50 protein-coding genes, 1 tRNA gene and 1 pseudogene (2 of these 52 only partly in view) are annotated in these 57,671 nt (G+C 41.5%); 27 read left to right on the top strand and 25 right to left on the bottom strand.

Translation table 11 applies throughout. The annotated features are described in order from the left end of the window. Together D1367_RS20645 and D1367_RS20640 are read left to right on the top strand one after the other, a co-directional pair. Positions 1 to 25, top strand: the end of a protein-coding gene (locus D1367_RS20645; RefSeq protein ID WP_118168029.1) for a YebC/PmpR family DNA-binding transcriptional regulator. The gene continues 734 nt to the left of window position 1, outside the view; 25 of the gene's 759 nt are visible here — the last part of the coding sequence; the start codon falls outside the window, past its left edge; it ends in the stop codon at positions 23 to 25. A 529-nt stretch (positions 26 to 554) separates the two neighbouring features. Continuing rightward, a complete protein-coding gene (locus D1367_RS20640; protein WP_118168028.1) occupies positions 555 to 1,811 on the top strand; it encodes an FAD-dependent hydroxylase in 1,257 nt (418 codons plus the stop codon). A 10-nt stretch (positions 1,812 to 1,821) separates the two neighbouring features. Here D1367_RS20640 and D1367_RS20635 read toward each other — a convergent pair whose 3' ends face one another. After that, complete coding sequence (locus D1367_RS20635) at positions 1,822 to 2,442, bottom strand: Uma2 family endonuclease (RefSeq protein ID WP_118168027.1); 621 nt, start codon at positions 2,440 to 2,442, stop codon at positions 1,822 to 1,824. Positions 2,443 to 2,635: 193 nt separating this feature from the next. Between D1367_RS20635 and D1367_RS20630 the strand changes: the two genes are divergently transcribed. From D1367_RS20630 to D1367_RS20620, 4 genes are all read left to right on the top strand, one after another. Further along, the gene (locus tag D1367_RS20630; RefSeq protein ID WP_181984904.1) at positions 2,636 to 2,824 is read left to right on the top strand and encodes a hypothetical protein; all 189 of its coding nucleotides are present in this window, start codon (positions 2,636 to 2,638) and stop codon (positions 2,822 to 2,824) included. A gap of 197 nt (positions 2,825 to 3,021) precedes the next feature. Further along, the gene (locus D1367_RS20625; RefSeq protein ID WP_118168026.1) at positions 3,022 to 5,217 is read left to right on the top strand and encodes a lytic transglycosylase domain-containing protein; all 2,196 of its coding nucleotides are present in this window, start codon (positions 3,022 to 3,024) and stop codon (positions 5,215 to 5,217) included. Positions 5,218 to 5,576: 359 nt separating this feature from the next. After that, positions 5,577 to 5,717 (top strand): hypothetical protein, encoded by a 141-nt coding sequence (locus tag D1367_RS31055; RefSeq protein WP_181984903.1) that lies wholly within the window; start codon positions 5,577 to 5,579, stop codon positions 5,715 to 5,717. 652 nt (positions 5,718 to 6,369) lie between these two features. After that, positions 6,370 to 6,654 carry a DUF427 domain-containing protein gene (locus D1367_RS20620; protein ID WP_118168025.1) on the top strand — a complete coding sequence of 95 codons (285 nt, stop codon included), beginning with the start codon at positions 6,370 to 6,372 and terminating at the stop codon, positions 6,652 to 6,654. Between the two features lie 252 nt (positions 6,655 to 6,906). Here the strand turns inward: D1367_RS20620 and D1367_RS20615 are convergent, their stop codons facing one another. Continuing rightward, positions 6,907 to 7,950, bottom strand: a complete 1,044-nt coding sequence (locus D1367_RS20615) for a right-handed parallel beta-helix repeat-containing protein (RefSeq protein ID WP_118168024.1) — start codon at positions 7,948 to 7,950, stop codon at positions 6,907 to 6,909. 768 nt (positions 7,951 to 8,718) lie between these two features. Then, entirely contained in the window at positions 8,719 to 11,745 is a 3,027-nt protein-coding gene (locus D1367_RS20610) for a hybrid sensor histidine kinase/response regulator (protein WP_118168023.1), read from the bottom strand. Here D1367_RS20610 and D1367_RS31050 point away from each other — a divergent pair. Beyond that, entirely contained in the window at positions 11,744 to 11,941 is a 198-nt protein-coding gene (locus D1367_RS31050) for a hypothetical protein (RefSeq protein ID WP_118168022.1), read from the top strand. The two genes, D1367_RS20610 and D1367_RS31050, sit on opposite strands and share 2 nt — an antisense overlap. On the opposite strand, the gene D1367_RS20600 is transcribed toward D1367_RS31050, so the two are convergent. The 6 genes from D1367_RS20600 to D1367_RS20570 form a co-directional block, all read right to left on the bottom strand. Continuing rightward, positions 11,934 to 14,759 (bottom strand): methyl-accepting chemotaxis protein, encoded by a 2,826-nt coding sequence (locus D1367_RS20600; protein ID WP_118168021.1) that lies wholly within the window; start codon positions 14,757 to 14,759, stop codon positions 11,934 to 11,936. The two genes, D1367_RS31050 and D1367_RS20600, sit on opposite strands and share 8 nt — an antisense overlap. 60 nt (positions 14,760 to 14,819) lie before the next feature. Further along, positions 14,820 to 15,317 carry a chemotaxis protein CheW gene (locus D1367_RS20595; protein ID WP_118168020.1) on the bottom strand — a complete coding sequence of 166 codons (498 nt, stop codon included), beginning with the start codon at positions 15,315 to 15,317 and terminating at the stop codon, positions 14,820 to 14,822. Positions 15,318 to 15,321: 4 nt separating this feature from the next. After that, on the bottom strand, positions 15,322 to 15,699 hold the full coding sequence (locus tag D1367_RS20590; protein ID WP_069071198.1) for a response regulator transcription factor: 378 nt from the start codon (positions 15,697 to 15,699) through the stop codon (positions 15,322 to 15,324). Between the two features lie 192 nt (positions 15,700 to 15,891). Continuing rightward, positions 15,892 to 16,959 carry a response regulator gene (locus D1367_RS20585; RefSeq protein WP_118168019.1) on the bottom strand — a complete coding sequence of 356 codons (1,068 nt, stop codon included), beginning with the start codon at positions 16,957 to 16,959 and terminating at the stop codon, positions 15,892 to 15,894. Between the two features lie 933 nt (positions 16,960 to 17,892). After that, positions 17,893 to 19,362, bottom strand: coding sequence for a PQQ-dependent sugar dehydrogenase (locus D1367_RS20580; RefSeq protein WP_118168018.1), 1,470 nt, complete (start codon positions 19,360 to 19,362; stop codon positions 17,893 to 17,895). 406 nt (positions 19,363 to 19,768) lie between these two features. Next, a complete protein-coding gene (locus D1367_RS20570; RefSeq protein WP_118168016.1) occupies positions 19,769 to 21,184 on the bottom strand; it encodes an RNA-guided endonuclease InsQ/TnpB family protein in 1,416 nt (471 codons plus the stop codon). A 79-nt stretch (positions 21,185 to 21,263) separates the two neighbouring features. On the opposite strand from D1367_RS20570, the gene tnpA reads away from it, so the two are divergent. Next, positions 21,264 to 21,668, top strand: coding sequence for an IS200/IS605 family transposase (gene tnpA / locus D1367_RS20565; protein WP_118168015.1), 405 nt, complete (start codon positions 21,264 to 21,266; stop codon positions 21,666 to 21,668). Between the two features lie 599 nt (positions 21,669 to 22,267). Here the strand turns inward: tnpA and D1367_RS20560 are convergent. Both D1367_RS20560 and alr read right to left on the bottom strand, forming a co-directional pair. Beyond that, a tRNA-Leu gene (locus tag D1367_RS20560) sits at positions 22,268 to 22,349 on the bottom strand. A 283-nt stretch (positions 22,350 to 22,632) separates the two neighbouring features. Beyond that, positions 22,633 to 23,820: an alanine racemase gene (gene alr, locus D1367_RS20555; protein ID WP_118168014.1), complete on the bottom strand. Its 1,188-nt coding sequence runs from the start codon at positions 23,818 to 23,820 to the stop codon at positions 22,633 to 22,635. Positions 23,821 to 24,123: 303 nt separating this feature from the next. On the opposite strand from alr, the gene D1367_RS20550 reads away from it, so the two are divergent. From D1367_RS20550 to D1367_RS20495, 12 genes are all read left to right on the top strand, one after another. Next, complete coding sequence (locus tag D1367_RS20550) at positions 24,124 to 24,621, top strand: HNH endonuclease (RefSeq protein WP_118168013.1); 498 nt, start codon at positions 24,124 to 24,126, stop codon at positions 24,619 to 24,621. Between the two features lie 755 nt (positions 24,622 to 25,376). Continuing rightward, positions 25,377 to 26,660 carry a DHH family phosphoesterase gene (locus D1367_RS20545; RefSeq protein ID WP_118168012.1) on the top strand — a complete coding sequence of 428 codons (1,284 nt, stop codon included), beginning with the start codon at positions 25,377 to 25,379 and terminating at the stop codon, positions 26,658 to 26,660. Positions 26,661 to 26,939: 279 nt separating this feature from the next. Further along, on the top strand, positions 26,940 to 27,410 hold the full coding sequence (locus D1367_RS20540; protein WP_118168011.1) for a DUF29 domain-containing protein: 471 nt from the start codon (positions 26,940 to 26,942) through the stop codon (positions 27,408 to 27,410). A 134-nt stretch (positions 27,411 to 27,544) separates the two neighbouring features. Further along, positions 27,545 to 28,306: a hypothetical protein gene (locus D1367_RS31845; protein WP_220450967.1), complete on the top strand. Its 762-nt coding sequence runs from the start codon at positions 27,545 to 27,547 to the stop codon at positions 28,304 to 28,306. After that, positions 28,281 to 28,688 carry a type II toxin-antitoxin system VapC family toxin gene (locus D1367_RS20530; protein WP_220450966.1) on the top strand — a complete coding sequence of 136 codons (408 nt, stop codon included), beginning with the start codon at positions 28,281 to 28,283 and terminating at the stop codon, positions 28,686 to 28,688. Before D1367_RS31845 ends, D1367_RS20530 begins: the two co-directional genes overlap by 26 nt. 143 nt (positions 28,689 to 28,831) lie before the next feature. Beyond that, entirely contained in the window at positions 28,832 to 29,326 is a 495-nt protein-coding gene (sixA, locus tag D1367_RS20525; RefSeq protein WP_118168010.1) for a phosphohistidine phosphatase SixA, read from the top strand. Positions 29,327 to 29,433: 107 nt separating this feature from the next. Beyond that, positions 29,434 to 30,570 carry a citrate synthase gene (locus D1367_RS20520; protein WP_118168009.1) on the top strand — a complete coding sequence of 379 codons (1,137 nt, stop codon included), beginning with the start codon at positions 29,434 to 29,436 and terminating at the stop codon, positions 30,568 to 30,570. Between the two features lie 282 nt (positions 30,571 to 30,852). Next, a complete protein-coding gene (gene nuoH, locus D1367_RS20515) occupies positions 30,853 to 31,971 on the top strand; it encodes an NADH-quinone oxidoreductase subunit NuoH (protein ID WP_118168008.1) in 1,119 nt (372 codons plus the stop codon). An 89-nt stretch (positions 31,972 to 32,060) separates the two neighbouring features. Then, positions 32,061 to 32,645 (top strand): NAD(P)H-quinone oxidoreductase subunit I, encoded by a 585-nt coding sequence (gene ndhI, locus D1367_RS20510; protein ID WP_100898808.1) that lies wholly within the window; start codon positions 32,061 to 32,063, stop codon positions 32,643 to 32,645. Positions 32,646 to 32,777: 132 nt separating this feature from the next. Then, on the top strand, positions 32,778 to 33,392 hold the full coding sequence (locus D1367_RS20505; protein WP_118168007.1) for an NADH-quinone oxidoreductase subunit J: 615 nt from the start codon (positions 32,778 to 32,780) through the stop codon (positions 33,390 to 33,392). Between the two features lie 60 nt (positions 33,393 to 33,452). Continuing rightward, the gene (nuoK, locus tag D1367_RS20500; RefSeq protein WP_006199065.1) at positions 33,453 to 33,758 is read left to right on the top strand and encodes an NADH-quinone oxidoreductase subunit NuoK; all 306 of its coding nucleotides are present in this window, start codon (positions 33,453 to 33,455) and stop codon (positions 33,756 to 33,758) included. Between the two features lie 6 nt (positions 33,759 to 33,764). Then, positions 33,765 to 34,685, top strand: coding sequence for an NAD(+) kinase (locus tag D1367_RS20495; protein ID WP_118168006.1), 921 nt, complete (start codon positions 33,765 to 33,767; stop codon positions 34,683 to 34,685). Between the two features lie 364 nt (positions 34,686 to 35,049). Here D1367_RS20495 and D1367_RS31045 read toward each other — a convergent pair whose 3' ends face one another. From D1367_RS31045 to rsmI, 6 genes and pseudogenes are all read right to left on the bottom strand, one after another. Beyond that, positions 35,050 to 35,277, bottom strand: coding sequence for a hypothetical protein (locus tag D1367_RS31045; RefSeq protein WP_181984902.1), 228 nt, complete (start codon positions 35,275 to 35,277; stop codon positions 35,050 to 35,052). A gap of 91 nt (positions 35,278 to 35,368) precedes the next feature. Then, positions 35,369 to 39,008 (bottom strand): annotated as a pseudogene (locus D1367_RS20490) (response regulator). A gap of 682 nt (positions 39,009 to 39,690) precedes the next feature. Continuing rightward, positions 39,691 to 41,253 (bottom strand): hypothetical protein, encoded by a 1,563-nt coding sequence (locus D1367_RS20485; protein ID WP_228674793.1) that lies wholly within the window; start codon positions 41,251 to 41,253, stop codon positions 39,691 to 39,693. A 342-nt stretch (positions 41,254 to 41,595) separates the two neighbouring features. Beyond that, a complete protein-coding gene (locus tag D1367_RS20475; RefSeq protein WP_118168005.1) occupies positions 41,596 to 42,528 on the bottom strand; it encodes a hypothetical protein in 933 nt (310 codons plus the stop codon). Between the two features lie 58 nt (positions 42,529 to 42,586). Beyond that, positions 42,587 to 42,865 (bottom strand): GlsB/YeaQ/YmgE family stress response membrane protein, encoded by a 279-nt coding sequence (locus D1367_RS20470; protein WP_118168004.1) that lies wholly within the window; start codon positions 42,863 to 42,865, stop codon positions 42,587 to 42,589. A 187-nt stretch (positions 42,866 to 43,052) separates the two neighbouring features. Continuing rightward, positions 43,053 to 43,913 (bottom strand): 16S rRNA (cytidine(1402)-2'-O)-methyltransferase, encoded by an 861-nt coding sequence (rsmI, locus tag D1367_RS20465; RefSeq protein ID WP_118168003.1) that lies wholly within the window; start codon positions 43,911 to 43,913, stop codon positions 43,053 to 43,055. A 225-nt stretch (positions 43,914 to 44,138) separates the two neighbouring features. Here rsmI and D1367_RS20460 point away from each other — a divergent pair, with 225 nt between their 5' ends. From D1367_RS20460 to D1367_RS20450, 3 genes are all read left to right on the top strand, one after another. After that, a complete protein-coding gene (locus D1367_RS20460) occupies positions 44,139 to 45,035 on the top strand; it encodes a sugar kinase (protein ID WP_118168002.1) in 897 nt (298 codons plus the stop codon). 27 nt (positions 45,036 to 45,062) lie between these two features. After that, positions 45,063 to 45,923: a 3'(2'),5'-bisphosphate nucleotidase CysQ family protein gene (locus D1367_RS20455; protein ID WP_118168001.1), complete on the top strand. Its 861-nt coding sequence runs from the start codon at positions 45,063 to 45,065 to the stop codon at positions 45,921 to 45,923. Positions 45,924 to 46,550: 627 nt separating this feature from the next. Continuing rightward, entirely contained in the window at positions 46,551 to 47,270 is a 720-nt protein-coding gene (locus tag D1367_RS20450; RefSeq protein WP_118168000.1) for a hypothetical protein, read from the top strand. A gap of 260 nt (positions 47,271 to 47,530) precedes the next feature. Here D1367_RS20450 and D1367_RS20445 read toward each other — a convergent pair whose 3' ends face one another. The 3 genes from D1367_RS20445 to psbA all read right to left on the bottom strand — a co-directional run bounded on the left by D1367_RS20445 (position 47,531) and on the right by psbA (position 50,310). Beyond that, positions 47,531 to 48,418 carry a hypothetical protein gene (locus tag D1367_RS20445; protein ID WP_118167999.1) on the bottom strand — a complete coding sequence of 296 codons (888 nt, stop codon included), beginning with the start codon at positions 48,416 to 48,418 and terminating at the stop codon, positions 47,531 to 47,533. Between the two features lie 52 nt (positions 48,419 to 48,470). Then, on the bottom strand, positions 48,471 to 48,980 hold the full coding sequence (locus D1367_RS20440; protein WP_118167998.1) for a hypothetical protein: 510 nt from the start codon (positions 48,978 to 48,980) through the stop codon (positions 48,471 to 48,473). A gap of 247 nt (positions 48,981 to 49,227) precedes the next feature. Further along, positions 49,228 to 50,310 (bottom strand): photosystem II q(b) protein, encoded by a 1,083-nt coding sequence (gene psbA / locus D1367_RS20435; protein ID WP_118167997.1) that lies wholly within the window; start codon positions 50,308 to 50,310, stop codon positions 49,228 to 49,230. Positions 50,311 to 50,560: 250 nt separating this feature from the next. Between psbA and D1367_RS20430 the strand changes: the two genes are divergently transcribed. After that, complete coding sequence (locus tag D1367_RS20430; RefSeq protein ID WP_118167996.1) at positions 50,561 to 50,926, top strand: VOC family protein; 366 nt, start codon at positions 50,561 to 50,563, stop codon at positions 50,924 to 50,926. A gap of 216 nt (positions 50,927 to 51,142) precedes the next feature. Here D1367_RS20430 and D1367_RS20425 read toward each other — a convergent pair whose 3' ends face one another. Further along, positions 51,143 to 52,483: a hypothetical protein gene (locus D1367_RS20425; RefSeq protein WP_118167995.1), complete on the bottom strand. Its 1,341-nt coding sequence runs from the start codon at positions 52,481 to 52,483 to the stop codon at positions 51,143 to 51,145. Positions 52,484 to 52,614: 131 nt separating this feature from the next. Continuing rightward, a complete protein-coding gene (gene murG / locus D1367_RS20420) occupies positions 52,615 to 53,688 on the bottom strand; it encodes an undecaprenyldiphospho-muramoylpentapeptide beta-N-acetylglucosaminyltransferase (protein WP_118167994.1) in 1,074 nt (357 codons plus the stop codon). An 84-nt stretch (positions 53,689 to 53,772) separates the two neighbouring features. Here murG and D1367_RS20415 point away from each other — a divergent pair, with 84 nt between their 5' ends. Together D1367_RS20415 and D1367_RS20410 are read left to right on the top strand one after the other, a co-directional pair. Beyond that, entirely contained in the window at positions 53,773 to 54,612 is an 840-nt protein-coding gene (locus tag D1367_RS20415; protein WP_118167993.1) for a nuclear transport factor 2 family protein, read from the top strand. A gap of 117 nt (positions 54,613 to 54,729) precedes the next feature. After that, a complete protein-coding gene (locus D1367_RS20410) occupies positions 54,730 to 55,503 on the top strand; it encodes an SDR family oxidoreductase (RefSeq protein WP_118167992.1) in 774 nt (257 codons plus the stop codon). A 7-nt stretch (positions 55,504 to 55,510) separates the two neighbouring features. Here D1367_RS20410 and D1367_RS20405 read toward each other — a convergent pair whose 3' ends face one another. Next, the gene (locus D1367_RS20405; RefSeq protein ID WP_100896958.1) at positions 55,511 to 56,284 is read right to left on the bottom strand and encodes a hypothetical protein; all 774 of its coding nucleotides are present in this window, start codon (positions 56,282 to 56,284) and stop codon (positions 55,511 to 55,513) included. Positions 56,285 to 56,563: 279 nt separating this feature from the next. Next, positions 56,564 to 56,689 carry a hypothetical protein gene (locus tag D1367_RS32875; protein ID WP_267255638.1) on the bottom strand — a complete coding sequence of 42 codons (126 nt, stop codon included), beginning with the start codon at positions 56,687 to 56,689 and terminating at the stop codon, positions 56,564 to 56,566. Between the two features lie 271 nt (positions 56,690 to 56,960). On the opposite strand from D1367_RS32875, the gene D1367_RS20395 reads away from it, so the two are divergent. Next, positions 56,961 to 57,482, top strand: coding sequence for a P-loop NTPase family protein (locus D1367_RS20395; RefSeq protein ID WP_118167990.1), 522 nt, complete (start codon positions 56,961 to 56,963; stop codon positions 57,480 to 57,482). A 29-nt stretch (positions 57,483 to 57,511) separates the two neighbouring features. Here D1367_RS20395 and D1367_RS20390 read toward each other — a convergent pair whose 3' ends face one another. Continuing rightward, positions 57,512 to 57,671, bottom strand: the 3' end of a protein-coding gene (locus D1367_RS20390; RefSeq protein WP_118167989.1) for a hypothetical protein. Its footprint extends 278 nt past the window's final position; 160 of the gene's 438 nt are visible here — the last part of the coding sequence; the start codon falls outside the window, past its right edge — the gene reads right to left on this strand; the stop codon is at positions 57,512 to 57,514.

Raw genomic sequence — 57,671 nt, 5'->3', positions numbered from 1 at the left:
ATTGATCGCTCTGAGCATTTCTTAATTAAAATTCACATTGTAATTGGAAATGCCACCACAGGCATGATGCTAAAAACATAACTCATATAGGACTCATATTTGATTTTTGAACAAAACTCAGTACACCTTTATTCTTTGTTCCCAGTCCCCAGTCCCCAGTCCCCAGTCCCTTACCTCTACAAGTGATTCAGAAATCAAATCGGATTGCTATAGGAATCATATTTGATTTCTGAAAATATTTCAGTAGGGTGTGTTATGCCGTAGGCTAACGCACCATCCGAAGATTCTGGTGCGTTACGGAAGCCGTAACACACCCTACATATACTTAGATTTTTTCATAAATCAAATACTAGTCCTATATAAATAATTACTATTAGTTGTAAAAGTTTCTAGTAGCTTTGTAATAAAGTTTAGTGTTGGTTTCTCCGAAAGTATAATTGTATTATTTAACCCTGCTGAAATCCCTACCAATCAGCAGGTTTTTTTAATTAACTTGCTCATGAGAGCGCGATCGCGTCAAAATAAGAGTTAAGACGCTGTAACTTAACTTAACAATGACCATAACGCAGCTTGAGCAAATTTCCCCTCAACCTACACCGCCAAACTTGCGGGGATATGAATATGATTTGGTAATTGTCGGCGGTGGGATTGTTGGGTTAACTCTAGCCTCTGCTTTAAAAGATTCTGGCTTGAGTGTCTTGCTGATTGAAGCGAAAGTGACATCAGCATCTGTAGCTAAAGGGCAAGCTTATGCAGTTCATCAGCTTTCGGCGCGAATTTACCAAGGAATTGGAGTTTGGGACAAAATGTTGCCTCAAATAGCCAAATATTGCCGAGTTCGTCTTTCTGATGCCGATTATCCCAATGTAGTGGAATTTACCACAAATGATATAGATACAGCAGAATTGGGTTATGTGGCGGAACACCAAGCGCTGTTGCAGCCTTTGCAGGAGTTTGTCGAAGGTTGTACAAATGTGACTTATCTGTGTCCGGCTGAAGTGGTAAATACGCAATACCAGAAAGATATAGTAGCGATAGATATTAAAGTTGCCGATCAGTTATACACAGTCAAGAGCAAATTACTGATAGCAGCAGATGGGGCGCGATCGCCAATTCGTCAAGCTGCTGGGATCAAAACCTCTGGCTGGAAATATTGGCAGTCTTGCATCGTGGCATTTGTCAAACCAGAAAAGCCGCACAACAACACCGCTTACGAAAGATTTTGGTCTAGCGGCCCCTTTGCGATTTTACCTTTACCGGGGAACCGTTGCCGCATTGTGTGGACAGCCCCCCATGAAGAAGCAAAAGCTTTATGTGCTTTAGATGATGAGCAATTTTTAACAGAACTTACCCGTCGCTATGGCGATCAGATGGGGAAATTGGAATTACTAGGCGATCGCTTTGTATTCCAGGTACAACTCATGCAAAGCGATCGCTATGTTCTCCCCCGACTGGCATTAATCGGTGATGCGGCGCACAATTGCCATCCTGTGGGCGGACAAGGTTTAAATCTGGGGATTCGGGATGCAGCAGCTTTGGCGCAAGTAATCCAAACAGCGCACCAAGCGGGTAAAGATATTGGCGACATTCAAATTCTTAAAGGTTACGAACGCTGGCGCAAGCTAGAGAATCTGACAATTTTAGGTTTCACCGATTTATTAGATCGGATGTTTTCTAATAACTTCTTACCTGTGGTACTGGTGCGTCGCCTGGGTTTATGGTTTTTGCAGCGAGTCCCAGTCTTAAAAGTGTTTATGCTGAAGTTAATGATCGGTTTGAAGGGACGGACTCCAGAATTAGCAAAACGATAACGCTTAAAGGCTACAGCACAGCAACTTGAAAAATCTGATTTGGGGTGAGATTCAATTCAGGAAAAGTTTGGGAGATAATGCGATCGCTATCTCGAAACTTACTAATTTGATATTCCTCATCAACCAAGTTACACACGGTGATTGTCGGTTGTTTAGGATTGCCGATAAAATTACGTCCACCCAAGGCAGCATAATCGACAATCCAGTATTCTGGGATACCCATCTCTTCATAGTCAGCATATTTTAAATAGTAATCGTCCCGCCAGTTAGTTGATACAACCTCAATTGCCAAAGGGATCGATGCACCCAAACTAACGGTAGATTGTTTTTTCCATAATTTTTCGTTTTCCAGATTTGCACGATCTAGCACCAACACATCTGGTAAATAACCAGAATCTTTTTCAGCAGGTCTAACTATAACTTGGTTGGGCATGAAGTAGGGGAGGTCTAATCGGTCAAATTCAACTGTTACTTTTCTTGCTAAAAAACCCTTTACTTCCTCGTGTTCCCCTACTGGTTGCGCCATTTCAACAATTTCTCCTTTATGTAGTTCGTAGCGGACTCGTCGATTTTCGGGTAGCCAATCGACGAATTCCTCAAAGGTTACTAGCTTGGGTATGGCTTGAGTCATGACTTTTGAGAGTTATGGCTTTGGAAATATTATCTCTAATTTAGGCGACTGCGGACAGCTTTTTCACCGGATCTGGAAAACCTCTCTCTAAATCTCTCTCCTAAGAGGAGAGAGACTTTGAAATTTCCCCCTTCCCGGATCGGGAAGGGGGTTAGGTATTTCGTGGCTTTTCCACATAATGTGAAAAGTCAGATTGCGGACAGCTTTTTCACCACGCTTAAAAACGCGCTTATATCGGCGACTCCATTTGTTATTTCGGCGATCGCATTTGCTATATCGGCGATCGCATTTGCTATATCGGCGATCGCATTTGCTATATCGGCGACTCCATTTGTTATTTCGGCGATCGCATTTGCTATATCGGCTGGGAAAAATTGCTTAACTGAACTGTTATTATATACCGAAATATAGATGTAATAGTATCTAATATGTGCTATTTACTCATTACTATCAACGGTAGGATTGAAAATTAGTATTTTTCTACATAAAATTAAAAATCTAAAATTAAAAATTGGTAACACTGATGGTTAAGAGTGTTAGAGTTTCAAGAAATTCATCGGAACTTTTCAGCCGGTATTCATGCTGAAGAAACTACAAAAAAAGCAAATTTCGATAATTGCGGGTGCGGCACTGTTTGCCTTTTTAGCTGGGGCAATGGTATCAGCACCTCAGATTGGCAAGTCTCTGGGAAAATGGCTCAAACTGAGTCAAAATCAAACAGAGCAAACATCAGAGGGTAGCATTGCTCAATCAGCCGTCTTTCCACTGATATCACAATCGCTACCAGAACGGGCGGCTAAACTAGCAGAGATTGCCGGACAGTCGCCTTCGCTAGACCGAAATCGCGCTCGTTATCTTTTGGCGAGTGATTACGTTGAAAGAACCCAAGCGCAAAAAGCGCTGGTTTTACTAGACGGGCTAGATAAAGACTATCCTATCCTCGCGCCATATATTCTGCTAAAACAGGCGCAGGCACAGGCCATTCTGGGTGAGGACGGCAAAGCCTCGGATCTCAGACAAAGTGTGCTGAAACTGTATCCCAAAGAAGCGGCCACAGTGAAAGCACTATATCTGATTGCCCAACCAAAGCAACAAGAAATAGCGATCGCTCAATTTCCTTCCAACCCTCTGACTTGGGAAATTATTCGCAAACGCTTGCAAGAAAATCCCAATCAGCCACAATTACAATTGATTTTGGCTAAATATGCCTATGACCAACCTGGCATAGTGGGCGTTTTGGATCAGCTAGTAAAACAGCCTACCCTGAAACCCGAAGACTGGGAACTCATTGGTACAAGCTATTGGGAAAATAGTCAATTTCTCAAAGCCGCGAATGCTTATGCCAAAGCACCCAAAACATCGCGTAACCTCTATCGTACCGCACGGGGGTTACAGGTAGGCGGCAAAGATAAAGAAAAAGCGATCGCTACCTATAAACAACTAGTGCAGCAATTTCCCAATAACGAGGAAGCTGGAACTGCACTACTACGATTAGCAGAAACAGCAAAAACAGGTAAAGACGGCTTACCCTATCTTGAGCAGGTAATTAGTAAATTTCCCAAACAAGCTAGTATTGCACTAGTACAAAAAGCCAAAACTCTCCAAGCGCTCAATAATCAAAAGTCAGCTAGCCAGACGTGGCAATTACTCATAGGCAAATACGCTAATTCTGATGAAGCGGCAGAGTATCGCTGGAAAATCGCGCAAGGTAAAGCCAATGCCAAAGATTATGTCGGTGCTTGGCAATGGGCAGAACCAATTGTTACCAACAACCCTAATAGTATTTTGGCTCCAAGAGCAGGCTTTTGGGTAGGGAAATGGGCAGCTTCACTAGGAAAACAGCAAGAATCTCGAACTGCTTATGAGTATGTGATTAGCCAGTTTCCCTACTCTTATTATGCATGGCGAGCCGCGACGATGCTGGGGCTGAATGTTGGCAACTTTGACAACGTGCGCGTCATGAACCCAGAAGTAATCACACCCCAGCGTCCAGTACCGCCTGCTGGTTCTGAGACTTTCAAAGAATTATATCTGCTAGGTCAAGACCGCGATGCCTGGTTACAATGGCAGACAGAATTTCAGAATAAAATTCAGCCAACTGTAGCAGAGCAATTTACTGAAGGTTTGATCCGACTGGCAAGGGGAGAAAATCTCATTGGAATTGACAAAATTTCTAAATTGGAAGACCGGGAAACACCAGCAGAAATTGCCCAATATCAGGCTTTGAGCAAACAAATCAGCTACTGGCAAGCGCGTTATCCATTTCCCTATCTGCGGGAAATTGAAAAGTGGTCTATTGAGCGTAAACTTAATCCTCTGCTAGTAACTGCTTTGATGCGTCAAGAGTCACGGTTTGAACCAAAAATTAAATCTGTCGCTGATGCTACTGGCTTAATGCAGGTGTTGCCGAGTACAGCTAAATGGATCGCCCCACAAATCAAGGTGGATTTCAAAACCATAAGTCTAGAAAATCCCAACGATAATATCATGCTGGGTACATGGTATTTGGGTCATACCCACGATCAATATAACAATAACTCAATGTTAGCGATCGCCAGTTACAATGCCGGCCCCGGTAATGTCTCCAAATGGCTGCAAACTCTAACTACACCAGATCCAGATGAGTTTGTTGAACAAATTCCCTTTGATGAAACCAAAAATTATGTGCGGCAAGTATTTGGCAACTACTGGAATTATTTGAGACTTTACAACCCTGAGATTTCTGGCATAGTGGCAAAGTACTCAACTACACACCCAAAATTGCCTGCACAGTGATTTCGCCCAATCGGGAGCAAGTAAGATACGTTAGTTTGATTGAAAAAGTAAAGGTTCAAAACCGTACTGCGTCCCGCTACGCTAACGCCCGAAGTCAAGCGAAAAAATCCTTGTATTCTCTTGGTAGGTTGAAACCCCACCCCTAGTGTCGGGCTTAGTTTAATTGCGAATGGGCGAAAAAGCAAATTGCGAATTGATTTTATTCCTCTCTCCCCGCCTTGAACCAAAGATAAGACTTAGACGCAAAGCACAAACCCGGAGAATCTGAAACTCCGGGCTTGTCGCCAAATATGGCACTCAAAAGTTTTAGGGACTTCCAAGTAAAAAAATATTCCATTGCTATTGTTCACTGTTGACCGTTGACGGTTCACGAGTTTTCAGTCAACAGTCAACAGTCAACGACTTTAATGTGGAATAATTTATTTTTTGGAGTTCCCTTAGTACAGCGATCGCTTTTTATCCAATACGGTTCAGTTAAGGAGAATTGTAGGTTGGGTTGAGGAACGAAACCCAACATTTACAGTGGTTTGTTGGGTAACACTAAAGTTCAACTCAACCTACGCAGTTTATGGTTTTTGACGCTAACTGAACCGTATTGGCTTTTTATCACCTATTTACTTCTTTTTCCCCCCTTTATAAGGGGGGTAATTCAACTTGTGTATACACGGTAGCCAATATATCGGAGAGGGATTGAGGGTGAGGTAAACCTGTATGTTATAGCGGTTATCGATTGGATGAGAACACCAAAGTCCTTGCTGTCAAATCATTCCAGCATTTTTTTTGTATCTCACTGAACTGCACACCGCTATATTTAATTCTTATTCTTAACTTTGATTCATCTGTACTTATACCAATTCAATTAATGATTGCAACACATCCTTGGGTAAAGACGCGATGAATCGCGTCTCTACAAATGGTCTATTTGTCGCATTGTTTTTTCAAATTGGTTTTAGCTACCTGTATCATTACCATTGATCATTGATGTAATTTTTATTTTTTAGGCTTAACCGAGCAGTATTGCGACTCGACCGCATTAACATAACCTTGATCGTTCAAAACTTGTGCTGGTAACTTATTAGCCTTGATAGCAGCCTATAAAATAAGCTGATCGTGTCAAAATGTTAAGTGTATAGTTTATTTGCAAACTCACTTATGCCGAAAGCAATTTGGAATGGCGCAGTTTTAGCCGAAAGTGATAATACCGTAGTTGTGGAAAATAACCATTATTTCCCTGCTGACACCATTAACAAGGAGTATTTCACAGACAGTAATACCCACACTACTTGTCCTTGGAAAGGTGTTGCTAGCTACTACAGTATTGAAGTTGATGGACAAACCAACAAAGATGCTGCTTGGTATTATCCCAGCGCCAAGGAGAAAGCTAAGAATATTGAGGGTTATGTGGCATTTTGGAAAGGTGTAAAAGTTGAGGCTTAATAAAGGTTCCTGGAAGTATTTTAGTTTCAGGGAATTGATATTATGTCCCAATACGGTTCAGTTAAGGATTTTTGGTACTAATTTTAGACCTGTAGAGACGCGAAATTTCGCGTCTTTACCAAGGTTTTTGGGCTTAACTGAACTGTATTGTATTATGTCCGACTAATTGCCCATAAAATAATTAGCCCGCTCAGGCTTATGTCTGCGCGGGCTAATTATTTAAACTATTTGCGGATTGATTTTAATACTTAATTATATCTTCGCCTTGCGAAACGCTCCAAAATTTCTCTTCGCTAGCCAAGCCAGACTAGCAGCAAGTATACTACCAGCGATCGCACTTGGTTCGGGTACTCTTGTCAGTAAAAGGGTACCGGTTGTAAGAGTAATGTTCCCTCCTGCTCCTGAAGTAATGTTACCACCAGCGATCGCGCTTGGTTCATTGGGTGGTGCGACTATGAAACCATTAGAGGCGTTGACACTTATGTTGCCTCCTAAACCATCGCTGATTGACCCAGAATTGCTGTTGACGGTGGCACCATCTCTTATGAAAAGGCTACCGGTTGTAACAGTTATACTGCCTCCTGCTCCTGAATTAATGTTACCACCAGCGATCGCACTTGGTTCGAGTACTCTTGTCGGTAAAACGCCACTGCCTATAATAGTTATAGCCTCACTGGCTCTAACAGTTAAAGTGCCTGCTACTCCTGAATTAATGTTACCACCAGCGATCGCACTTGGTTCGGCAGGTAGTCCGACTATAAAACCAGAGTTGATACTTATGGTGCCTCCTGCACTGATATTCACATTGTCGCCGCTGATGGTGCTATTGATAAGTGTTAAGTCCCCACCATTAATATCTATATTCAGATTGTCGCCGTTGATGGTGCTATTAATAAACGTTAGGTTACTAGAATTGTAAGCGTTGATATTACCAGCGATCGCTAGCCCAGAAAATGTAACATCGGCGGCGTTAATGTCAAACACGGGGAAGTGATTATTGCCACTGATGGTAAGTAAGTTAGCACCTGGGCCATTAATAGTTAGGTTTTTAGCAATCGCAAGTGCCCCACTTGTTAGGCTAATTGCACTAGGATGACTTCCCAATAAGAACTCTACTACGTCATTGTTATTTGCAATGTTGATGGTGTCTCGCAACGAGCCAACGCCACTATCATTGAGATTGTTAACCGTTAAGGTAGCAGCTTGGGCTGATTCCACTTGCATTATTACCCAACCCAGAGCAACGGCTGTAGAAATAGCTTGAGCGACAGCCTTTTTTCTATTGTTTTTTGTCACCTAAAACTCCTTGTATTAATTTGTCAAAAAATAAAAAAAGCCACTTGTACAATTACATAGATACATCATAATGTTTAAATTTAATTTGCAAAGCGGGTTTTGATAATCTAAATAAGCTCTGGTAACAAAACAACTTCATTGATAAACTTTACTTAAGCGTTGTTAACGATCGCATAAGCGTTGCTATAGATAGACAAGCGTTCTGAACGAAACAACTTCATTGATAAGCTTTGCTTAAGTTTTGGTGACAAAAACATAAGCGTTCTGAACAAAACAAGTTGTGTTGTGAACAAACAGACAAACGTTCTGAACGAAACAAGTTGTGTTGTGAACGAACACACAAGCATTCTGAACGAAACAAGTTGTGTTGTGAACGAACAGACAAACGTTCTGAACGAAACAAGTTGTGTTGTGAACGAACACACAAGCATTCTGAACGAAACAAATAGTATCACGAAAAAGCTAGGCGATTATTAGTGATATAAATCAACACAGGTCAGATAAGACCAAAACAATTGTAGAGACGGCGATTTATCGCGTCTCAAAAACCCAAGCGTATTGTGATATAAATCAGTCTTTTAACCCACGGAGGTGGGTTTTCTCTGTGTAGCCGCGATTTCTAATCGCCGGGTTACTAATACCAATTCAATTAATGATTGCAACACATCCTTGGATAAAGACGCGATGAATCGCGTCTCTACAAATGGCGATGAATCGCGTCTCTACAAATGGTCTGTTTGTTGTATTCTTGTTTCAAATTATGAATTATCAATTAGACGCTGCTTTTTCTCCCACATTACGAATTATTTCCTCCAGCGTTTGGAGTAAGTCTTGCTCGTTATAAGGTTTAGAAAAGTAAGCTTTAGCACCCAATTGCATAGCTAGTTGTCGATGTTTATTACTACTACGAGAAGTCAGCATCGCAACTGGAATATTTTTTGTATCAACATCTGAATTTATTTTACCCAAAAAACCATAACCATCTAGGCGAGCCATTTCAATATCACAAATTACCGCCTCAACTCTCAATCCCTTATGGAGTTTTTCTAAGGCATCTTGACCGTCTTTAGCTTGCTCTACTTGATACCCTCCTTTTTCAAGGGTAAGCGCTAAAAAGCGACGAACATTAATCGAGTCATCTACGATCAAAATTGTGCCTTTTTGCTTAATAGAGGCTGCTGATACTTTGTTTTCATCAAATATTAAGAACGGTGTCTTTAACCTTGCTGATGGTAATTGATTACCTTTGGGAGTCTGCCGATTTGTAGCAATCCAATATAGCAACTCATTAATATTAACTAGTGGCACTACTCGACCATCACCGAGAATTGTGCAGTTGCTGAAACCTTCAGGTAAAGGTATATTTCCCTCGACTTGGCGAATCGCAACTTCTTGTTCACCCCAGCAACGGTCTATTTGGATTGCGACTGGCTGATTATTACCTTTGACTACTAAGACGCTGTTAGCATTAATTGCTGCCGGAGTTTCTAATTCTGAGCGATCGTAGCGCAGACAATTAAACTCTAAATATTGATTCAGGCGAATCAGTGGTAACATATTTCCTTGCCAATTTAGAACTTCGCTACCTGCCATTTGAAAAACTCGCTCGTCTTGGAGTAAGGATATTTCTGAAATAACATCTGTAGGAAATGCCAATAGCATTTTGTTGATTTCTACCAGCAGAACTCGCGCCACGGAAAGGGTAAATGGTACTGATAAGGTGAAGGTAGTACCAACTCCTGGTTCGGTATCAACTTTCACATCTCCTCGAATCAATTTGAGGTTGTTACGAACCACATCCATACCGACACCGCGACCAGATAATGCTGTAACTTGTTCGGAGGTGGTGAAACCTGGTTCAAAAATTAGTGATAATAGTTCTTCATCACTAGCATTAGCGAGTAAAGAAGCATCCAATCCCATAGCTAAGGCGCGGGTGCGAATTTTCTCCAGAGAAATACCCCAACCATCATCACGGATAGTAATCAGGGTGCGATTGCTGCGGTGACTAGCTGTAATTTCAATCAATCCTTGTTCTGGTTTACCCAGAAGGCGGCGAGTGCTAGAGTCTTCGATACCATGATCGAAAGCGTTTCTTACCAGATGCATTAAAGGTTCGTTTAATGCTTCTAAAATGCTGCGTTCAATTAAAGTGTTGCCACCTTCAATTTTTAACTGGACATTTTTCCCATACTCTACATTTAAATCGCGCAAGGCTCTAGGAAAACGTTCAATTAAATCAGACAGTGGCCGCATTCGGATGTGATTTAGCTTTGTTTGTAACTGTTTGGATGTTTTGTTCAGTTTCCGAGCAATTTGGTCTGTATCATCTACACTGAGTTGAACGTCAGTTGTTACTTCCTGTACCTGAACAATGGTTTCCATAACTTCCTGCGATCGCAGGTTTAAATCGTTATAGCGATTCATTTCTAAAGTATCAAATTCTCTCTCTATGCCTTGTGTTTGTTGGCTATCTTCAGCTTGCGATCGCACCCCACTCGACATTCCCGATTGAGTGGAAATTTTGTCATAAGCTATCCGTAATTCCTGATTTTCGCGGTCGAGAACTTGGACTCGCTGGTTTAAGTTGCGAACTAGTTTGCGTAATCTTTCTAGTTGCGAGTTTAACCCATTTCGTTGGACAATCAGTTCGCCAAATAAATCATTAATTTGCTCTAGTTGTTTACTGGGAACTCGGACGCTATTTTCATGAGTTTCCCGCTCTTTAGCAACGCCATGCTCTCCTTTACCTTCGCCATATCTGGCATCTGGAGGATTATTTTCTTTAGAAAATATTGTATTATGCTCAGTGACATTGACAGCATTAACATCATCGGCAAATTCTGCATCTACAAATGTAAAATTAGCAGCGATACCTGCGGCCGACTGCGCCAACGCTTCATGATTAGTCCAATTTTCTCTAGTATTTTCTAGTGGCCAAATAGATGTTGACACTACTTCTGTGTCTGTGGCAATATGTGATATTATTTTTGCTGGTAATAGTGGCTGGGATTGCTTATAACTACCATCAAGTTCTGTAGGCAAGTTATCTAGTTGATTTGTCAGTATCAAAGCTTGCGATCGCCGCCATGCAAGCAATGCTAACTGGGCAATTTCAGGAATGCCCGAACTACTAACAGTTTCCAATTGCTGCGTTACTGACTCACAAAGCTTGGTAAAAGCTGCCAACTGGAGCATTTCACCCAAACCGCCCAATTCAGCAGCCATGATCACAACTTCTTCATGCAATCCTGGCTGTTCGCTATCTGCCAATATAGATTCTAGGCGTTGCAAACACCCTTCTACTTCTGTGCTAAATAGCAAAGGGATAACGTCTTGACCATCTTCTGGCGATAGCATGGTTGAGGCATCTTCAGGGGTAGGATCACCCAAGCGATCGTGCAACTCATCAAAAATTGGGTAACAAAAGGTTCCTAACCACGCATCTTCGACAACATTTCCTTGTGCAAGCAATTCTACAATCTGACGCAGCCAGTCAACTCCAGATAGCAATAAACTTTGCAACTGAGTATCAATTTCGAGAGAATTTTTTTTAGTTTTTAAAACTTTAAAAGAATCCTCCAGACGATGAGCTAAATGACTTAGAGATTTAAATCCCATCATCCCCGCGCCACCTTTAATAGAATGAGCCGCCCGCAGTGCAGCATTGATTTTATCTAAATCGATGCGGTTACTAGTATCGATTTCCAGTAATACCCCTTCTAAGGTATTCAAGTAATCAGTTGCTTCTTCCAGAAACTGCATCTGGATTTCTAGTTCTTTGTCTTGTAACATGGTTTTTGTTAATAGTCATTGGGCATTGGGCACTTGTACTGAGCTTGTCCTGAGCGTAGCCGTTCGCGGTAGCGTCTCCGAAGGAGAAGGGCGAAGTCGTAAAGCCTGCGGCATAGCTACGCTTAAGGCGCAGCCTCTCCAAGAGTTGTATTGGGCATTGGGCATTAGTAAAATGACAAATGACAAACTTAACTAACCTTGAAAGCCTCGACAGTCTCTTGTAACTGATGGGAAATCTCTACAGTTTGTTGCAGAGATTTGGAAACTTGGCGAGAAGAATCGCTGGTGCGTTGTGATATAGCAGCGATATCTTTCATCAATTGGCTAACACTTTGCGATGTTTCAACCTGAGATGCAGTTGCAGTGGAAATCGACTGCACTAAGGAGTCAATTTCACGCGATACATCCAAAATTTCACTCAGACTTTGTTTAGCCTCCTCCACAATTCGAGTTCCTTCTACCACTTGGCTAGTGCCTATTTCCATCGCTAGTACCACTTCACTGGTTTCTCGTTGGATGTTTTCAACAATTTGTTCAATTTCTTGAGTTGCTGCGGCACTCCTAACTGCTAGTTCGCCGACTTCTTCCGCCACTACGGCAAAACCTTGACCTTCTTCACCTGCGCGTGCTGCTTCAATACCGGCGTTAATGGCTAGTAAGTTAGTTTGAATAGCGATTTGGTTAATCAAGGAAACCACGCGAGAAATTTGTTGCGAAGATTCTCCCAAACGTTTCACTTTCTTAGCAGTTTCACCCACAGTTTTCCGCAAAGACAGGATGTTTTGTACTGTTAAATCCATCGCGCGTCCACTCTTAGTAGCGATGTGAGCCGCATGATTGGCAACGAAAGCAGCTTTTTCGGCGCTTTCGGCTACACCTTTCATAGATAGGGTCATTTGGTCAACAGCATCAAGGGTGCGGTTGATTTCGGCAGCTTGGGTGAGTGCTTCCTCTGCTAAGTGGCGGATGGCTCCTTCGTTAGAGCCAATAGCAGTATTAACGTGGGTAGCAGCTTGTTGAACTTGGGTAACAATATCCCGGAGGCTTTCTACAATGGAGTTAAAAAAGTCGGCAACAGTACCTATTTCTCCAGCCGTCACGTCTGCACGTACTGTCAAGTCGCCTCTGGCTGCACCTTCTACATTATTGAGCAGTTCTAAAAGTTGCTGTTGCAGTGTTTCTTGTTGATGCGGTTCGTCGTCAGAACCGATTACTACAAAATTCCTAGATTGTATTTCTTCTAATAACTTGGCTTGTTCTAAGGCATAGCCGATTTGAGTTGCTATCTGTTGAAATAAGTCAATTTCCGGCTGTTGCCAAACACGAGGAGTTTCGCACTGATGAGCAATTAATAAGGATAAAAGCTGTCCTTGGGCAAGAATTGGTACGATCAAATTACCTTTGACAGCAAATTTTTCCAAAAGTTGGATGTAACCGACGGCATTTTTTAAGCTTTGGTCTTGATGAATGTTTGCAATTGCTTGCACCTGTCCATACTGATCGGTTTCTACATAACGTTGCCGAAAATAAGGATCGTCAATTTTCACTCCGAGCATTTCCGGCCAATTATCAGTTACCGATTCAGCAACAACAACGCCATTCCCAGTATTTTGATTTAGACTATAAATAATTACTCGGTCTGTTTTTAGCGATCGCTGAACTTCTTTTACTGCTGTATGATAAATATCTTCAGTTTTGAGACTTCTCCGCATTCGCAGGGTAATATCTGTTAGTAATTTTGCCCCTTCAACGTCCAGTTCTTGTTCTTTAACTAAAACCTGCAATTGTTCAGCCATAAGGTTAATATTTGCACTTAATACCCCTAATTCGTCTTCTCTTTCGATTTCCAGACGGGTATTAAATTTACCTTGACCAAGCTTTGCTAATGCCGCAGTCGCATTTAAAATTGGCTGTGTAGTAAGTTTAGCTAACCGAGATGCGATCGCAGCTACAATCAATGCTGTAACTGCTGTGCCAATGGTTATAATCCACAACAATTGTCTTTGCGGCTCAAATACAATTGCTGTGTCTGTGGATAAAAGTACTTGCCAGTTTAAATCTGGTAAGCCATCTAACTTACTGGCTGGTACGTAGCTGACTAGTTCTTCTTTTTTGTAAGTTTTGGGAACTTCTATAAAACTATCTACCTTATTGGCTGCTACCAGTTTAGGTAAACTAGAATACTCTCCCTTTGCCTCTTTCCCTAATAATTCCTTTTGTGGACTCAAGAAAACTGTTCCCGAAGCATCGAGTAAATGGTATTGTTGCCCATTGACTACGTAGTTTTTGATGACTTCCTCTAAAGATTTTACGGGCATCCGCGCTCTTACCACACCAATGGTTTGGCCCGTCCTTGTCTGTTTCACAGGTGCAGCTATATAAATATTCACTACACCAGTATTTTTTGCTGCTTCCGGTTTACTGATGACAGGAGTATCTTTTTGTAAAGTATCTTGAAAATAGCTACGGTCTTTTTGGTTGTCTAGGGGTTCGCCTGTGGATTGGACAATCAAGTTACCTTGGCGATTAAAAACAGCAATACTGTCATAAACTTTGTAGGCTTCGACAACTCGATCTAAAATTGCTTGTTTATCTTGAGTGGTGATACTTACACTAGCTTGGGGACTTGTCAAAAAAAGTAAACTTGATATTACTTGAATATCTCCGTAGCGTCCCAACATGAAACGGTTAACTTTATCACTTAAGCCAATGGACTGGGCTTGTTGAGATTGGGTAATTTGCTTAGTAATCGATTTGTTGGCAAAGCTAAAAGCGATCGCGCCGATGCCTAATACTGGTATTGTAGCGATCGCGATCGCTAAAATAGTCGCTTTCTTAGCCAATCCGAGTTTTGTAAAAGAGGCGATCGCCTGATTTAATAAAGAATTATTAGCCGTTTCATTAGTAGTCTTAGCTGGTAGTTTTATGACACTACCATTTATTTTTTGAGATGAAATCAGCGATGCTCGATTTTGAGCGCCACTACCTTGATTCGCGTTGGTTTTATTAAACATAAAAGTAATTCTCCTAACTATGTGAATAAGAACACTAAAAATCCTTTTTAGTAATACATCTTAATCACTACGGAGAATAGAAGACTGCACAATTGCTTGAGCATCTAATACCAGTAATATTTCTTCTTGTTGTACAACGCACCCACATAAATAAGGAACTAAACTGGATGCCACTTGTCCTATAGGAGAATGAATATCATCAGGGATGAACTTAGTAGTACCTTTTATTTCTTGCACAACTAAACCTAACACCAATGATTCCACTTGGATAACGATCGCACTGTATTGTCGCAGTCGATAATCTAGGGATTCCAAATTAAGCATTCTTGGCAAATCAACAACCCAAATTATCCGACTTCGCCAATTCATCAATCCTAATATACAGGAGGACATATTAGGCATTGAAGTTACAGATTCAATCGGTACAAGAATTGCTTCTTGGGTATGTTTCATTGATAAAACAGCAGGAGTCTGTTGATTTAGCTGAAACTTCAGATAACCCTCGGCTAAATTATTTTGGGTTTCTTTTGAAGGAAGTGTAATGTTTATACTAGTCATTGATTCAAATTACCACTGATTTAATAGTACGTAGCAGATGTTCGCGGGTGTAAGGCTTAGTTATGTAAGCATCTGCACCTTGTCTCATCGCCCATAAACGGTCAATTTCTTGATTTTTGGAACTACAGACTACAATTGGCACTTTTGCAGTAATCGGATTTCTTCTCAGAGAACGACACAATTCAAATCCGCTCATTTCTGGCATTACTACATCAGTAACAATCGCATCTGGTTTTTCTAGCACAGCTTTTTCTAAACCCTCTTTTGCACCACTTGCTTTAATTACGTTGTAACCACTCTCTTTCAGATAATGGCTCATCAATTCCAATTCACTGGGAGAATCTTCTACAATCAGAATTGTGCCAAGTAAAGTCAGACTCACTATTAAATCTCCTAAAAAAATAACTTAAGGTGATTAAATTTGGTTATATAGCAGTCCTAAATCATTTGTGAAAATTATATATCTCTTTCTTCTTTCTTCTCTTTGCGTCCTTGGCGTTCTTGGCGGTTCGTTTCCTTATCTATATTTTTCACGACTCATTTAGGATTGCTATAGCTATTGCTTCTTACTAAATTAACCAAGATGTTTGAAAACCATTTTTAGCAATTCTGATTGTGTAAAAGGCTTAGTCAAATATCCTGATGATCTGACTATTTTCGCCTTTGCCCTGTCAATGAATCCTGTTCTACCAGTTACCATAATAATAGGCGTATGTTTAAAAGCTGAATGTTTCCGTAATAAGGAACATAGCTCGTAGCCATCTAAACTTGGCATCTCAACATCTAGCAAAATCAGGTCGGGTTTACTCCGAAGAATTTGCATTAAAGCCTTTACAGGATCGTTGATCATCACCACTGTAAATGTGTTTTCATCCAAGAAGTGTTTAATGGAATTCAAAACTGTTTGGCTGTCGTCAATGCAGGCAATTGTATATAGTTTTTTACCAGTAGGTAGCTGAGTAGTTTTCTTATTTTCAGCAATATCAAAATTGATTGGTAAGGAGAACTTTTGCCCAAGTTTTATTTGCACTTGTGGCTGAACTTGAGACGGTTGTATTTTAGACAAAACTTGGGAACCCCCACCAGCCGGAATTGATGACTGGATATTTTGCCGATTTCGTAATTGCTTTTGACAGTGTTCAACAAGTAATCGCAAATCCAGGCGACAGAACTTTGGTAATTCATCCAAAGAGTTTTCTGGGCTGAATTCATAGCTACCTTCTTTTAAACATAGAAATGATTCCAGTACTTCCTTTGCTAATTCGTCTATCAGGCTTGCTGCTTGCACAGAAGTAATATAATCCTGATTTACTAACCAACAAATAGCTTGGTAATCTGCATTTGGTATTGATTGGTGTTCATTCTTCGTCTCAAACATCAGCCGCATCTGCAAACGAGCGGCGCTGTTAAGAGCAGGAATTTGCTGGCTCAAGCGCCGCAAGTGACTGTCAAGCCGCTCAAACAGTTTATCTGAATAGGAGGCATAAGTAAGTTTACCGTCCTCTAGATAAATTGACCAAGAAACTATTCCAGTAAATATGTTTAAGCACCCTGTAACACGCCGACTGGTTAATTGTGCCAACAGAGATAGCGGATGTAGTTTCTGGAACAACTTGTAACTACCTATAGGAGTTGTGCTCATTTTGCTTTTACTTCAGCTATATTCGATACGTGTAAGCTAAATTCGTACAGAGTTATTCCATGATTGAGATCAAGTAAAAAGCATCAAACTTTTGGATTTTCAAGTACATCAGCTTATTTCTAGATTTAGTGGCGAAACTCAACGAAAACAGCATCATTTTGAAATGATCAAATCTCAGTAAATCCGTAAATTATTATTAATTGACTTACTGTTACTGAGATTTACAGACATCTTTGGACAATTAAGACATAAAAATGTCAAGACTAGATGAAGTCACTTTCCATTGAGTAACCCCAATCTGACCACAGGAATAATACTGATTTTGTAGATAGTGATATATTTGAACTTCTGTATTTACACTGAAGTGAACTCTATTTTTTAAGGAGATAGGACTAGATGAAGCCACTTTGTATCGAGTAACCTCAACTTAACCACAGTAATAATACTGATTTATTGATAGTAGTAAATTGATTTTTTATATGTTTTAGTTTCATGAACAGAGATATAGCAATACGGTTCGGTTAGGGTTTTTTGATGAAAATTCTAAATCACAAAGACGCGATAAATCGCCGTTTGTACAATAATTAATCCTTTGTCTTGACGGCGATTTATCGCGTCTTTTGGCTTAACCGAACCGTATTGAGAGATATAGGACTTACGCAAAATATCTCTTAAACTCTCAATTCTCCATGTCGCGCCAGTTGCTAAAGAGCGGGAACGCTAAGAGCGTAGCAAGATCCCCGTAGGGGTACAAGTCTCTTAACCGCAAGGGCGCACTGGCAACTCTATTGCCTCTGCGGTAGCCTGCGGCAAGCTTTCCGGGTTCGGGTGACGCTCGTTCGCCCTTGGCGTTGTTCTCTGCGAGACGCTGCGCGTTGGGGGAAGCCTCTCGTAGAGATAGCGGTTCGTTCCCTTATTTTTATTTTTCACAACTCATTTAGGATTGCTATATGGAGAACGAACAATTTTTCTTACCTTACCATCGCTCTTAGAGGTTACATAAATTTCCCCCTGTTCGTCTACCCCAAATCTCACGTCAGAACGTTTACTACCAATGATTTCTAGAAAAGAACCTTCTTTTTGACCATCAAAAAGTCTAAGTTCTTTAATCTTTGCCTGTTTACCATTAACAAGTTCATCTACAGGTACATGAAAAAAACGTCCATCGTTGCCAAAGTCAGCAAAAATATACTGACCTACTAATTCAGGAATGGCTTTACCTCTATAAACATAACCGCCTGCGATCGCAACCGCATAAGAACCTTGCCTATCAGTAGGTTTATCATGGTCATATTGAGCAACTGGATATGTATAACCATACTTGGCATCATCTTGAGGTAAAGGAAATAAAACATTCTGATTCTTTTCATCTATCACCCACCTTCCCTCACGATTCCCCCATCCGTAGTTAGCGCCTTTTCTCCCAAGATTGATTTCTTCAATCAAAGCTTGACCAATATCAACAATTAACATCTTGCCTTGGCCACCTGTATCCCAACTAAAACGATGGGGATTACGTAACCCATAAGCCCAAATTTCCCCTAAAGTTTTACGGTTGTTATCCTGAGCAAAAGGATTATCTTTAGGGATGCCGTACTTACCGTTAGCGCTGTTCCTACCAAAAGGATCTATACGCAGAATTTTTCCTAGAGGTGTACTCAAGTCTTGTCCATTATCTAGAGGATCTGTATTGCTGACAGGAAAGCCGTCACTTCCTCCGTCTGCTGTAGCAATGTACAACATTCCATAATCAACATCTCTAGGTTTAGCATTAGGATTAAAGCCCAATTGCCCGATATTATGGTCTGGATATGGCTGTTCAATCCGCAGAATTTCTCGAAAAGTTCCAGAAAAACTATTAGCAGCAGGATTAGTAGTTTTCCATTCTAGAACTACGTCCTGGTGAGAACTTTTTATGATTTTACCTGCCCTATCAATAATTATTTTTCTCACAGGAAAATCAGGAATGGAGTTATTTTTGTTTTCACTGTGTACAGTATAAAAAATTCCATTTTGCCTAAATTCTGGATGGAAAGCGAAATAAGAGAAACCTTGTTGAGTGCTTTTATCATTAAAGCCTAAAGATAGCAATCGCTGTAAATCCATGTAAACTGAGGCTTGATTATTATTAATTACATAGAGTTTGCCACGCATATCATTGACGAATAACCTGCCGCTACCATCACCTGTATTGGCTAACAGATTCAATCTTGCGATTCTCTCTTGACTTGGCGCTATAACGCTTTTGGGTATTTGCACAACTTCTTGTATACCTACGGAAATCTGTGATTTTTCAATCTTTTCAGGAATGGGGTCTGTAATTTGAGCCGAAGAAATATTAGAAAAGACTAAGTTGAAAAGCAAGGCTATGCAGATACCAATTGAAAGGTATAATTTTTTCATGATTCAGTTATTAATAGGTTTTAGTTTATCTATAGCGGTTCCCATTCAAATGAGGTACAAAATTATATCGCAAGGTGTAGGGGCACGGCAGTGCCGTGCCCCTACGAGTGTACGTCACTAGTCCGGGAAACGCTATAATCTAGATTTATTAAGAATATAAAACTAGCCTCAATTCCCACAACTGTGGGAATCAGTATTATCTTGATGAGTATTTTGTATCCTTGTCAATCAGTAAACCTTTTTAGCTTGACTAATACTAATGGACTAGTAGCTAAAGTAACAAACTATGGCGTAATTATTACAGACTTAAGAGTTCCGGATCGTCGGAGTAAATTAGACGATATAGTATTGGAATTCGATACTCTAGAGGCTTTTGACACTCTCCGACCTGAAGGTGCGGAGATTCTTAAGACTTCACAATCTTAATATCCTGATTGCTCAGGTTCCCAAACTCACCACGTTTGCTCATGGAGCGTGGTAATATCTTTTGGGCGTTTAGCTGTCGAGCAGCAAGTTTCGCAGAGTCCCCGCGTACTATCTCAAAACCTCTATCCCTGATTGTCTTGGCTGCACCTATGTCAGCGTGTTCGTGATCCCCGCACTGGGTGCAGATGAACTTCTCACCATCACGATTAGACTTATCAACATGCTTACATTTTCTGCATTCTTGGGATGAGTGTTTGGGGTTAATTTTAATTACGACCTTTCCAAGCTTTGCAGCGAGATACTGAATCTTTAAAATCAACTCACCCCAGCTTGCATCAGAGATAGCGCGATTTAATCCTTTTTTTCTAGATTGTCCGTTTTTGAGAAATCTACCAGTTTTTTCGTCAACTTTAATTTTACATCGCCTCATCATTCCCGAAACATTGAGGTCTTCTAACGCAATAGCATCAACCTTTCTAGAAACTATCTTATTAGCAACATGCCACTGGTAAGCTGTTCTTTTGTCTACAGTTTTCTTATGAAAACGTCCTAAATTATTGGCTGCTTTTTTACGGTTTTTACTGCCTTTAACTTTTTTGCTAACTCTCCTTTGTCTAATCTTTAAAGTCCGTTTAGATTTCTTGTTGGTTGAAAACTTAGGATTATCGATTTGATGCCTGTCTGACAAATGGACAAGTTTTGTTATCCCCAGGTCGCAACCAAGAATAGAATTAACTTCATCCAATGGTTTTGATGCATAGCTAGGTATAGCTTTGTCCTCAATCCGAATTGAGACATACCAACCATCCTGACGTTTTCTAACTGTCGCAGCTTTGATAGTAAATCCATTCGGTATTAAGCGGGAATTAAAAAACCGCATCCATCCTAACTTAGGAAGATAGATTTTACTGCTTTGAACTTTAACACCCATCTGGAATGTGAAAGAGGTAAAGTTACTGCGGTTCTTAAACTTGGGGAATCCCCTACCCTCAAAGAAGTTTTTGTAAGCAGTGTCCAAACGTTTTACATTTTGCTGTAACACCGTAGAGTCGATTTCAGCAAACCAAGGTCTAGCTTTCTTCAAATCTGGCAACGCTGTTATTTGGATATCTCCAGCACTGCGCCGTGGATTTTTATCCTTACCATCTTTGCCCACTTTGACATCCTTCCAAGGCTCTCCGCTTGCACCATTTTTGCTAACGAAACAAGTAAGTGGACACGCCTCCGATCTAGTCCTGATGTCACAATATTCACCCTGGATGAACTGTTGATTGTATTGGGCTATTCTATCGGCTAAACTCCAGTTGTAAGTAGAACGAAGCATATCCAACCAACTACTCAATTTAGTTGACTGAGTAATGTTAGGACGAAGCTTGTAAACGTAATTTGTCAGCAAATACTATCACCCCCTTGTTGATTGATTAAGTCAAATATACACTATATATAGACAAAACACAATCACTAATTAGGGAAGTATGGGAAGTTTTTCTCCAGACGAGTACAGACACGAAGGTAATGCAATATCACTACTCAACTATCATTTTGTTTTTATACCCAAGCGCAGAAAGAAGGTATTGATAGGTGGAGTAGCAGAAAGGTTGCAGCAAATTATTTGTGAAGTTTGCATTGAAAATAGGTGGAAAATTGTTGCAATGGAAATCATGCCTGACCACGTTCACTTGTTTTTGAACGTGAAACCAACAGATAACCCATCCCAAATCATGAATAGAATTAAAGGACGGGCTTCTCATCACTTAAGAAAAGAGTTTCCAGAATTGCTTAAACTTCCAACTCTATGGACACCAAGCTATTTCGTTTCAACTGCTGGAAATATTTCTACAAAAAATGTAATAGAGTATATTGCACACCAAAAAGGTTAGGTCGGAACACCGTGAACGGTGCTGCTAGCCTTCATCCCCTGCCTGAAGTACCAGATACGGTGCTTACGCACCTGTCTCTCAGGGGTTTTCGGCATTTCCCTTATAAGTAGTCGGACAAAAATATTTACAGTCATTGCGAGCGTTCGCGCAGCGTCTCGTAGAGAAGCGAAGCAATCCCAGCCCTTGCGATTGCTTCATTCCGCTTCGCTTCATTCGCAATGACATTGTGTAATTAATTCTGTCTGACTACTTAAACAGGTTAATCGCTATTCATATTTTGGTGCGATCGCTAGGCGAGTTGCCAACGGTATTGCCAATGGCAAGTTTACTCATAAAAGTAGATATCTAAGAGGATGTTTATTGATCGCGTGATTAAGGGACTTCCAAGTAAAAAAATATTCCATTGCTATTGTTCACTGTTGACCGTTGACGGTTCATGAGTTTTCAGCCAACAGTCAACGACTTTAAGTGGAATAATTTATTTTTGGAGTTCCCTAAGGTGTTTGTCTCAATGGCAATTATCTGTCACCGACGAAAAACAATTAGTCACTGGACAGTATAACTACCAGCCTAGATAAGGCAATTCAATTTATTAAAAATGCGGATGAAAGGACTTGAACCTTCACTCCTTTCGGAACTAGAACCTAAATCTAGCGCGTCTGCCAATTTCGCCACATCCGCATCAGTTTACTATCATACCATAAGAAATTATTTTTGGGAATAGGAAGTAAAGAAGGGAATAGGCTACAGGTTACAGGGTATAGATTATTCCCTATAACCTCTCACCTGTTTACCTCTGCCCTAATCCCAATGCCCATACCCAATTAAGTAAGTCGGTGCGAATAAATCGAACTATGTGAAGTAATGTAAAATTATTGTAATTAAGTTTGTAGTAAGGACTTTAGTCCTTCTTTTAGGACTAAAGTCCTTACTACAAACATGCAAATTATTTACGTCGTTTTACTTACATGACCGCAACACGAGGGAGACGATGCTTAAAGCCACAAAGAATTTCCCAAGAAATAGTGTTTAGTTGTTCTGCCCAATCGTCTGCTGAAATCTTTTCTTTTCCCTGTTCCCCTAGCAAGGTGACTACTTCCCCTTCTTGGATATTAGGTATAGCACTCACATCCAGCATCAACTGATCCATTGTAATTGTCCCAATTTGCGAAACTCGCTGACCGCGAATTAACACCTGCATTTTGTTGGAAAGATTGCGAGGCACACCGTCAGCGTAGCCAATTCCTACGACGGCAAGGCAAAGTTCACGCGGGGCAATAAATTTATGCCCGTAACTAACAGCTGTTCCTGCGGCAATTGTTTTAACTTGGGTGACTCTTGTCTTAAGTTGCAAAACAGGCTTGAGATCGATCGCATTTTGTAAATGGGTTGCTGGGTAGAGTCCGTAAACTGCTAAACCTACTCGCACAATGTCGTAATGCAATGCCGGATTTGTCAGTGCGGCGGCTGAGTTTGCCAAGTGCAAGCAGGGTGGCTCAATTCCCATTGCTTTGATTTGAGCGATCGCTTCCTCAAATCGTCTATGCTGTTCTTCCATTGCCGTAGTATCAGGATCATCTGCTGTTGCCAAATGAGAATAAATACTGGCAATAGATAGATGTGGTAAGCGCTGCACTAATTGCACAAATTCACCAGCTTGCTGCCAATTAGTTCCCAATCTAGACATTCCCGTGTCTAATTTAATGTGTACGGGCACTGGGGAACCATAATTCATAGATTCTAAAGTGTCAGAAAATACCAAAGCTTGTTTAGGGCTACAGAGTGTGGGCTGAAGTTTCCAATGTGCGATCGCGTGAATCTGCTCTGGTGTATGAGTTGCCCCTAAAATCAAAATGGGCGCTTGAATTCCGCCTTCTCGCAATTGAATAGCTTCTGGAACTGTAGCGACTCCCAGCCAACTCGCTCCCGATTCGATGGCAGTTTCGGCGACTGTTACCGCTCCATGCCCATAAGCATCAGCTTTTACTACTGCCATCAACTCAGTATGCGGCGATAAAAACTGTACTAATTGCTTTACATTGTACGACAATGCCCCTAAGTCAATTTCTACCCAGGCTCGTTGCGAAAACCACGCGTATGTGTCGCACTGCTGATTGGGAACTACACCAGGGATTTGTTTGCGACTTAACATTTGTACTGACTCCTATCCCACCACGGCTAAACTTCCAAGTTATCTATATACGCTTACTAAAGCGAGATCAGATTAAATAGGAAGTGTAACCTTCATATTGGAATTGATACAAGATGTTGCAGTAGTAAAATAAAAGTTAAGATTTATAACTTGCGAACAAAGCCAGAGACGCTCCTCACTTCTCAACTTTTAACCCATAACTTAATTACCGAATTATCCCGAAAGTATAATTTATTCTCATCTCCCTAGCAGGGTGTATTTGTGTTAACATTTATGTAAAGCTAACACCCTGAGCGCAGATAAATGGGGAAGGTTTTAGTCTTAAACGCATCTTACGAACCTCTCAATATAACGAGTTGGCGTCGTGCTGTGGTTCTGTTAATTAAGGGCAAAGCAGAACATGTAGAACACAACGGCAAATTCCTGTACTCGGATTTTCCGTTACCGACCGTGATCAGGTTGCGTCATTACGTGCGTGTTCCTTATAAAGAAATTCCTCTGACTCGCCGAAATATCTTGCACCGTGACGGTCATGCCTGTCAATACTGTGGTTATACAGGGGATGAGTTGACCCTAGACCATGTAATACCGCGATCGCGCGGCGGGGGCGATACCTGGGAGAACATTGTGACCGCTTGTGTGCGTTGCAATGTTAAAAAAGGTAGTCGCACTCCCCATGAAGCTCACATGCCTTTACGTCATCCCCCCCGCCAACCTTATAGCAGCCTCTATTTCGAGGTCAGCAAACATCTTAAGAGTGGACTGCATACAGAGTGGCAAAAGTATGTTATAGGTCTTTGAGCAAAAAGCAAAGGAGCAACGAGAAAGAAAAAATATCGGCGTTGCTTTAGTTATCAATCGTTAAAAAATTGGTAGCTATATTGGTTGTAACGAATGCGATCGCGTCTCGTAAACACGCGCAATGCCTCAATGCTCAAGCCTCTACATTTGTGTATGGGGCTTGCTGTTCATTAAAAATAATTGTTAATTGCTCAATAGTCACAATAATGAGAGTATTGAGCATAAGACTATTTAAAATATCAAGGACTAACCCTAAAGTATCAGATAGAAATTATACCCTAAGTCAGATTAAAATCCCGCTAATTGAATTTACTAAACACAAAAAAAGCTCCTCAAACAGATTTATGCTGTCAGGTACAGCCTAGGCTGTTGACTTTGTACCTTTTTAGGGGGTCAAAATTCATGCAAAATATCTGGTGTCTATTTGGCCAAAAGTTTATTTAACATAGACTTTGCGCTCACAGGGACACAAAAGTTGCATGAACCAAAAATGGGGAAATTCCATCAAAGTCAACACCCTAGGTACAGCCCTATATATTAAACTTCCTTGTTTGCAGCACCTATAGCCGTCTAGTGGAATTTACTTCGTTATTGGCCATTGCTGAACGCTGCTGTGGCTGAAAAAAATATACTTAGATGTATAGTGCAATGTCCTGACATTTTTGCGAAGATCAAAATAATGTGGCTGAATTGAGTGAATTGCTAATCGTAGTATTTCTGAATTAAAAGAGCCTCACACTTTAAAAAAGTTCCCTATGTACTTGAATTCTCCCGTTACTCAGTTTGAGAGTTTGTCATCGACCACAGAGCCAAACCCAGAGGAACCTGAAATAGAGAAAGCGCCAGTAGAAGTTTCATTTAAAACTCCGTCATTACCGCCATCGGTAGGTGACGGGGCTATATATCTCAGTCACCGTGGTAATTCCCTGGCACAACAAAAGTCAGAAGAACTGCAAAGAACCCTTCTGGCACACCGACACGATCGCCAGCTCGTAATTCTGCAAGATTTTCCTGATCCTGATGCCCTCTCCTGTGCCTGGGCTTATCAGTTAATTGCCCAGCAATATGATATCAAATGTGAAATCATTTATGCTGGCGCATTAAGCCATCAAGAAAATATTGCCTTGGTGAGGTTGACTAATTTACCTATCCAACGCTGGACGCCGCAAACCTTGAAAACCAAGGATTTGTCATGTTATCAAGGTTTTGTATTAATTGATAACCAGGGAACCACTTCACAACTACTATCAGGCGTGCAGCAGGCTGGAATTCCCCTAGTAGTCCTCATCGACCATCACAGTATCCAAGGCGATCTGCAATCAGAGTTTGAGGATATTCGTCCTTATGTAAGAGCGACAGCAACAATTTTTACTCAATACCTGCAAACGGGATTACTGGCATTAGATAGCAGCATAAATCAACACGTTAAATGTGCAACTGCCTTGATGCACGGCTTGCGATCGGATACAAATCGGTTAATGCAAGCGCAAGAAGAAGACTTTATGGCAGCTGCGTATTTAAGCCGATTTTATGACGCTCAACTGCTAAACGCCATTTTACAGGCGAATCGTTCCAAGCGGGTAATGGATGTGATCGAGCGATCGCTAAAAAATCGCATCGTCCAAAATAACTTTTCCATCGCTGGAGTTGGTTACTTACGCTACGAAGACCGTGACGCCATCCCCCAAGCGGCTGATTTTCTCGTCACCGAAGAAAACGTCCACACCGCCGTAGTTTATGGCATTGTTCACGATGAAGACGATGAACTGGAAATAGTCATTGGTTCCCTGAGAACCAGCAAACTTACTCTTGACCCCGATGAATTCATTAAAGAAGCCTTTGGACAAGATAGTGCAGGGCGCTTTTTCGGCGGTGGAAGAACAAGCGCAGGCGGCTTTGAAATTCCAATGGGCTTCTTATCTGGCAGCAACGAAAATTCCGCCTATGCGAAAATGAAATGGGAAGTATTCGACGCTCAAATTAAGCAAAAACTGCTGAGGTTAGTTAATCCCAGAGATAACCCGATTCAATCCGAGTAGAGCGGACTCAAAAAGACGCGGAGAACTCCTAACTAATGCAGCAGTCAAAGTGTTTGTTCAGATAGCATCCCTTCCCGATTTTTGATAAAAGTCGGGAATTTGGATTTTATGACAACAGCTCAACGAAATCAAAGTTATACCAATTTGAAAAACGAATGCGACAAATAGACCATTTGTAGAGACGCGATTCATCGCGTCTTTACCCAAGGATGTATTGCAATCATTAATTGAATTGGTATTAATTTGCGTTTACCTATTTATTTGTGAAGAAGGAGCGCCATGAAGTCTATAAAACTCCAAATTTTACAAACTCTGTATGAGCAAGATTTTTATGCTTGGGTAGAGCAGACAGCAGAGCTTTTGCAATCGCATCAGTGGGACACGCTAGATTTAGAACACTTAATTGAGGAAGTGGTGGACTTGGGAAAGAGTCAACAGCGAGCGTTGCAAAGTGCATTGCGGTTAGTCTTATCGCATTTGTTGAAGTGGAAGTATCAACCAGAACGTCGTAGTCACAGTTGGCGATTGACCATTACCCGTGAGCGACTGAATATAGATGAATTGCTGCAAGAAAGTCCTAGCTTGCGGCGTTTTTTAAATGATGCCGAGTGGATTAATACTACTTATCAAAGAGCGCGGCGAGAGGCAATGGTGGAAACAAGTTTATCAGAAGATAACTTTGCGATCGCCTGTCCGTTTTCTGTTGATGAAATTTTAGACTTAGACTTTTATCCTAACGCTGAGGAATAACCATGTAGAATTTTTGTATAAGTGTAGATATGCCCAATATGATGAGGAGTTATCTGTGAAAATTTCTCAAGATATGCGCTTGGAATGGAAATAATACCTTTTGAGTTATAGGATTACTAAGACATCTGTACTCTTTGGGAGAGTTATCAATCTCTCAATTTGACCTTGCTCAAGCTTGTTTTGAAGTTCGTAATCGTCTTGCTCACGGATATATTGAAAACCTAACTTTGCCAGTTGTACATAATTTTGACAATTTGGTTCGTGAATTGTTAGCGGAATGGAAACTCAAACACGATATTAGTCAACTTTCATCAGAGGCTCTAGCTGCTTTTTGTGCCTGGTTTGGGGAATTCGATGCAGCATCATTAAATAAACAAGAAGAATTAAACAGAAAATTAATTAATCAGAAAAGCCTTCTTTCAGCACTAGAATTAAATGGAGATTTAAGAAATGAGAAACTAAAGAAAGAATTAAACGTAAACAACGAACAGCTTATAAATGTCGAATGCGATGTTAGTCAACTTTCACCAGAGGATCTCGCCGCATTTCGTGCCTGGTTTACGGAATTCTATCCAGTAGCCTGGGATAAACAGATTGAAAAAGATGTGGCTCAACAAGAAACCCTATCGTCTATTACTGACAGTCCAACCTTAGAACCTTTAACCGACCTTGACTCCTGGACTCAGAGTTTAATAGGTGTAATCCAGCTAGAAGAAGAAGAAGAAAATCCGACAGAAAATTATGTGGATTATGTTGAATCTGCCTCTCAGTCATCTGATATTGACTTGATCAATGATAGCTTTATTGGGATGTGGAGCGATCGCCAAGATTTAGCTGATAGCACTGCTTGGGTGCGTGGTGTTCGAGAAAATGAGTGGTCAAATTCACATGACTAACTCAACGATCGTTGATACTGATATTCTAATTGATGCAGGTAGCGGTGTTATCGAAGCAGTAAAGTGTTTGCAAAATCTGAAAGCGAGTTCTGGCTTTGCAATTAGCATAATCACACAAATGGAACTAATGGTTGGTTGTCGTAACAAAGCAGAGCTACAAACACTCTTAAATTTCCTCAAGCAGTTTTACATCATTAAGATTGACCAGGCTGTATCTGATACAGCAGTTGATTTATTGCGGTCTTATCGGCTCAGTCATAATTTGGCCATTGCTGATAGTCTCATTGCAGCTACAGCAATAGTGTGGAATTACCCGTTTATCACAAAAAACCAACGGGATTACAGATTTATTCAAGGTTTAAACCTGTTGCCATATCTGTAACACGTTAGAACACTTAACGCAGCGTTGCACCGGACAGATCGCAGATCAACGAATACGTAATAATGATTAAGATTAAGATTAGACCAGACGTAAATCCTAACTAAGCACGGGCTACACCCCGCTACGCTAACAAAAATCAAAGTATGGAACTATATTTAATTCGTCATGGCATCGCCGAAGATAAAGATTTAGGCATCAAAGATGAGGAGCGCAGCCTTACCAAAGAAGGAAGCCAAAAAACTGAGAAAGTTGCCCAAAAGCTTGTTAAATTAGGTTTAAACTTTGATTTAATTCTCACCAGCCCCTTAGTGCGGGCCCGCCAAACGGCTGATATCCTCATAGCAGAAAAACTAAGCTCCCAATTAGAGGAATCTAGCCACCTCGCCCACGATGGTGAAATTTCTAGTTGGCTAAAAGACTGGTTAGAACCAAGAAATTATTCCCAAAATACCCAACTGGCGCTGGTTGGACACGAACCTGATTTGACCAATTGGGCAGAAATTCTCATATCGGGGGAAGTCAAAGAAAGCTTAGTCTTGAAAAAAGCAGGTATGATTGGGATAAAACTACCAGAAACAGGTTCTCCTCTGGGTCGGAGTCAGATGTTTTGGTTGACATCACCCAAGTACCTGCTATAACAGTTTTTCAACATTTCCAATTGTTGTTAGAAGGGCTACTGTTATGGCGACAATAATTTCTGGTAAGTTAGCTTGATCAGATATTTCACAAAGCAAATGGTGGTGCCATGATGGTGTGCGAATACAAGCCTGGTTTAGAAGGCATTCCCGCCGCTCAATCAAGTATCAGCTATGTTGATGGGCAAAAGGGAATATTAGAATATCGTGGCATTCGGATTGAGGAACTAGCAGAAAAAAGTACATTCCTAGAAACTGCTTATCTCTTAATCTGGGGCGAACTGCCAAGCAAAGAAGAACTGGAAACATTTGAGCATGAAGTTCGTTACCATCGGCGGATAAAATACCGCATTCGGGACATGATGAAATGCTTTCCTGAAAGCGGTCACCCAATGGATGCGCTGCAAGCCTCTGCTGCTGCTTTAGGCTTGTTTTATTCGCTCCGTGATTTACATAATCCTGCCTACATTCGGGATTCAGTGGTGCGCCTGATAGCAACCATTCCCACGATGGTAGCTGCTTTCCAACTGATGCGAAAAGGCAATGACCCGGTACGTCCCCGTGATGACTTAGACTACTCCGCCAACTTTCTATACATGCTTGACGAGAAAGAACCCGATCCTTTGATGGCGCGAGTTTTTGATATCTGCTTGATACTTCAAGTTGAGCATACAATGAATGCTTCCACTTTCAGTGCCAGGGTGACAGCTTCCACCTTAACTGATCCTTACGCTGTGGTTGCTAGTGCTGTGGGAACTTTGGGTGGGCCCCTGCATGGTGGAGCCAATGAAGAAGTAATTCAGATGTTGGAAAAAATTGGCTCTGTAGAAAATGTCCGTCCCTACATAGACCATTGTCTGCAAACTAAATCTAAGATTATGGGCTTTGGACATCGTGTGTATAAAGTCAAAGACCCACGAGCCATAATCTTACAAGGGCTAGCAGAGCAGCTGTTTGAGAAGTTTGGGCATGACAAGTTCTATGATATTGCCCTAGAAATGGAACGCGTGGTAGAGGAAAAACTCGGTAGCAAAGGGATTTATCCCAACATTGACTTTTACTCCGGTTTGGTGTATAGAAAGATGGGGATTCCCACAGACTTGTTTACGCCAATATTTGCGATCGCTCGCGTTGCCGGTTGGCTAGCCCACTGGAAAGAACAACTAGCAGAAAACCGGATTTTCCGTCCCACCCAGGTTTACAACGGTCTGCACGAAGTTACTTATACCCCAATTGACAAACGGTAATTGGGCATGGGGCATGGGGCATGGGGCATTGTTTATTCTCCCAGTCCCCAGTCCCCAGTCCCCAGTCTCCTCAATAGCCAATCTCAATGCCAACCATAAGTAGAAGTTCTCATCTCGCTTCAGAGGGCTAAAACCATCCAAGGATATACTAGGCATGGGAATTAGCAACAAATTTTCAATCAAGCGTCATCTGGGCAAAAATCAAAAATAAGTGAATTTACAGGTATTAATTCAACTAATAGTTGTAATTCACTATGACTCGATGTCTTAAAGAGCGGAAACATGAACTCAGGAATTGACCTCCAAGGAACTTTTATTGAATCCCTCCGGGATTTAGGTTTACCAGCAGGAACAGCCAAAGCAATTTGGATGCCACTGCCAATGATACTGATGCTGATTGGGGCAACAGTGGGGGTATTAGTTGCTACTTGGCTAGAACGAAAAATTTCCGCCGCCGCACAACAGCGAATTGGGCCAGAATACCAGGGGCCTTTTGGGTTGCTGGTACCTGTAGCGGATGGCTTGAAGTTGGTATTTAAAGAAGATATAGTACCAGCCAAATCTGACCCCTGGCTGTTTACCCTTGGGCCAATTATTGTTGTGATTCCGGTGTTTCTGTCATTCCTGATCGTCCCCTTTGGGCAGAACATCGTAATTAGCAATGTCGGCATGGGCGTATTCTTGTGGATTGCCTTGTCAAGCATTCAACCCATTGGTTTGTTAATGGCTGGCTACGCATCTAATAATAAATACTCCCTCTTAGGGGGGTTGCGGGCAGCAGCGCAATCTATTAGCTATGAAATTCCTTTGGCGCTGGCGGTGTTAGCGATCGCTATGATGTCTAACAGCCTCGACACCGTTGATATTGTCAATCAACAGTCTGGCTACGGCATTCTGGGCTGGAATATTTGGCGACAACCAATCGGTTTTCTGATCTTTTGGATAGCCGCCCTAGCTGAATGCGAACGATTACCCTTTGACTTACCCGAAGCGGAAGAAGAAATCGTCGCAGGCTATCAGACTGAATACTCAGGTATGAAATTCGGTCTTTTCTACCTGGGTTCTTACGTTAACTTGATTCTTTCTTCCCTACTAGTAGCAATTCTCTACCTGGGCGGTTGGGACTTTCCCATTCCCCTCAACCTGATCGCTGGTTGGTTGGGAGTCAGTGAACTAAATCCCGTGTTCCAGATAGTAACTGCTGCTTTGGGCATCACCATGACCGTGTTCAAAGCCTATTTGCTAGTGTTTGTCGCCATCCTGTTGCGCTGGACAGTGCCACGGGTACGGATTGACCAACTGTTAGATTTAGGATGGAAGTTTTTGTTGCCAGTTGGCTTGGTTAATCTCCTATTAACCGCCGCCCTAAAACTAGCCTTTCCCTTCGCCTTCGGGGGTTAGTCATTAGTCGTTAGTCATTAGTCATTTGTACTAATGACCAAGGACAAATGACAAGGGACAAGGGACAAATAAAGAGAGAGTGAAACACAATGCTAAAGTTCCTGAAACAAGTTGGTGATTACGCCAAAGAAACAGTACAAGCTGCGCGTTACATTGGTCAGGGACTTTCTGTTACCTTTGACCACATGCGGCGGCGTCCCATTACCGTACAGTACCCTTACGAAAAACTGATTCCTGGCGAACGGTTTCGCGGTAGAATTCACTTTGAATTTGATAAGTGTATCGCCTGCGAGGTTTGCGTTCGCGTTTGTCCAATTAACCTGCCTGTAGTAGATTGGGAATACGACAAAGCCAGCAAAAAGAAAAAACTCAACCACTACAGCATTGACTTTGGAGTTTGTATCTTTTGCGGTAATTGTGTGGAATTTTGCCCCACTAACTGTCTATCAATGACAGAAGAGTATGAACTTTCCACTTACGATCGCCATGAATTGAACTATGACAGCGTAGCGCTAGGTCGTCTACCCTACAAGGTAACAGATGACCCAATGGTTACACCACTGCGTGAACTAGTTTACCTACCCAAGGGCGTTCTCGAACCACATGGACTGCCCGCAGATGCACCGCGTCCTGGTGCGCGTCCAGAAGACCTGGTAGAACAAACGGAAAAATAAATGTAATTTGTCATTTGTCCATTGTCATTTGTCCTTTGTCCTTTGTTATTTGACCAATGACTAATGACCAATGACCAATGACCAATGACCAATGACTAATGACCAATGACTAATGACTAAGGACAAAAAACAGTGAATCTAGCGGAAGGAGTACAGTTTGTATCGCTTGGCATACTAGGCGTGATGATGATTGGGGCGGCCATTGGTGTGGTGCTGTTCTCCAACATTGTCTATTCTGCCTTTTTGCTGGGGGGTGTGTTCATCAGCATAGCGGGAATCTACCTGTTGCTAAATGCTGATTTTGTTGCAGCTGCACAAATACTAATTTACGTTGGGGCGGTTAACGTGTTGATTTTGTTTGCCATTATGTTGGTGAACAAGCGGGAAGATTTTGTAGCATTTCCCAACTCTTGGGTGCGGAAAGTACTAACAGGTATAGTTAGTGTCGGATTGTTCGGTCTTCTAAGTACGATGGTGCTGGCTACTCCTTGGGCTTACTCAGCTTCTCCTGTGGCAGGTGGCGAAAGTTCTATAGTTTTAATTGGAGAACATTTCTTCACTGACTTTTTACTACCTTTTGAATTGGCTTCCATTTTGCTGCTGATAGCAATGGTAGGAGCGATTATTTTGGCACGCCGCGAGTATTTGCCAGACCTATTGACACCATCCAAACTGGGGCAAACTGTTTTGACTTTGCAAGAACGCCCCAGAGAACTAGTATCAACAACCAGCGAAACAAAAGAGTAATATTTGCAACTTCATTTGCAGATAAACAGCCAGATTTTTTCAGGAGGGATACTCAGATTCATGCAACTCCAGTACTTTTTATTACTAGCAGCAGCTTTATTCTGTATCGGCATCTACGGTTTAATTACCAGCCGCAATGCTGTGCGGGTACTGATGTCAATTGAGTTACTGCTCAATGCTGTTAATCTGAATTTAATGGCATTTTCCAACTTCCTCGACTCAACATTAATTAAGGGTCAGGTTTTCACAGTATTTGTGATTACCGTGGCCGCAGCCGAGGCGGCGGTAGGTTTAGCGATCGTGCTTGCCATTTATCGCAACCGTGATACCGTCGATATGGAGCAGTTTAATCTCCTGAAGTGGTAATTGTGCGTGCAACTCAAGCAGGTAATCATTGCTTATAAAGCGCGGGATGCCCGGAGTAAACAATGGGCAGAACTCTGTGCTAAACAACTAGAAAGCCGCGAGTGCCAGGTGTTGATGGGGCCAAGCGGGCCGAAAGACAACCCCTATCCTGTCTTTTTGGCTTCGGCGGCTCAACCAATTGATCTCGCCTTGGTACTCGGTGGCGATGGTACTGTTTTAACTGGTGCCAGACATTTAGCCCCAGCTGGCATCCCGATTCTGGGAGTGAATGTGGGAGGCCATCTGGGGTTTTTAACTGAGTCAGTGGAAGAGTTTCAAGATACTGAGAAAGTTTGGGATCGACTGTTTGAGGATCGCTATGCTATCCAACGGCGGATGATGTTACAAGCTGCTGTGTATGAGGGTCACGGGTCTAATTTAGAACCAGTTAGTGAGCATTATCTGGCTCTGAATGAGTTTTGTGTCAAACCCGCCTCCGCAGACCGGATGATTACTTCAATTCTGGAAATGGAAATTGACGGTGAGGTAGTCGATCAGTATGTCGGGGACGGGTTGATTATTTCTACTCCCACAGGTTCCACTGGTTACACTGTTTCTGCTAATGGGCCAATTATGCATGATGGTATGGAGGCGATTACGATCACTCCCATTTGTGCAATGAGCCTTTCTAGTCGTCCCCTCGTTTTACCCCCTGGTTCTGTGGTAAGTATTTGGCCTTTGGGGGATTACGATTTGAGTACCAAGCTGTGGACAGATGGGGTTTTGGGGACTTCTATTTGGCCGGGACACCGCGTTGATGTGCGGATGGCAGATTGTCGGGCTAAATTTATTATTTTGCGCGAGAACAATTCCTACTATCAAACGCTACGGGAGAAGTTGCTTTGGGCTGGTACAAGGGTTCACTACAGCAATAATCACCGTAATTAATTAAGTATTTTAGAGTGCATTTACCGCAGATGCGATCGCGTACCCGCGCGTCGTAGGCGATGTCTACGACGGGCTACGCCTACGCAATCAGAATTATCCAAGCCCCTGGATTTATTCGGGGGCTTTCTGCCTTTTTTCTTCCCCTACTCCCTTATATAGCAATACGCTTGGGTTAAGCGCTACTTCTACAAAATCGTGGGTTTTGAGACGCGATAAATCGCCGTCTCTACAAGTGTTTTGGTCTTATCTGAACTGTATTGCCTTATATAGCAATCCCAAATGAGTTGTGAAAATCCAGAGGCTCAGATCCCCGACAACTTTTACGAAATCGGGGATCTTATTGTTCACGAATGATTTAGGACTGCTATACCAATTCTGTATGAAGATGCGCTAAACCATATTTAATACCAATTGGAAAAAAGAATGCGACAAATAGACCATTCATCGCGTCTCGATTCATCGCGTCTCGATTCATCGCGTCTTTACCCAAGGATGTGTTGCAATCATTAATTGAATTGGTATAAGTAGAACAAAGAAAAAAGAGAAACGAACCGCATAGACGCGGAGCGGCTTCCCGCAGGGTAGGGCGCAAAGGACACAAAGAAAGAAAGAAAGAAAGAAAGAAAGAAAGAAAGAAAGAAAGAAGTTAAAAGGGTTTGGCGCAGCCTCACAAAGAAATGGTATTACCGATATAGCCAAACTCGGAGTAGTGAAAGCAACTGCTCTGTATCTACAGGTTTGGTGATGTAGTCAGAGGCTCCAGCTTCGATGCATTTTTCGCGATCGCCTGGCATAGCTTTAGCAGTTAAAGCAATTATTGGTAATGAGCGAAACTGTTGTTGCTGGCGGATGGCGCGGGTGGTTTCGTAACCATCCATTTCCGGCATCATAATATCCATCAAAACTATATTAATCTCAGGATTAGTTTGCAGTCTCTCTATACCATCTCTGCCATTTTCGGCAAACAGCACTTGCATTTGATAGCTTTCTAAAAAGCTGGTGAGGGCAAAAATATTTCTTAGGTCATCATCCACAATCAAAATTGTCCGATTAGCCAGCACTGGGTCATTTTGGTGTAGTTGCTCTAGCATTTGCTGCTTTGGTGGGGGCAAATTTGCTTGCACCCGATGCAAAAACAAGGCAGTTTCATCTAACAACCGCTCTGGCGATCGCACATTTTTAATGATAATTGTCTCTGCTAGTCCCCGGAGTTGGGTTTCTTCTTGTCGGCTGAGTTCTTTGCCGGTGTAAACGATGATTGGCAGTTTTAAAAGCCTGGGTTCTTGCTTTATTTGCTCAATTAGTGTAAAGCCGCTCATATCGGGCAGGCCAAGATCCAGTACCATACAATCAAAGTGATGCGATCGCAAAATCGACAAAGCTCCTGCTCCCGTCCCCACTGCTGTACTCTGAACATCGCCATTACCGATCAGTTCGATAATACTTTGGGCTTGTACGGGATCATCTTCTACGATTAAAAGATTTTTTACCTGACGCTCAATAAAGCTTTTAATTTCTGTCAATACTTGAGTTAGCGCTTCTGGAGAAACAGGTTTTTGCAGATAGGTAATCGCTCCTAGCTGTAATCCCCGTTGCTGTCTTTCATCAACAGAAAGTATATGTACTGGTATGTGTCTGGTGTCTGGTTTATGTTTCAGACGATCTAGCACCGTCCACCCATCCATCTCTGGCATGTGGATATCTAGCATGATTGCATCGGGCTTAAACTGTTGCGCTAATGCTAGACCTTGTTTGCTCTGTAAGGCAACAATGGTTTTAAAGCCCTGCTCACGGGCCATATCTAGTAGGATGCGGGCAAATTTATCATCATCTTCGATAATTAGTAAAATGCGATCGCCCGGTTGAATGATTTCCCGGTCATCTGGAATATCGTTGGCAAAGGTGGGAAGGACTTTCGCTGATGGAGAGATGTCTTGAGTTGTGGGCCTGTTTTCGACTATTGGCACTTCTTTTATGGTCGATGCTGCGCGAATAGAGGTGATTGGCTTTGAAGGTGGTGGAGTGAGAGGATTTTTATCCTTCCCTTCATGTCGCCTGGGCAAGTAGAGGGTGAAGGTGCTTCCCTGTCCTGGTTGGCTGATTAGTTCAATTCTTCCGCCCAACAGTTGAGCCAATTCGCGGCTAATGGACAAGCCTAAGCCTGTTCCGCCGTACTTGCGGCTGGTTGTGCCATCTGCCTGCTGAAATGCCTCGAAAATAATCTTTTGCTTCTCCTCTGGAATGCCTATACCCGTGTCGCTAACTGCAAAAGCAATCATCGGATTATCAACTTCGCCTGTCTCAGAAGATATGCCAATTTGTAACTTCACTCCTCCTTGTTCAGTAAATTTAAAGGCATTAGCGAGGAGATTTTTCAGCACTTGTTGCAGACGTTTGGAGTCGTTATAAATTGTCGGTGGTAATTTTTCATCTCGTTCAATAGTAAAGCTGAGTTCTTTATTGTGGGCAACTTGCCGAAAAGTCTGCTCTAAAGATGTCTCCAAATCTGCAAGAGCAATTTGCTCAATATCGAGCGACATAGTACCCGACTCAATTTTTGCCAAGTCTAGAATGTCATTGATCAATTCCAACAAATCAGTCCCAGCCGAGTAGATAGTCCGGCTGTACTCTACCTGTTTATCGGTCAAGTTGTTCAGGGAGTTATCTGATAGCAACCTTGCTAAAATTAACAGGCTATTTAATGGTGTCCGTAACTCGTGGGACATATTCGCCAGAAATTCTGACTTGTATTTGGAAGACAACTCCAGTTGTTCAGCTTTTTCTTCTAAAGACTGCCTCGCTTGCTCAACTTCCTGGTTTTTGCGGGCAACTTCCTGATTTTGAACTTCTAACAATTCTGCCTTTTCTTCTAGCTCCTCATTTAGTTGCTGTAATTCCTCGTTAGACTGCTTGACAAGAAATTGCGATTCTTCCAACTCCTGCGCCTGTTCTTCTAGGCGTTGATTGCTCTGCTGTAGTTCTTCTTGCTGGTTTTGCAGTTCTTCTGTTAAAGCAACAGACTCTTCAAGTAGTTGCTGGGTTTGCAATTGTGAGGCGATATTATTTAAAAATACACCCAGAATTTCACTCAATTGCTCTAAAAATGTCAGATGCAGATGGCTGAAAGGCCCAAATGATGCCAGTTCAATTACAGCATTCACCTGTGTTTCAAACAGTATAGGCAAGACAATAATATTTAGCGGTGGAGCTTCTCCCAAGCCGGAACTGATGCGGATATAATCACTAGGAACTTGCGTGAGGAGGATTCTTTGTTTTTCTAAGGCGCATTGTCCCACCAATCCCTCACCCAAACGAAACTGGTTTGCCAGATTTTTCCGTTCTTTGTAAGCATAACTACTCAATAACTTTAGTACAGGCTCGTCGATTGAGTCCATGAAATAAAAAACGCCCTGCGATGCCCCAACCAGTGGTGCTAGATTCGACAATATTAGACGAGACGCACTTTCTAGATTTCGATGCCCTTGGAGCATTTGGGTAAATTCAGCCAAGTTAGACTTTAGCCAATTTTGCTCGTCATTTTTTTGAGTTGTGTTTCGCAGATTAACGATCATCTGGTTAAAGGTACGCGTCAACACACCAATTTCATCGTGGCGATCGCTATCTGGTAAACTCACCAATAAATCCCCATCTGCCATTTTTTCTGCTAAATCAGAAACTCGCTTCAGAGGTACTGAGATATGTCTGGTCAGGATAAATCCGATCAAAGCTAAGATTAAAGAAAATAAGGGAATACTATACAATGGTGGCGATCGTTTGCCGAGCGGCTGCTTGTGCCTTCTGAGAGCGCTGTTTCAGCAGTGCATTCTCCTCATTTTTCATCGCCTGAATAACTTTCTGGATATTATCCATCAGCTGCTTACCCTGGTCTGTCAGGACAGCTTTTTGGGAAGCTTCTAAGCCTTGGCTTTGCCGTAGCTCTATGACATCTTTCATTACAGCCATTCTCTCGGTTAGTAATGGCTGCAAAGTATCAAGCCGATTTTGTTGGTTAGGGTTATCTGCTGTTAACCTTTGAAGTTCCTTGACTTTTTGATTCAGTACTTCAATGGCAGCGTTATAAGGTTCTAAATAGCGCTGTTCTCCAGTAATAATGTAACCGCGTTGCCCAGTCTCGGCATTTGTCAGTTGCAAACTGAGGTCTTCAAGCTGACTCAACACCTGGTAGGTATGGCTTTCTTTAGCCGAAGTTTCAATTAGATCATTGGTGCTTTGGTAGGAGATTAGACCAATAGTGGTCAAAGTTGCCAAACTCAGGGCAAAACTAATTCCAATTTTTGTTCCAATCTTCAAACTTTTCAACATTGTTCCAGGCAGATATTCAAATAATTTCTATTTTTGCCACTATTTAGATTATGTTTTGTCTATGCAAATTTAGAAGATTTACTCACATCGTATATGTTTAATTTTTGCACACCAAATAATATTAATTGCGTTTTAATATAGCGGTGTGCAGTTCAGTGAGATACAAAAAAAATGCTGGAATGATTTGACAGCAAGGACTTTGGTGTTCTCATCCAATCGATAACCGCTATATATAGATAAATTTATTATATTTTAGGCTTTTTTTAAAATATCAACATAATATATAATTATATATTATCTTACCTCAATATGAGCCTGTTTCAGGTTAAATTCCAGCTTCAAATAATCTTTTGAGCATAAAAGTGATTTGAGGATATTAATTAAGTAATTTCAGGATCGCTGAATATTTTCTTATAATGCTTAAAATCTCGTTTCCAGCCTCTGGCTGGAAATGCAGATCCTGGTGCAATACTGCTCGGTTAAGGAATTTCTTGGTTGAGGCAAGCTGTTCAATAGCTGGGGGAGAAATGGAGGCTGGCGTTGAGTTTTTGCCTCCCCTGCCTCAAGAGCTTCCCCTGCCTCCCCTGCTTATCCGAGCAGTATTGGATCCTGGTGGCTCTGCCGCCAGTAAGGGAGGCGGAGCCTAGGCTGTTGACTTTGTGCCTTTTTAGGCGTTTTTCGCTCATGCAGTTTTTGTGTCGTCAACGAACTCCGAGAATAGGGTTTTTCTTTTCGAGAGCATAGATTGACCAAAAACTTCAGCCAACCATGCTTCAACATCAGCAAAACTAATTGCTTCCAGCGCATTTTTAACAATTGTATTTGTTAAATTCATGGTAGATAAACAAATTGTTAGCAACATCTGACCCATCTCCTTAAATGGACAACGTGCAGAAAATTGCTTATATTTTCCAAACAGCGATTCAATCACATCAGAAGTTGCTAAAAAAGTTTTTTCGTCCTTGATGTGAGAACTTTGAATGACCACGTAATCACAAATATGTTGCTGAAAATTTAATAGCTCACTATCGACTTCAAACTGGTTTTTCTCAAAATTAGTGAGAGACTGCTGATTAATTCCTAATTTTTTTAATTGAGTTTCAAGAGTCCTAGTAAGCACAGTCATTTGATGCCAACGAACTAGTTCTGATTGATAATCAACTAACCATCCTAATTTATCTATTAATTTCTTCTTAATCACGCTTGGGTCGATATCTTTAACCAATTCAACCAAAGTATCTAATTGTGAACTCAACAACTTTAGACCCCATTCAGTGAGCCTTTCAATATTAAAATAGCGACACTGGGAACGTTGTGTGGGTGGAGATAAAAAAGATAATTCAGTTTGTTGTAACTGTTGCCTGCATCTGTTACACTTTTGGATAAATAACTGATATTTATCATCAGAATCTAACTCATATTTTAAAAGTAAAGCCATTGCATGAGTTACATCATGAGTATAAATTAAGTCTTCATTCTCCTGTTTATAAAGCTTTATTCCCCGAGACAGGTCACTACCGTGATCAGCCACTATTTGTATTGGTTTACCAACCCGTAAGCTAATTTCATCCAGTTTCTGCTTGATAATTTCTCCTGTTGTCGATGACATTATTTCTAACCCTAAAAGCTCTACGTCTCCGTGAGAAACTCCTCGTCCATAAGGAATAATTTCTTCAACCAGATGTTGTTGTGAAACACCTAAAACTACAAGAGCTTTTTGTTTTCCTAATTCCAATGTAAAATCGACAATAAATATCCAATCGCTTCGATATTCTTTTTCACGATTAAGTTCGGATAATCCAATCCGACCTAGCCATTTCCTTATACAAGTAAAACTGGGAGTTTTCTCTTCTAAGTTATTAAATAACTCTAGAGTTTTTTCTATTCCTCTAAAACTGATGCCACATTTAATTAAAAGTTGTATACTTATCATTACTATATCAACTGTATAGTGATGATTTTTAGCATTCAAATCTTCGATTTTGCTACTTGTTTCTAAATTAGACTTTATTAAGTCTATATTCATCTTTTTTTCCTCTGCGAACACCTCCCTACTCTCTTTAGTTACTCCTTGTTCAGCAGCGATCGCACGGCTTTTCCAATACTCTCGTGACGCTGATAAATCTCTTACTTTTATTTCTAAAGCTCTGAGTTTTTTCTGTTTTTCTAAAGCTCTTTGTTTCCAATTATCTCGACCTACACGAAATAAACGGGCTAATCTGCTGGTTGGACTTTTGAATTCCATTAGCTTTTAACTCCTCTAGAAAAGGCGACATAGTTATTGTATGAGAAATATCGCTCAAAAACCCACAAAGTCAACAGCCTAGGCGGAGCCTCCTAATAGGCATTCCCAGTCGGAGACTGGGAACGAGATAACGAGATAATCTTCTAAAAGCATTTATTTTGGTGTAAGCTTAAGCTTTTATAAAAAAACTTATATTTAGATGATTATCTAATTTTTTTGACAAACAATATACTTTCCTAAAAATTATCGGGGATATGTACAATTACGGTATGATGTCAAATCTCTTAGAAGTAAATCCCATCGCAGAAGCCTTTTTAAGGAGAATCAAGTATTAACCCAACCCTATTGACTAAAAACTTCGCGATCGCTTCTAGTCGCATTAACTACAGATGGGCTATAGATAGAAAAATGTTGAATTTTGTTACTCTCTAAAATAGCTCTTGCACCTGCTATGTAGATATCAGTACTATTTACGACTAATAAGTAGTTACCAAGGTTCACTTGATGTTCATAATATTTGGCTAGATCCTCAGAAATTCCTAAAGTAGTGTAGTTATCTTTGAAACTGCTGATATCTACCTCAGTAATACCATTCAGTATGTTTGTATCCTTAGCAATCACCGAGACTTGAGCCATAGGAAAGCCAGCAATTTTTAGTTCGGTAAGTGCTTTTTCTGTATCTTGGCGCGTAGAAAAAACACCAACTGCATTTTTATAGCGACTATTTGGGGTTAAGTATGGCTCATAAATGCTCCACTGTTGAATATCACCGCGATTAAAAATTCTTTTAGCAAGACGAATCTCTATATCTATGCCGGTTACTATCACCAAATAGTAACCTTTGCAAATTAGATCGCTGTAACCCTGTGCTTGCTCTTTAGGAATTTCTAAACCTAGCAGCACACCATGCAAATCACTTGCGGTTGGATTAATTGCACCACCTGTTAAAGTAAGAGCGATCGCTGTTGCTTCCGATCCGGCTAGAATGACTCGTCCTATACTAGGAATTACCCAGAGGACTAAACCGACTAATAAGCCAGTGACACCACCCAAAGCACCACTTGTAAAGGCTTCAGCAACTTCTGATGATGTATTATTGCCAGTGCGATCTTTAACTTCAACACTAGCAATATCGCTTTCTTCTTCTGCATCCCGTGCAATTACAGAAACTTTGTGCATGGGAAAATTAGAAGCTTTTAGTTCCTGAACTACCAATTGTATATCGGAAGAGCTAGCGAAAACTCCTATAGTTGTTCGCTCTTTTTCTAATGTCATTTTATCGGTTTGTTGCAGCTTAAAGCAATTCCCAAGAGTGTTGACTGATATGAGGTAATTACACAGCTCGGCGAGTCAGTAAACCCCAAAGGAAAATCAGTAGCATAGCACCAAGAACAGCAAATAAAATGCTTCCAAGGGAGAAAGCTCCAGCAGATGCTGCGGCTGCCGAACCACTTCCCAGTAAGACTTGACCCAAATAACCCCCGACTACTGCTCCAAGTATTCCTAATATAATGGTGGAGACAATACCACCACCTTGGGTTCCTGGATAAAATAACTTAGCTAATGCACCTGCAATTAAACCTAAAACTAGCCAAGCAATAATGTTACCCATTGAATTTCTCCTTGGTTGAGAATCTTAATTTGTTTGCTTTTGACTATTTAATATTAAAGTTTTCCTGCAAAATTTCTGATCTATCTAGAGAACTAATATCAAAAATCTTTAGATACCATTTGCATATTCACTCCTTTGTCTTTTTTGCAAACAAATATTGTGATTCTACAAAAGCGGTACTAGTTGCTCACAACTCAGGAGTGAGAACTATAGAAAGAGCTAGTTGATAAAGTTGGCGACGGGGAAGGGAGGTAAATTTGGCTAACTGACGGCTAGCTTGCGATCGCGATATCCCCTGACTAATTAACTGCTTCAATTCGGCTTTCAATTCCTCTTCTGTCAGTTGGGGCTGACTGGCTGTAATTCCTGCCACTACTAATGTATATTCACCTTGGGGTTCTCGTTGGCTGTAGTGAGCGATCGCTTCGGCAATTGTCCCCCGCCAAAATTCTTCATACAATTTAGTTAACTCCCGCCCTAGCACAATTTGGCGATCGCTTCCCCAAACAAGAGCTAAGTCTTGTAAAGTATCTCGCAAACGGTGCGGCGATTCATAGAAAACCAATGTACGAGATTCTGTTTGCAGAGATTCTAAATGTTCTTGTCTCTGTTGACTTTTAGATGGGAGAAAGCCTTCAAAGACAAACCGATCCGTTGGTAATCCAGCTGCACTCAATGCCGTAATTGCTGCACTAGCCCCAGGAATGGGAACTACTGCAATTCCCGCCTCAATACAGGCTTTCACCAGTTCATATCCAGGATCGGAAATACCTGGCATTCCAGCATCACTCACCAGAGCGATCGCTTTATTATTAACTAAATGCTCTAATAATTCTGGGATGCGGCTGGTACGATTGTGTTCGTGGTAACTTACCTGGGGAGTCTTAACTTGAAAATGCTGTAATAATTTCCCTGTGTGACGGGTATCTTCCGCAGCAATGATATCTACAGTCTGTAAAATTCGCACCGCCCGAAAGGTTATATCTTCCAGATTGCCAATTGGTGTGCCGACAATGTAAAGTGTTCCTGGTTTTGGATCGGTTTGCATGAGTTAGGAGTTAGGAATTTGTAGAGACGCGATTCATCGCGTCTATGTTTTGTAGAGACGCGATTCATCGCGTCTGTGCTTTGTAGAGACGCGATTCATCGCGTCTGTGCAGGAGAGACAGGAGAGACGCGATAAATCGCGTCTGTACAAGAGAGACGCGATTCATCGCGTCTGTACAAGAATTAAAAATAAGAATTTATGCACCAATACGAACATATATGACAAATGGATAATCTAAAATCCAAAATCCAAAATCCAAAATCGGATCGTGGGTTATTTGTAGGTTTAGTAACCTTAGATTTGATTTACCTTGCTGATTTTGCCCCTAAGAATAATCAGAAGATTGTCGCTACTGACTATACTGTGGCAGCAGGGGGGCCAGCTACAAACGCAGCTGTCACTTTCAGCCATTTAGGAAATCAGGCTACAGTCTTGGGTGTAGTGGGTTCTCACCCAATGACACAGCTAATTCGGGGTGATTTGGCAAATTACAAAGTTGCGATCGCAGACCTTGAGCCTACCACTGATTTAGCACCGCCCATCTCCTCAATCATTGTCACCCAAGCCACGGGTGAACGAGCTGTAATTTCCATCAATGCTGTCAAAACTCAAGCCAACAGCGCATCTATCCCGCCAGATATTTTGCAAAATGTCGATATAGTACTGATTGATGGACATCAAATGGCGGTTAGTTATGCCATAGCCCAAATGGCTAAAGTCAAGAATATCCCAGTAGTAATTGATGGTGGAAGTTGGAAACCTGGATTTGAGCAAATTCTGCCTTTTGTAAATTACGCCATTTGTTCAGCTAATTTTTATCCCCCCAACTGCCAGACTGGAGAAGACGTTTTTACCTATCTCGGCGGATTTGACATTCCTCACATAGTTATTACCCACGGAAAAAAACCAATTGAATACTTGAGTTGCACTAAAACTGGTATCGTAGATGTACCGCAGATTCAAGCGGTTGATACTTTAGGGGCTGGAGATATTTTCCACGGTGCTTTTTGTCATTACATTTTAAGAGAAAGCTTTACTGATGCACTGAGACTAGCAGCTAATATTGCTGCTGATTCCTGTAAATTTTTTGGCACTCGGCGCTGGATGAATTTAAAGTGCTGAGTAGTCAAGTTAATAAGGCCAAATTTAATGAAAGATTTAAAAGAAATATTAGCGATCGCTCGTGAGATAGGTTGGGGCGCAGCAGATATACTGCGATCGTATTATCATGGGACTGCAAAAGACTCTAATTTAGAAGTACAATATAAACAAAATGAGCCTGTTACCGTTGCCGATGTAGCTGTGAGTCAATACATTTTGCAGAGACTACAAGCAACTTTGGGTGATGAAGATTTTGCTTATATCAGCGAAGAAACCTATCAATCTCCAAGTGGTGTAGCACAGCCTTCCGCACCTTGGGTATGGATAATTGATCCTTTGGATGGCACACGAGACTTTATCGAAAAAACTGGAGACTATGCAGTTCACATTGCTTTAGTTAAGGAAACACGCCCAGTTTTGGCAGTCGTGGTAGTACCAGAGGCTAAAAAGTTATATTACGCTACCAAAGGCGGGGGTACATTTGTAGAAACTCGTGATGGTTCTGTTCCGATACAAGTATCGTTAGGCAAAGGAATTGAGGATTTAACCTTAGTTGTTAGTCGCTCTCACCGCAATCAACGCTTAGATTACTTACTACAAAACTTACCCTGTCAAAATCAGAAAGCTGTGGGCAGTGTAGGTTGCAAAATCGCCACCATTGTCGAGCAACAAGCAGATATCTACATTTCCCTTTCCGGCAAGTCTGCGCCCAAAGATTGGGATATGGCAGCACCAGAACTGATTTTAACAGAAGCCGGTGGTAAATTTACCCACTTTGACGGCACTCCGTTGCAGTATAACACCGGCGATATCAATCAATGGGGAGGTTTGCTGGCTAGTAACGGCGAATATCACGAGGTGCTGTGTAAGGAAGCAGAAAGGATTTTAGCCCAGTTTGAGCATAGCTAAGTGACGACTCTCACCGCTAATTGCAAGCAATGTAGCGGGAGCATCTAGCTTCGCAGCTAGAGTTTGCTGATTCACAGGTCTGGTATTCCAGTAACCTCCACAGCCAGCAACGACCCGTCCAGACCGTTGTTTTGAACAAGTACAAAAAGTATGTTCAACCAAAGGCAACTAATTTTACGCAACCAACCTGACAGATAATCTGTACTTTTGGATGCAACGCCCTATTAGAATTCATCGGTTCAGATGTTGGGCAGTGCGAATTACCGCTACTCTGCCACAAGTTAATTATACCCCGAAACGCTTACCATATAAAGGTTTTAGTTCATGAAGATTAGAAAAAGATTAGTAATAAAGCAATACGGTTCAGTTAGAGCCAAAAACCTGATTATTGCGTAGGTTGGGTTGAGGCTTTGCGAAACCCAACAAAACCTAGAGAATGTTGGGTTTCGCAAAGCCTCAACCCAACCTACATTTATCCTTAACTGAACCGTATTGAGTAATAAAGAGCGATAGTTTGTTGAGTTCCATTTGTGGAACTTGCAGCAATATAAATGTATCTTCCTGTATATCCATAAAGTATTGTAGATATCGTTAGTCTGCAATCCTTGACTCTGGATTTTCAAGAAAATGTTACGACTTTATCATTTATTATTAGGTTCTATTTTGCTGGTGTCAATACCGGTGGGAGCAAAATTTTTTCTCCCCCAATTTTCTGCACCCAAAGTGGTTAAATCCCCTGCCGTTGCGAAACTTCCTAACCCTAATGAGGGAAATATCTGGCAGAAAATTCTGGGAAATACTGCTGCTCCAACTAACTGGCAAGTTGCTTCTTGCAAGGGAAATGCGCCTTTATTGTGTGTCTCGTCCAAAGGGGAACTTTTGGGTACAGTTGAGATTAACGTTTACCCATTAGCAAACAATGAGGATTTCCAAAAGGAACTCGTAGCTGTTGGGATTCCACCTGGTTCTCAAGTAGACTACCAAAATTCCAAATACCAAACCCAGATATTATCAGCACTCAAGGCTTGGGTTGCAGATCACTACGCTGCTTTTGCCAAAGAGCGTCAGGGTGAATATGGAAAAGAGATTACTTTCTTAACCTACCCACCCCAACCAGTACCCGTTGGTAAGCTTCAGGGAATCCGCTATGGGTTCGCCGGACTTAAACAAAAAGGTGGAGTACAAGAGCAACATATCGGTCATGTTGCCTTTGATGGCAATAAACTTTACGTAATTACCACTGCCTTTGACCCAGGTTCGCAAACAGGTAAGTTTGATAAACTGGAAAACTTAGCTATTTTCCAACCTTACTTATATGCGATCGCAGCAGATTTACGTTTACCCTAATTTACATTAGGGCAATTCAATTTTAGATTTTAGATCGACGATAGTGCCACAAAGAACGAGTCTGCTTACTCTGTAAGAGTTGCAAGCTACGCTTTTAACGTCTCGTAGAGAGCGTCTTTTAGATTGAAATTTAATCCAAAATCGTTCGACTGAGAGGCTTGCCTTGAGCGACTTGTACTGAGCGTAGTCGAAGTAAGTCGAAAGGAGCCGAAGTCCAAAATCTAAAATCTAAAATTACTACTCCCCCACTCTCAATCAACCTAAATCTCAGCTACCGCCCGTTCAATCAAGCGACGTGCTAAAGTTTGCGTGCCGGTGTGTTCATAATAATTCGTTGCCACATCTAGAAATGCCGCTAGGTAATCTAACTTGTCATCGGCAATATCGGCAAAACTTTGCAAGTTGTGGACAACCTTTTGTGGTGTTAAATTATTGGCGCTAACTAGCCCATTCATCCAACCTTTAACTGAGTCAAAGCTTTCGCCAATAAAGTTGAGTTTACTACCAGCATTGTTCCCTGGAATCACATCTTTGATATTTTGGAAAGTTGAGTTTTTTTCTAACTCCTGTGGATTTGTCTGATTAAGCCCCGATATCGCTTTACTAATGAAGTCTGGCCCCAGAGGTATCAAACCATCAACGCAAACTAATGCCACCATGCGGATAAGCGACTCACCACTATACTCACCTAAAGAGGCGACAAAATCCCCAATACTATCTCCAGGAATGCCGTTAATTTGACAGAAAGCTACTAACTCAGCGACTAATTTCAATGTCAAATCGATGGTTTGAGCCTTATCAGGTTTAGGAGTAACAGAGTTTAAAAAACCCAACAAAGGAATTTTCTCGCCAACTTTGTTAGCTAAAGCTGCTGCACCAAGCGCTTTATCTGTACCATCAACGGTTTGATATAGCCACAAGGCTGTTTGGTATCCTTGAGATTTGTCGTTGAATAAATAAACCGCTCTTTCGCCAATTTGTTGAATTAAATCTTCGTCGTCTTCGCCAGTAACAGTCTTAATAGTGTTGACAAAGCCGACGGTATTTTGCCACTCTCCAGGAGCAACAAAATCGAGGGACTTCAACATAGAAATGGTCAAGCCCCCGGTTGGCAATTGATCAACTAAATCAACAATCGATTTGCTCACAAAAATCTCCTTATTTAGTTAGGTTTTGTTATCTAAATATTCGTAGTACAAATCATTTCAGTTTAGCCAGACCATTAAGATTAAACTTCTCTAGCCAATCTGCGCGATCGCTTGCTGTAAATGACGAATCACGGGAAAGTGCTTTTACTTGGTACTTACCTACCAAAATTGCAGTTTGCGTCTTACCAACTTCTACTGCGGGATAACCGCCAATCTTTTTGGTACTCTTCGAGAACTTTGCTACTGCACTAGGTGTGCTAGTGGTATCAGAAATAGATAGCAATGCTATATCTTTCCCGGCTTTTTTCAACTTCGCTTCTGCAAAGCCTTTTTTCTCTTGGGTATAGACGCGCTGGTAGCCATCACCTGCATCAGGGAAAAGTTTATTAAATTCGCTACCCTGAGTTGCGGTCTTAGACACCGCTTGACCGCTTTTTTGTTGAGTGCTTTCTTTTTGCGCCTGGTCAAAACGTCCAGGTGTTTTTGGAGTACAGGCCGTTGTCAGTAGTACCACTGACAGCAACAAAGCAGCTACTACCCTACGCCCACGGTGTAAAATCATTCTTGGCTTCTCCTTAGACTTGAGCTTTGAGGCAATTATCTGCGCTGCTAGCAATTATTACTCGTAAAATTTACTTTTTGATAATTATTGCCCAAGTTCTAAACCATAGCGGTCTACTTTTGATGCAATATCCATCATTTTGCACTTCAAAAAAACGTAACAATTAACCCAATGCAAAAACGCTCCCCCTTTTGGGAGAGCGTCTTTTACTTATAGATAATAGTGAAGATTGTATCTCAGATTATGATTAACCGTTGATAGCAGGAGCAGTAAGAGCTACAGGAGCAACATCACCAGCAGCTAAATCTAAGGGGAAGTTGTGAGCGTTACGCTCGTGCATTACTTCCATACCCAGGTTAGCCCGGTTGATTACATCAGCCCAAGTGCTGATGACGCGACCGCTTGAATCAATGATGGATTGGTTGAAGTTGAAACCGTTCAAGTTGAACGCCATTGTGCTTACACCCAAGGCGGTGAACCAGATGCCGATTACAGGCCATGCTGCTAAGAAGAAGTGCAGTGAACGGCTGTTGTTGAATGAAGCGTATTGGAAGATTAGACGACCGAAGTAGCCGTGGGCTGCAACGATGTTGTAGGTTTCTTCTTCTTGACCGAATTTGTAACCGTAGTTTTGAGATTCAGTCTCGGTTGTCTCACGAACTAGTGAAGAAGTTACAAGAGAACCGTGCATTGCAGAGAACAAACTTCCACCGAATACACCTGCTACACCTAATTGGTGGAAGGGGTGCATCAAGATGTTGTGTTCTGCTTGGAACACGATCATGAAGTTGAAGGTTCCGCTTATTCCCAAGGGCATACCATCAGAGAATGATCCTTGTCCGATTGGGTATACCAAGAAGACTGCTGTTGCTGCTGCGACTGGAGCAGAATATGCGATCGCAATCCAAGGACGCATACCTAAGCGGTAGGATAGTTCCCATTCACGACCTAAGTAGCAGAATACGCCAATCAGGAAGTGGAATATTACCAATTGGTAAGGGCCACCGTTGTACAACCACTCATCAAGGGATGCTGCTTCCCAAATTGGGTAGAAGTGTAAGCCGATGGCGTTGGAGGAAGGTACTACTGCACCGGAGATGATGTTGTTTCCGTAGATTAAGGAACCTGCAACAGGTTCACGGATGCCATCAATGTCTACTGGAGGTGCGGCGATGAAGGCGATTACGAAGCAAGCGGTAGCGGCTAAGAGGGTGGGGATCATTACTACGCCGAACCAACCGATGTAAATCCGGTTATTGGTGCTGGTGATCCATTCACAGAATCGATCCCATACGTTGGCGCTTGAGCGCTGTTGTAAGGTTGCTGTCATGGTTTTATAAGTGCGATTAGTTATTTATGAATCAGGCGGTTTTGTTTTTGCCTGTGAAACTACTTTACAATGCTTTACATTTTTTAATCAAGTTTTATTACTTCAGTAAACCTGATATAGACTATTACTTTTTCTTATATAATGCTGGTGTCAGCGCCCAAAACATAAAATAGAAAGGAATATTGTTGTTATAGACTCTGAATAGAGAGTTGATATCAATTACTACCAAAATTAGGAGGGGAGGTGTGACATGACAATTACTTTAAATCACACCATAGTGCCTGCATACGACAAGGAAGCATCAGCGAGGTTCTTTGCAAAAATTTTTGGTTTAGAGGTCGAGGTTCCCGTTGGTCACTTTGCTGCTGTGCATATAAATGAGTCACTGACGCTTGACTTCGCCGATGCTGAAGCGTTCGAGCAACATCATTATGCGTTCCATGTCAGTGATGAAGAATTTGATGCAATTTTTGCCCGCGTGAAAGAGGCAGGTATTGAATACAGTAGCGACCCCATGCATGAAAATAAAGGAGAAATTAACCACTGGAATGAAGGTCGTGGCTTCTATTTCTATGACTCCGATGGCCACAACTTAGAATTGTTGACCCGTGCATAGATATTTGATTCAAGTGAATGCATTAGACATCTGGTGAAATTAAATAAATATGCGTTACTCAGAACCCTTGTAGAGACGTAGCAGTGCTACGTCTCTACAATTCGTTTTTCACTCATATCTCTATAGCGGTTATCGATTGGATGAGAACACCAAAGTCCTTGCTGTCAAATCATTCCAGCATTTTTTTTGTATCTCACTGAACTGCACACCGCTATATTACTTTTTTACTAAAAAATATGCTGTAGCATACTCTGGCAATTGCGTGATATTCTGCCCAAATTCTTTTTTATTCTTAAATATACCTGCTAAAAAATCGAGTTGATAAAGATTGGGTAAAAAGGCTCCGCCTGTATCGGCCATGACTCCCATTTGCAGATGTTTTCGACCACCTTTAGTATGCTCAATTACAATCACTTTACCTAAACCGATATTTAAAACATCTCCAGCAAAAGTGACTCCGGGTTTAATAGAAATTTTTGCATCTATTTTGTATCCATAGCCTTTAATAGCATCAACCTCTCTAAAATACCAATAACGCTTTTGTGCTGTTGCCTTTAATCCGCGAATATAAGACATTCCATTATTTCTATCTACATTAAAAAATGCCTTATAACCATCTGTAAAGTTAATTAGGATTGTTCCTTGCATCAAAGCTTCTTCTAACCCAGTTCTAGTTAGATAAGCGAGACTTTTAACTTTTCCAAATTCTTTACCGCCTGGTTCATAAATACCAGACAAAACATCCTGCTTTGTGTATCTAGTGTAGAATTTATTGTTATTAGAGTCTTCTTTTAAACTATGAATTGGTGTATTAAAAGTAGAGGTTTTCTTACGAGAACCGGGGTGAGTAAAAACAGCATATTTGGTAATTCGTAATTGCTTTTGTTGCTTATTATTTGGGTTATAAGCAGTCCATTTGATAACTCGGAAATTGGAATTAATAAACTTGGAGTCTTGCAAACGAGTAACTCGATTATTAGCAATATCCTCCTTTAAGACAACAATCATGAAATTCAAAGTATTGAGGACATCTGGAACAGTAACGCCTTGAGTAGTAAGCATTCCTGTACGCAGAATATCTGGGTCTTCTGAACTATAATCTTGAAAATATTTTCTAGTATTAACGAGAACGGTTAATAAATCTTTTTGATTAAAGTTGACCTTACTACTTGGCAGTTTGGCTGGAGTAACAACCCGGCTGCCATTAATACTAAATTTATATTTTTTGAACTCATCTATAACTGGATAGGGTGCAGATGCGGCTAACAAATCCTGTTGAGATGATAAAGCATTTTGCTTGCCTATAATCTCATAAGATGTTTGTTTAGTGATTAAAGGATTTTTAAACTTCAAATCAAGTTTATGAACAACTTGATTTGAGGTGAGAGAAATCTGTGATTTAAGTGGGGTAATTTCTTGCTGAGTAAAAAACTTATCTTCTTGGGCTAGCTGTTTAGTTTTTAAGTGAGTATATAAATGGCTACTGGTGAAACTGACAAGCAATAAGGCAGCACAACCTACTGTGATACGGAATTTTTGGTTAAATAAGATATTCATAACCTAGAGAATAAATTTCTATTATCTCTTAGTATCTTCCATTTTTAATACTTCGGCTCCCTTCGGCTTACTTCGACTACGCTCAGTACAAGTCGCTCAGGGCAAGACGCTCAGTACAAGTTTTGAATTTTTTAAGTTTCTATCACCTCACGCACTAATTGCGCTAACTTTTCGGCACTATCGGGAACTGCGATCGCATGAGCTTTTTCCCCCATCTTTGCTAACTCATCTGGTGATTTCAACAAATTCAACACATTACTTTGCAATATTTGTGCCGTCAACTCTGACTGCTTCAGCGTTAACGCCGCACCAGATGAAGTAAATACGTCTGCATTATAAGATTGATGGTCTTCTGCGGCAAAGGGGTAAGGAATCAAAATCGCTGGCGTTCCACATACTGCCAATTCTGTCAAGCTACCAGCACCAGAACGACTAATGGCAAGAGTAGCTCGTTGCAATAATGCTGCCATATTGTTGTAAAAAGGTAAGGCTATGTACTGTGGATGTTTGAGGCTATCTGCTTCCTCGTCGCGATCGCCAGTTAAATGTACTACATAAGCACCAGCATCAAACCAAGCTTTTGCAGATTCACGCACCAACTTATTAACCGCAACTGCACCTTGGCTACCACCAAAAACAACAATTAAAGGAACCCCATCAGGAATAGCTAAATCCAGTGGCGCATTAATTGCCCCATCCAGGAATTGTGCCCTTACAGGAGTACCAACACAGACATTTTTAGCACGAGGCAAATACTTAGCAGCTACTTCAAATCCCAGCGCTACCGCGCTACACCAAGGGCCAAAAAAGCGAGTTACTTTACCAGGTATTGCGTTAGATTCGTGAAAAACCACAGGTAAACCGAGGGAACGCGCCGCAATGACAGCTGGCCCGGCAATGTAACCTCCTGTTGTAAACACCCCTTGAAAATTTCCCTGCTTCAAAATTCGCCTGACTTCTATAATCGAAAGGGCGAGTTTACCCAAAATCCGAATCGAGGAGAGTCCAAACCCTTGCTGAAACCCTTCAACTGCAATAGTATTCAAGGAATACTCTTTAGGGACAAGTTGAGTTTCTAGCCGATTGGGTACTCCCAGCCATTCTATTTGATAATCTGGAAGTTTTTGGGCCAGTGCGATCGCTGGAAACAAATGTCCACCAGTTCCACTGGCAGCTATTAATAATCGTATCGGTGCGTTTGCCATCAAACCTCTACCGTTTAGCGTCTAGCTTAACTAAGATAAAACAATTTCCTTACTTTCTCTCATCAAATCAGTAAACTCTTACCAATGACAAACATTATTACCGCTTTAGTGAGACGACAACTCAGATTTCCAGCTAGGATCTGGCTGGTTTCATTCCTGCTAACCCTTGGTTTAACAAGTGGTTGGCAACGCACTCAAGCGGCGACACGACAGCAATTAGCCCAAGCTGGTACAGCCCAAAATGCACCAGTCGATGTGAAAAACCTGTTGACACAAGTTGATGCAGCCGCCAGTCGGGGCGATGTTAAAGGGGTGTTGCAATTCTATAGCTCCAATTTCACTCATGGGGATGGATTAAACCTGCAAACCCTGGAAAAGTCTTTGACTTCACTTTGGCAACGATATCCCAAATTGCAATACAGTACAAAACTGCTATCTTCAAAAGCTGAAGGCAATGGAATTATTGCCGAAACAGAAACGAAAATAACTGGCTTACCCTCCGCTAACAGTAATAATTCGGCCCTCAATGCCACGATTAAATCGCGTCAGCGCATTGCAGGCGGAAAAATAGTCCGCCAAGACATTTTGTCAGAACGCACTCAACTTACCTCTGGCAGTAAGCCGCCCCAACTTGATATTAAATTACCAGAGCAGGTGCTGGTTGGTCAAAAGTATAGTTTTGATGCGATCGTCCAAGAGCCACTTGGTGATGATTTTCTACTAGGAACTGCGCTAGAAGAACCTATCCAAGCAGATAAGTATCTCAGCCCCACATCCGTGGATTTGGAATTACTGACATCTGGTGGACTGTTTAAAACGGCACAAGCACCATCTACCCCAGGTAGCCAGTGGGTTTCTGCTGTCATCCTGCGGGGTAATGGGATGACGATGGTAACTCAGCGCCTGCAAGTGGTGAAGAAGTAGTTAGGAGTTAGGAGTTAGGAGTTAGGAGTTATAGACGAGTGATGATAAATTATGAACTGTGAAACTTTTGTTAATTCATAATTCATAACTATTAACTCCTCACTCCTAACTATCCTAATGACTTCCCTAGAGAATCAAATCATTTTAATAACTGGTGCAAGTAGTGGTATTGGTACTGCTTGTGCGAAAATATTTGCTGGTGCGGGTGCAAAACTAATTCTAGCAGCACGACGGTTGGAGCGTTTGCAGCAGCTAGCAGATACTCTCGTTAAAGAATTTGGTATTGAAATTCATTTGTTACAGCTAGATGTGCGCGATCGCAATGCTGTTGAATTTGCCATTTCTACTCTACCCTCTGCCTGGTCTGACATCGACATTCTCATTAACAATGCTGGTCTAAGTCGTGGTTTAGACAAGTTGCACGAAGGCAGCTTTCAAGACTGGGAAGACATGATTGATACTAACGTTAAGGGTTTACTTTACGTGTCCCGCTATGTGGTTCCGGGAATGGTGAGCCGCGATCGCGGTCATGTGGTAAATTTAGGTTCCATTGCTGGACATCAAACTTATCCCGGTGGCAATGTCTACTGTGCTACCAAAGCTGCTGTGAGGGCAATTTCGGAAGGTTTAAAACAAGACCTGTTGGGAACGCGGGTACGTGTAACTTCTGTTGATCCTGGTATGGTAGAAACAGAATTTAGCAATGTCCGGTTTCACGGAGATGCTGAACGCGCCAACAAAGTATACCAAGGAGTTAAGCCCCTGACAGCAGATGATGTGGCTGATGTGATATTTTTCTGTGTGACGCGATCGCCCCATGTCAATATTAATGAAGTTGTGCTAATGCCTGTTGACCAAGCTAGTGCTACTCTAGTTAATCGGCGAACATAAATAAAAATTAAGCGGTCTTAAAAAATCGAATAATTTCGCGGACATGATCGAGAAATTGCCCGTCAGTGGAAAGTTGGGCGATCGCAGTTCGTGCTTCTCTTGCTAAACGTTCATGTTCAGTTTGATTTGTCGCCCGTAATTCTTCCAAGTTAGCCGCAATCCGGGCTAAATCTCTGCGAGTTTCTTCGGCGAAGCGTTGTTGAGTTGCGGGTAATGAATAAGATTGTTCTGGATTAAGTTGCTCCTCGAATGACTGGATTTTTTGTTCCAATATAGAGAAGCGATCGCGCAGTTCAACAATATCTTCGCGGGGATACTTCCATTCTTGGCGAATCATCGCTAACCGCGCATATAAATACTCATACGCCCGAATTGCTGGACGCAGAATTGTTAATAACAAAGCTGCGCCAGAACTTATATATCCAACCGTACTAATGCCAGTGGCAGCAAGAGTATAAAGACCAACGGCTGAGAATAAGTGTAAAGCAATGGCAACCCAGAGCGATCGCTTTGCCAACACTGTGACATACTTTACTTGTTTCTCATCAACTGGAATTCCTTTCTCTTTGGATTGTGCTGCTTCTGCTAAGACTTCTTTGGCTTGAAAATGCACATTCCAGGGTACGGTAACAATTACCAATAGCCACCAAAAACTTGCACCACCAATCACCCAATCAAGAAAGTTACCAGCAGGGATGTGCAACCATTGCAGTAAACCAAAAGCTGTTAGTACCACAATTACAATTCCAGCAATGGAACTGATGAAAAAGTTGATATACATTTTGCCCTATTTTTGGTGAAACTATACCTCGATCATGACTATACCCCAGCAGTTATACGGGAATGATTGTGATGCTTTTTGTATTTGCACACACCAGTTTTTCAATGAAATAGCTACGCCAATTAGGTTAACTCTCTTTGCTACCCTTTTGACGAAAGTAGCAATAAACATGATTGTGATGGTTTTTTTAGTTGCACATATAGCGGTTCTCGAATGGAAGCAATACAGTTTGACCTCACTTCCATTCCTCACTTCCTTTAAGGAGAGAGGCTTTGAATCTTACTCCCCTTCCCTTATAGGGAAGGGGCTGTTCTTGTTAGGGAACTCCAAAAAATAAATTATTCCACATTCAAGTCCGTTGACTGTTGACTGTTGAGTGTTGACTGAAAACTCGTGAACCGTCAACGGTCAACAGTGAACAATAGCAATGGAATACTTTTTTACTTGGAAGTTCCTTAGGTCAATATTGCACTCAACTGATAACCGCTATATATAAATAAAATGAACCACTTTCAAGGTTTGAGTCTTTTTTATGCCTCAAAAATGTTTAAGTCTCGGTAGTAAAAATCTTCTAACAACACATTTTGTAGTATAAAGGTAATATAGCTAAAACTTTTATTCTTTCGTGACAAGCTTGTGCCAAATTTGACTTGATTGCACTAAAAGGAGAGTGGCGATGAAAAAAGTAGCGGTGTTTGGCAATGCTGGAGGCGGGAAATCAACTCTAAGCAAGAAATTATCTCAAATCACTGGTTTGCCACTTTACATCTTGGACAAGATTAAATATCAATCGGGAGGCACAGAGGTTCCACATGAAGACTATAAGCACACCCATCAGCAAATTTTAGTTACTGATCGATGGATTATTGATGGGTTTGGTTGCATGGAAACTCTCTGGCTACGACTTGACGAGGCAGATACTCTGGTTTTTGTCGATTTACCGCTATATGTGCATGGATGGTGGGTAACTAAACGACTAATCACAGGTTACTTTAAACCGCCAGAAGGCTGGCCCTCCAATAGTCCAATATTAAAGAGTTCACTTACTAGCTACCGCGTGCTTTGGTTGTGTTATAAATACTTAACCCCAAAATATCGTGAGTATATCGAGCAGGCTAAAAGCATCAAAAATGTTTATCACATTCGCTCGACTAAACAAATTTCGCAATTTTTTGAACTAGTTGATGCAGGAGACTAACTTTGTTGCTTATTTACTGTTCCCCGTCGCTATTGGATGAGATAACTACGCCAAATTGATTGAGTATTTTTACTACCCTTTTCTGGAAGAAGCAATCGCCAGGTTTTGCCTTCTTGCTGAATTTGTAGGTAAACGTCAAAAGGTTTTTTTGGTTGCGTCAAGCGCCGTTTTGGTAGCTTTACAATCAAG

The sequence above is a fragment of the Nostoc sphaeroides genome (assembly GCF_003443655.1).
GTDB classification, from domain to species: domain Bacteria; phylum Cyanobacteriota; class Cyanobacteriia; order Cyanobacteriales; family Nostocaceae; genus Nostoc; species Nostoc sphaeroides.
Note: the sequence above shows the minus strand (reverse complement) of the source record. Positions and strands in the feature narration are given on the sequence as shown.

Coding starts and splice junctions, on each gene's coding strand:
- D1367_RS20640 (WP_118168028.1), top strand. CDS start 555: ATGACCATAACGCAGCTTGAGCAAATTTCCCCTCAACCTACACCGCCA.
- D1367_RS20635 (WP_118168027.1), bottom strand. CDS start 2,442: ATGACTCAAGCCATACCCAAGCTAGTAACCTTTGAGGAATTCGTCGAT.
- D1367_RS20625 (WP_118168026.1), top strand. CDS start 3,022: ATGCTGAAGAAACTACAAAAAAAGCAAATTTCGATAATTGCGGGTGCG.
- D1367_RS20620 (WP_118168025.1), top strand. CDS start 6,370: ATGCCGAAAGCAATTTGGAATGGCGCAGTTTTAGCCGAAAGTGATAAT.
- D1367_RS31050 (WP_118168022.1), top strand. CDS start 11,744: ATGGTTTTTGTTAATAGTCATTGGGCATTGGGCACTTGTACTGAGCTT.
- D1367_RS20610 (WP_118168023.1), bottom strand. CDS start 11,745: ATGTTACAAGACAAAGAACTAGAAATCCAGATGCAGTTTCTGGAAGAA.
- D1367_RS20600 (WP_118168021.1), bottom strand. CDS start 14,759: ATGTTTAATAAAACCAACGCGAATCAAGGTAGTGGCGCTCAAAATCGA.
- D1367_RS20595 (WP_118168020.1), bottom strand. CDS start 15,317: ATGACTAGTATAAACATTACACTTCCTTCAAAAGAAACCCAAAATAAT.
- D1367_RS20585 (WP_118168019.1), bottom strand. CDS start 16,959: ATGAGCACAACTCCTATAGGTAGTTACAAGTTGTTCCAGAAACTACAT.
- D1367_RS20580 (WP_118168018.1), bottom strand. CDS start 19,362: ATGAAAAAATTATACCTTTCAATTGGTATCTGCATAGCCTTGCTTTTC.
- tnpA (WP_118168015.1), top strand. CDS start 21,264: ATGGGAAGTTTTTCTCCAGACGAGTACAGACACGAAGGTAATGCAATA.
- alr (WP_118168014.1), bottom strand. CDS start 23,820: ATGTTAAGTCGCAAACAAATCCCTGGTGTAGTTCCCAATCAGCAGTGC.
- D1367_RS20550 (WP_118168013.1), top strand. CDS start 24,124: ATGGGGAAGGTTTTAGTCTTAAACGCATCTTACGAACCTCTCAATATA.
- D1367_RS20545 (WP_118168012.1), top strand. CDS start 25,377: ATGTACTTGAATTCTCCCGTTACTCAGTTTGAGAGTTTGTCATCGACC.
- D1367_RS20540 (WP_118168011.1), top strand. CDS start 26,940: ATGAAGTCTATAAAACTCCAAATTTTACAAACTCTGTATGAGCAAGAT.
- D1367_RS20530 (WP_220450966.1), top strand. CDS start 28,281: ATGAGTGGTCAAATTCACATGACTAACTCAACGATCGTTGATACTGAT.
- sixA (WP_118168010.1), top strand. CDS start 28,832: ATGGAACTATATTTAATTCGTCATGGCATCGCCGAAGATAAAGATTTA.
- D1367_RS20520 (WP_118168009.1), top strand. CDS start 29,434: ATGATGGTGTGCGAATACAAGCCTGGTTTAGAAGGCATTCCCGCCGCT.
- nuoH (WP_118168008.1), top strand. CDS start 30,853: ATGAACTCAGGAATTGACCTCCAAGGAACTTTTATTGAATCCCTCCGG.
- ndhI (WP_100898808.1), top strand. CDS start 32,061: ATGCTAAAGTTCCTGAAACAAGTTGGTGATTACGCCAAAGAAACAGTA.
- nuoK (WP_006199065.1), top strand. CDS start 33,453: ATGCAACTCCAGTACTTTTTATTACTAGCAGCAGCTTTATTCTGTATC.
- D1367_RS20485 (WP_228674793.1), bottom strand. CDS start 41,253: ATGGAATTCAAAAGTCCAACCAGCAGATTAGCCCGTTTATTTCGTGTA.
- D1367_RS20475 (WP_118168005.1), bottom strand. CDS start 42,528: ATGACATTAGAAAAAGAGCGAACAACTATAGGAGTTTTCGCTAGCTCT.
- D1367_RS20470 (WP_118168004.1), bottom strand. CDS start 42,865: ATGGGTAACATTATTGCTTGGCTAGTTTTAGGTTTAATTGCAGGTGCA.
- rsmI (WP_118168003.1), bottom strand. CDS start 43,913: ATGCAAACCGATCCAAAACCAGGAACACTTTACATTGTCGGCACACCA.
- D1367_RS20460 (WP_118168002.1), top strand. CDS start 44,139: ATGGATAATCTAAAATCCAAAATCCAAAATCCAAAATCGGATCGTGGG.
- D1367_RS20455 (WP_118168001.1), top strand. CDS start 45,063: ATGAAAGATTTAAAAGAAATATTAGCGATCGCTCGTGAGATAGGTTGG.
- D1367_RS20450 (WP_118168000.1), top strand. CDS start 46,551: ATGTTACGACTTTATCATTTATTATTAGGTTCTATTTTGCTGGTGTCA.
- D1367_RS20440 (WP_118167998.1), bottom strand. CDS start 48,980: ATGATTTTACACCGTGGGCGTAGGGTAGTAGCTGCTTTGTTGCTGTCA.
- psbA (WP_118167997.1), bottom strand. CDS start 50,310: ATGACAGCAACCTTACAACAGCGCTCAAGCGCCAACGTATGGGATCGA.
- D1367_RS20430 (WP_118167996.1), top strand. CDS start 50,561: ATGACAATTACTTTAAATCACACCATAGTGCCTGCATACGACAAGGAA.
- D1367_RS20425 (WP_118167995.1), bottom strand. CDS start 52,483: ATGAATATCTTATTTAACCAAAAATTCCGTATCACAGTAGGTTGTGCT.
- murG (WP_118167994.1), bottom strand. CDS start 53,688: ATGGCAAACGCACCGATACGATTATTAATAGCTGCCAGTGGAACTGGT.
- D1367_RS20415 (WP_118167993.1), top strand. CDS start 53,773: ATGACAAACATTATTACCGCTTTAGTGAGACGACAACTCAGATTTCCA.
- D1367_RS20410 (WP_118167992.1), top strand. CDS start 54,730: ATGACTTCCCTAGAGAATCAAATCATTTTAATAACTGGTGCAAGTAGT.
- D1367_RS20405 (WP_100896958.1), bottom strand. CDS start 56,284: ATGTATATCAACTTTTTCATCAGTTCCATTGCTGGAATTGTAATTGTG.
- D1367_RS20395 (WP_118167990.1), top strand. CDS start 56,961: ATGAAAAAAGTAGCGGTGTTTGGCAATGCTGGAGGCGGGAAATCAACT.